Origin of the sequence: Pontibacterium sinense (assembly GCF_015209595.1) — a bacterium.
In the GTDB taxonomy this organism is placed as follows: domain Bacteria; phylum Pseudomonadota; class Gammaproteobacteria; order Pseudomonadales; family Balneatricaceae; genus Pontibacterium; species Pontibacterium sinense.
This window is the reverse complement of the sequence record NZ_JADEYS010000024.1, coordinates 1-57,671: the sequence shown is the minus strand read 5'-3', so window position 1 is coordinate 57,671 and position 57,671 is coordinate 1. Positions and strand designations below refer to the sequence as shown.

At 51.6% G+C, this 57,671-nt stretch carries 50 protein-coding genes and 2 tRNA genes (1 of these 52 running past the window's edge); 21 read left to right on the top strand and 31 right to left on the bottom strand.

The window, feature by feature from the left end:
• Together IOQ59_RS18630 and IOQ59_RS18625 are read left to right on the top strand one after the other, a co-directional pair.
• Window positions 1–166 carry the final stretch of a CbbQ/NirQ/NorQ/GpvN family protein gene (locus tag IOQ59_RS18630; RefSeq protein WP_193954977.1) on the top strand. Its footprint begins 650 nt before the window's first position, so 166 of the gene's 816 nt are visible here — the last part of the coding sequence; the start codon falls outside the window, past its left edge; its stop codon occupies window positions 164–166.
• Window positions 167–176: 10 nt separating this feature from the next.
• Complete coding sequence (locus IOQ59_RS18625; RefSeq protein WP_193954976.1) at window positions 177–2,024, top strand: nitric oxide reductase activation protein NorD; 1,848 nt, start codon at window positions 177–179, stop codon at window positions 2,022–2,024.
• Window positions 2,025–2,031: 7 nt separating this feature from the next.
• Here IOQ59_RS18625 and IOQ59_RS18620 read toward each other — a convergent pair whose 3' ends face one another.
• Both IOQ59_RS18620 and mrcB read right to left on the bottom strand, forming a co-directional pair.
• A complete protein-coding gene (locus IOQ59_RS18620; RefSeq protein ID WP_193954975.1) occupies window positions 2,032–2,634 on the bottom strand; it encodes a tetratricopeptide repeat protein in 603 nt (200 codons plus the stop codon).
• Window positions 2,635–2,691: 57 nt separating this feature from the next.
• Window positions 2,692–5,031, bottom strand: coding sequence for a penicillin-binding protein 1B (gene mrcB, locus IOQ59_RS18615; RefSeq protein WP_193954974.1), 2,340 nt, complete (start codon window positions 5,029–5,031; stop codon window positions 2,692–2,694).
• 45 nt (window positions 5,032–5,076) lie between these two features.
• Between mrcB and IOQ59_RS18610 the strand changes: the two genes are divergently transcribed.
• Window positions 5,077–6,597, top strand: a complete 1,521-nt coding sequence (locus IOQ59_RS18610; RefSeq protein WP_193954973.1) for a bifunctional aminoglycoside phosphotransferase/ATP-binding protein — start codon at window positions 5,077–5,079, stop codon at window positions 6,595–6,597.
• On the opposite strand, the gene IOQ59_RS18605 is transcribed toward IOQ59_RS18610, so the two are convergent.
• From IOQ59_RS18605 to IOQ59_RS18595, 3 genes are read right to left on the bottom strand one after another with little or no spacing between them, the layout of a single operon-like run.
• On the bottom strand, window positions 6,571–7,350 hold the full coding sequence (locus tag IOQ59_RS18605) for an ATP-binding cassette domain-containing protein (RefSeq protein WP_228051009.1): 780 nt from the start codon (window positions 7,348–7,350) through the stop codon (window positions 6,571–6,573). The two genes, IOQ59_RS18610 and IOQ59_RS18605, sit on opposite strands and share 27 nt — an antisense overlap.
• Window positions 7,350–8,351: a FecCD family ABC transporter permease gene (locus IOQ59_RS18600; RefSeq protein ID WP_193954971.1), complete on the bottom strand. Its 1,002-nt coding sequence runs from the start codon at window positions 8,349–8,351 to the stop codon at window positions 7,350–7,352. The genes IOQ59_RS18605 and IOQ59_RS18600 overlap by 1 nt, the downstream gene beginning before the upstream one ends.
• Window positions 8,348–9,133 (bottom strand): energy transducer TonB, encoded by a 786-nt coding sequence (locus IOQ59_RS18595; RefSeq protein WP_228051008.1) that lies wholly within the window; start codon window positions 9,131–9,133, stop codon window positions 8,348–8,350. The genes IOQ59_RS18600 and IOQ59_RS18595 overlap by 4 nt, the downstream gene beginning before the upstream one ends.
• 256 nt (window positions 9,134–9,389) lie before the next feature.
• Here IOQ59_RS18595 and IOQ59_RS18590 point away from each other — a divergent pair, with 256 nt between their 5' ends.
• On the top strand, window positions 9,390–9,746 hold the full coding sequence (locus IOQ59_RS18590; protein ID WP_193954969.1) for a Rieske (2Fe-2S) protein: 357 nt from the start codon (window positions 9,390–9,392) through the stop codon (window positions 9,744–9,746).
• A gap of 34 nt (window positions 9,747–9,780) precedes the next feature.
• On the opposite strand, the gene sfsA is transcribed toward IOQ59_RS18590, so the two are convergent.
• Both sfsA and IOQ59_RS18580 read right to left on the bottom strand, forming a co-directional pair.
• Window positions 9,781–10,482, bottom strand: coding sequence for a DNA/RNA nuclease SfsA (gene sfsA / locus IOQ59_RS18585; RefSeq protein ID WP_193954968.1), 702 nt, complete (start codon window positions 10,480–10,482; stop codon window positions 9,781–9,783).
• Window positions 10,479–11,645 carry a pyridoxal phosphate-dependent aminotransferase gene (locus IOQ59_RS18580; protein WP_193954967.1) on the bottom strand — a complete coding sequence of 389 codons (1,167 nt, stop codon included), beginning with the start codon at window positions 11,643–11,645 and terminating at the stop codon, window positions 10,479–10,481. Before IOQ59_RS18580 ends, sfsA begins: the two co-directional genes overlap by 4 nt.
• 375 nt (window positions 11,646–12,020) lie before the next feature.
• Here IOQ59_RS18580 and dksA point away from each other — a divergent pair, with 375 nt between their 5' ends.
• The 12 genes from dksA (at window position 12,021) to IOQ59_RS18520 (ending at window position 25,895) form a co-directional block, all read left to right on the top strand.
• A complete protein-coding gene (gene dksA, locus IOQ59_RS18575; RefSeq protein ID WP_193954966.1) occupies window positions 12,021–12,452 on the top strand; it encodes an RNA polymerase-binding protein DksA in 432 nt (143 codons plus the stop codon).
• A 53-nt stretch (window positions 12,453–12,505) separates the two neighbouring features.
• On the top strand, window positions 12,506–13,387 hold the full coding sequence (gene gluQRS, locus IOQ59_RS18570) for a tRNA glutamyl-Q(34) synthetase GluQRS (RefSeq protein WP_193954965.1): 882 nt from the start codon (window positions 12,506–12,508) through the stop codon (window positions 13,385–13,387).
• A gap of 173 nt (window positions 13,388–13,560) precedes the next feature.
• On the top strand, window positions 13,561–16,512 hold the full coding sequence (locus IOQ59_RS18565) for a sensor histidine kinase (protein WP_193954964.1): 2,952 nt from the start codon (window positions 13,561–13,563) through the stop codon (window positions 16,510–16,512).
• 11 nt (window positions 16,513–16,523) lie between these two features.
• The gene (locus tag IOQ59_RS18560) at window positions 16,524–17,918 is read left to right on the top strand and encodes a sigma-54-dependent transcriptional regulator (RefSeq protein ID WP_193954963.1); all 1,395 of its coding nucleotides are present in this window, start codon (window positions 16,524–16,526) and stop codon (window positions 17,916–17,918) included.
• 589 nt (window positions 17,919–18,507) lie between these two features.
• Window positions 18,508–19,908 (top strand): polynucleotide adenylyltransferase PcnB, encoded by a 1,401-nt coding sequence (gene pcnB / locus IOQ59_RS18555; protein ID WP_193954962.1) that lies wholly within the window; start codon window positions 18,508–18,510, stop codon window positions 19,906–19,908.
• Window positions 19,901–20,386 carry a 2-amino-4-hydroxy-6-hydroxymethyldihydropteridine diphosphokinase gene (folK, locus tag IOQ59_RS18550; protein WP_193954961.1) on the top strand — a complete coding sequence of 162 codons (486 nt, stop codon included), beginning with the start codon at window positions 19,901–19,903 and terminating at the stop codon, window positions 20,384–20,386. The genes pcnB and folK overlap by 8 nt, the downstream gene beginning before the upstream one ends.
• A gap of 42 nt (window positions 20,387–20,428) precedes the next feature.
• Entirely contained in the window at window positions 20,429–21,223 is a 795-nt protein-coding gene (gene panB, locus IOQ59_RS18545) for a 3-methyl-2-oxobutanoate hydroxymethyltransferase (RefSeq protein WP_193954960.1), read from the top strand.
• Between the two features lies 1 nt (window position 21,224).
• Window positions 21,225–22,073: a pantoate--beta-alanine ligase gene (gene panC / locus IOQ59_RS18540; RefSeq protein ID WP_193954959.1), complete on the top strand. Its 849-nt coding sequence runs from the start codon at window positions 21,225–21,227 to the stop codon at window positions 22,071–22,073.
• 444 nt (window positions 22,074–22,517) lie between these two features.
• On the top strand, window positions 22,518–23,699 hold the full coding sequence (locus IOQ59_RS18535) for an acetyl-CoA C-acetyltransferase (protein ID WP_193954958.1): 1,182 nt from the start codon (window positions 22,518–22,520) through the stop codon (window positions 23,697–23,699).
• A 223-nt stretch (window positions 23,700–23,922) separates the two neighbouring features.
• The gene (locus IOQ59_RS18530) at window positions 23,923–24,774 is read left to right on the top strand and encodes an AraC family transcriptional regulator (protein WP_193954957.1); all 852 of its coding nucleotides are present in this window, start codon (window positions 23,923–23,925) and stop codon (window positions 24,772–24,774) included.
• Window positions 24,775–24,819: 45 nt separating this feature from the next.
• Window positions 24,820–25,560 (top strand): AzlC family ABC transporter permease, encoded by a 741-nt coding sequence (locus IOQ59_RS18525; protein ID WP_193954956.1) that lies wholly within the window; start codon window positions 24,820–24,822, stop codon window positions 25,558–25,560.
• The gene (locus tag IOQ59_RS18520) at window positions 25,557–25,895 is read left to right on the top strand and encodes an AzlD domain-containing protein (RefSeq protein WP_193954955.1); all 339 of its coding nucleotides are present in this window, start codon (window positions 25,557–25,559) and stop codon (window positions 25,893–25,895) included. The genes IOQ59_RS18525 and IOQ59_RS18520 overlap by 4 nt, the downstream gene beginning before the upstream one ends.
• Before the next feature lie 26 nt (window positions 25,896–25,921).
• Here the strand turns inward: IOQ59_RS18520 and IOQ59_RS18515 are convergent, their stop codons facing one another.
• The 3 genes from IOQ59_RS18515 to IOQ59_RS18505 all read right to left on the bottom strand — a co-directional run bounded on the left by IOQ59_RS18515 (window position 25,922) and on the right by IOQ59_RS18505 (window position 27,717).
• On the bottom strand, window positions 25,922–26,332 hold the full coding sequence (locus IOQ59_RS18515) for a hypothetical protein (protein ID WP_193954954.1): 411 nt from the start codon (window positions 26,330–26,332) through the stop codon (window positions 25,922–25,924).
• A 112-nt stretch (window positions 26,333–26,444) separates the two neighbouring features.
• Window positions 26,445–26,825, bottom strand: coding sequence for a VOC family protein (locus IOQ59_RS18510; RefSeq protein ID WP_193954953.1), 381 nt, complete (start codon window positions 26,823–26,825; stop codon window positions 26,445–26,447).
• A 55-nt stretch (window positions 26,826–26,880) separates the two neighbouring features.
• Complete coding sequence (locus tag IOQ59_RS18505; RefSeq protein ID WP_193954952.1) at window positions 26,881–27,717, bottom strand: 6-carboxytetrahydropterin synthase; 837 nt, start codon at window positions 27,715–27,717, stop codon at window positions 26,881–26,883.
• Between the two features lie 109 nt (window positions 27,718–27,826).
• Between IOQ59_RS18505 and rsuA the strand changes: the two genes are divergently transcribed.
• The 3 genes from rsuA to IOQ59_RS18490 all read left to right on the top strand — a co-directional run bounded on the left by rsuA (window position 27,827) and on the right by IOQ59_RS18490 (window position 30,796).
• Window positions 27,827–28,522, top strand: coding sequence for a 16S rRNA pseudouridine(516) synthase RsuA (rsuA, locus tag IOQ59_RS18500; protein WP_193954951.1), 696 nt, complete (start codon window positions 27,827–27,829; stop codon window positions 28,520–28,522).
• On the top strand, window positions 28,515–29,558 hold the full coding sequence (locus IOQ59_RS18495; RefSeq protein ID WP_193954950.1) for a class I SAM-dependent methyltransferase: 1,044 nt from the start codon (window positions 28,515–28,517) through the stop codon (window positions 29,556–29,558). The genes rsuA and IOQ59_RS18495 overlap by 8 nt, the downstream gene beginning before the upstream one ends.
• Window positions 29,559–30,127: 569 nt before the next feature.
• Complete coding sequence (locus tag IOQ59_RS18490; protein WP_228051007.1) at window positions 30,128–30,796, top strand: YciC family protein; 669 nt, start codon at window positions 30,128–30,130, stop codon at window positions 30,794–30,796.
• Between the two features lie 157 nt (window positions 30,797–30,953).
• On the opposite strand, the gene pnp is transcribed toward IOQ59_RS18490, so the two are convergent.
• From pnp to rlmE, 15 genes are all read right to left on the bottom strand, one after another.
• A complete protein-coding gene (pnp, locus tag IOQ59_RS18485; RefSeq protein WP_193954948.1) occupies window positions 30,954–33,056 on the bottom strand; it encodes a polyribonucleotide nucleotidyltransferase in 2,103 nt (700 codons plus the stop codon).
• Window positions 33,057–33,317: 261 nt separating this feature from the next.
• Entirely contained in the window at window positions 33,318–33,587 is a 270-nt protein-coding gene (gene rpsO, locus IOQ59_RS18480) for a 30S ribosomal protein S15 (protein ID WP_193954947.1), read from the bottom strand.
• 133 nt (window positions 33,588–33,720) lie between these two features.
• On the bottom strand, window positions 33,721–34,686 hold the full coding sequence (truB, locus tag IOQ59_RS18475; RefSeq protein ID WP_193954946.1) for a tRNA pseudouridine(55) synthase TruB: 966 nt from the start codon (window positions 34,684–34,686) through the stop codon (window positions 33,721–33,723).
• Window positions 34,687–34,689: 3 nt separating this feature from the next.
• Window positions 34,690–35,082: a 30S ribosome-binding factor RbfA gene (gene rbfA, locus IOQ59_RS18470; RefSeq protein WP_193954945.1), complete on the bottom strand. Its 393-nt coding sequence runs from the start codon at window positions 35,080–35,082 to the stop codon at window positions 34,690–34,692.
• A gap of 22 nt (window positions 35,083–35,104) precedes the next feature.
• Entirely contained in the window at window positions 35,105–37,651 is a 2,547-nt protein-coding gene (gene infB, locus IOQ59_RS18465; RefSeq protein ID WP_193954944.1) for a translation initiation factor IF-2, read from the bottom strand.
• Between the two features lie 29 nt (window positions 37,652–37,680).
• Entirely contained in the window at window positions 37,681–39,171 is a 1,491-nt protein-coding gene (gene nusA, locus IOQ59_RS18460) for a transcription termination factor NusA (protein ID WP_193954943.1), read from the bottom strand.
• 33 nt (window positions 39,172–39,204) lie between these two features.
• Complete coding sequence (rimP, locus tag IOQ59_RS18455) at window positions 39,205–39,660, bottom strand: ribosome maturation factor RimP (RefSeq protein WP_193954942.1); 456 nt, start codon at window positions 39,658–39,660, stop codon at window positions 39,205–39,207.
• A gap of 215 nt (window positions 39,661–39,875) precedes the next feature.
• A tRNA-Met gene (locus tag IOQ59_RS18450) sits at window positions 39,876–39,952 on the bottom strand.
• A 48-nt stretch (window positions 39,953–40,000) separates the two neighbouring features.
• Window positions 40,001–40,086 (bottom strand) — tRNA-Leu (locus IOQ59_RS18445).
• 9 nt (window positions 40,087–40,095) lie between these two features.
• Window positions 40,096–40,470 (bottom strand): preprotein translocase subunit SecG, encoded by a 375-nt coding sequence (gene secG / locus IOQ59_RS18440; RefSeq protein WP_193954941.1) that lies wholly within the window; start codon window positions 40,468–40,470, stop codon window positions 40,096–40,098.
• A gap of 15 nt (window positions 40,471–40,485) precedes the next feature.
• Window positions 40,486–41,244, bottom strand: a complete 759-nt coding sequence (tpiA, locus tag IOQ59_RS18435) for a triose-phosphate isomerase (RefSeq protein WP_193954940.1) — start codon at window positions 41,242–41,244, stop codon at window positions 40,486–40,488.
• 39 nt (window positions 41,245–41,283) lie between these two features.
• Complete coding sequence (glmM, locus tag IOQ59_RS18430) at window positions 41,284–42,636, bottom strand: phosphoglucosamine mutase (protein ID WP_193954939.1); 1,353 nt, start codon at window positions 42,634–42,636, stop codon at window positions 41,284–41,286.
• Between the two features lie 6 nt (window positions 42,637–42,642).
• Window positions 42,643–43,449, bottom strand: coding sequence for a dihydropteroate synthase (gene folP, locus IOQ59_RS18425; protein ID WP_193954990.1), 807 nt, complete (start codon window positions 43,447–43,449; stop codon window positions 42,643–42,645).
• A gap of 136 nt (window positions 43,450–43,585) precedes the next feature.
• Window positions 43,586–45,550, bottom strand: a complete 1,965-nt coding sequence (gene ftsH, locus IOQ59_RS18420; RefSeq protein WP_193954989.1) for an ATP-dependent zinc metalloprotease FtsH — start codon at window positions 45,548–45,550, stop codon at window positions 43,586–43,588.
• 91 nt (window positions 45,551–45,641) lie between these two features.
• Complete coding sequence (rlmE, locus tag IOQ59_RS18415; protein ID WP_193954938.1) at window positions 45,642–46,262, bottom strand: 23S rRNA (uridine(2552)-2'-O)-methyltransferase RlmE; 621 nt, start codon at window positions 46,260–46,262, stop codon at window positions 45,642–45,644.
• A 135-nt stretch (window positions 46,263–46,397) separates the two neighbouring features.
• Here rlmE and IOQ59_RS18410 point away from each other — a divergent pair, with 135 nt between their 5' ends.
• A complete protein-coding gene (locus IOQ59_RS18410; protein ID WP_193954937.1) occupies window positions 46,398–46,700 on the top strand; it encodes a YhbY family RNA-binding protein in 303 nt (100 codons plus the stop codon).
• Window positions 46,701–46,764: 64 nt separating this feature from the next.
• On the opposite strand, the gene greA is transcribed toward IOQ59_RS18410, so the two are convergent.
• The 3 genes from greA to carA are packed head-to-tail and all read right to left on the bottom strand — an operon-like array spanning window position 46,765 to window position 51,647.
• Window positions 46,765–47,244: a transcription elongation factor GreA gene (gene greA / locus IOQ59_RS18405; protein ID WP_193954936.1), complete on the bottom strand. Its 480-nt coding sequence runs from the start codon at window positions 47,242–47,244 to the stop codon at window positions 46,765–46,767.
• Window positions 47,241–50,462, bottom strand: coding sequence for a carbamoyl-phosphate synthase large subunit (gene carB / locus IOQ59_RS18400; protein ID WP_193954935.1), 3,222 nt, complete (start codon window positions 50,460–50,462; stop codon window positions 47,241–47,243). Before carB ends, greA begins: the two co-directional genes overlap by 4 nt.
• 48 nt (window positions 50,463–50,510) lie before the next feature.
• Complete coding sequence (gene carA / locus IOQ59_RS18395; RefSeq protein WP_193954934.1) at window positions 50,511–51,647, bottom strand: glutamine-hydrolyzing carbamoyl-phosphate synthase small subunit; 1,137 nt, start codon at window positions 51,645–51,647, stop codon at window positions 50,511–50,513.
• A 330-nt stretch (window positions 51,648–51,977) separates the two neighbouring features.
• Here carA and IOQ59_RS18390 point away from each other — a divergent pair, with 330 nt between their 5' ends.
• Window positions 51,978–53,954, top strand: a complete 1,977-nt coding sequence (locus tag IOQ59_RS18390; RefSeq protein ID WP_193954933.1) for a methyl-accepting chemotaxis protein — start codon at window positions 51,978–51,980, stop codon at window positions 53,952–53,954.
• A 649-nt stretch (window positions 53,955–54,603) separates the two neighbouring features.
• Here IOQ59_RS18390 and IOQ59_RS18385 read toward each other — a convergent pair.
• The 3 genes from IOQ59_RS18385 to IOQ59_RS18375 all read right to left on the bottom strand — a co-directional run bounded on the left by IOQ59_RS18385 (window position 54,604) and on the right by IOQ59_RS18375 (window position 57,090).
• The gene (locus tag IOQ59_RS18385; RefSeq protein ID WP_193954932.1) at window positions 54,604–55,545 is read right to left on the bottom strand and encodes a porin; all 942 of its coding nucleotides are present in this window, start codon (window positions 55,543–55,545) and stop codon (window positions 54,604–54,606) included.
• Window positions 55,546–55,689: 144 nt separating this feature from the next.
• Window positions 55,690–56,358, bottom strand: coding sequence for a YccT family protein (locus IOQ59_RS18380; protein ID WP_193954931.1), 669 nt, complete (start codon window positions 56,356–56,358; stop codon window positions 55,690–55,692).
• A 570-nt stretch (window positions 56,359–56,928) separates the two neighbouring features.
• Window positions 56,929–57,090, bottom strand: a complete 162-nt coding sequence (locus IOQ59_RS18375; protein WP_193954930.1) for a hypothetical protein — start codon at window positions 57,088–57,090, stop codon at window positions 56,929–56,931.
• Window positions 57,091–57,671 lie beyond the last annotated feature (581 nt).

The window sequence follows — 57,671 nt, the reverse complement described above, 5'->3', positions numbered from 1 at the left end:
GGAAGAAGGTGCCAGCACCCGCCTGCTGGTCTATACCGCCACGCTGATTAAAGCTGGATTTGACCCGGTTGAGGCCTGCAGGGCCGGGCTGGTTGAGTCCCTGACCGACGATGACGATACCATCAGTGCGCTGATGGAAGTCGTTCGCGCTAACTTCAACAGCTGAGACCACCGCAATGGAAGAACAGGTTGGACAGTTCTGGGATCGATTCATCACCCGTATCGCCGATCCCGGCCATCATCATGATGCCGTTCTACTGAACGATCTGCGCAAACCCTTAGCGGTGTTCTTTCGTACGCTCGGCGGTGAGCCAGGACTAACCATCCGTGCCTCCAGCGAAACCGGCAACAAAAGCCGCCGTAACTGGCTGCAGAAACTCGCCGGCAGCAATCGCCGTATTGCACTGGCATGGCGAGATGACGATACCCTCTGCCTGCCAGAAAAACTTAATGTTTATCCACAGGCACAGCTGAACCGCGATCTGTACTACTGGTTAGCAGCACTCGCGTGTGCACCAACGTTTCCTAATGACAACTGGATCAGCCGCAGTCAGCAACAAATCCTCTGGGTACTGAAGCAATATCCGGGCCTGAATACGCGTTATAAGAATCTCTGCAACGCACTGATTCCTCTGCGTCCGGCCTCACTAAAAGGCAATGATCTAAAAGCAGAACAGCTCATTCAGCAGGCCCTGTTACAGCCCGGCTCCGTCGACACACTGCCTGAAGGTAAACACGCCCCGGCACCGGTTCCTCTCTGGCTACATCCGTTTCCACCCGTTTCAGCGGCCACCAGCGATATCAGCGTGATGCCTGAAGGTGAGGAGCAGCACAACAACGGGGGGCAGAGCGAAGACAGCAAACAGCAGAAAAAACGTCAGGCCGAACGTACCGAGATGCCGGAAGAAAAAGCCGGACTGCTCGCCCTGCGTTTCGAAACCAGCCTGTTTAGTCTGGCAGAGATGACCAAAGTAAATCGCGAGACAGAAGAGGAAGACGACCTCGGTTCAGCGGATGCGAACGCCGACGATCTGGAAAAGCTAAGTATCGCCCGCGACAACCAAACCATCGCTAAGCGGATTCGCTTTGACCTGGATCTGCCAGCGGAATCGCAAGACGATAAGATTCTGTCCGGACCGATTCTGCTGCCAGAATGGAATCACCGCAAACAACAACTGATACCTGACTATTGCCAGATCATCAGTATGCAGGCGGAGGGCGCTGAAGGTTGTGATATGCCCGATCACCTGCGTTACGGCGCCCAGCGTTTACGTCGCCAGTTCCAGTCTCTGCGGCCCCACAGCCAGTGGATGCGTCAGCAACCAGAAGGTTCCGAGCTGGATATGGAAGCGTACAGCCACTTCCAAGCCCAGCGCAGCGCCGGACATCTGGTGGCAGAACCCAACCTCTATGCCGATCTGCGTCAGACGCATCGGGACTTGGCTTGCCTGTTGTTAGCCGACCTGTCCCTCTCGACCGACGCCTGGGTTGCACAGCAAGCGCGCGTCATCGACATTATTCGCGATAGTTTGCTGCTGTTTGGAGAAACGCTGGCACAGACGGGAGATCGGTTCTCGATCTGTGGATTTTCCTCCCGCTACCGGGACCATGTGCGCTTTCACACCCTGAAAGGCTTCAATCAACCCTACGGACGTCAGGTTCGTGGACAGATCAACAGCATTAAACCCGGCTACTATACCCGTATGGGAGCCGCGATCAGACGGTCAACACAACTGCTGTCGGAGCAACCCAATCAGCAAAAACTGCTGTTGATTCTGACCGATGGCAAACCCAATGATCTGGACAAATATGAAGGCCGATACGGCATAGAAGATACACGGGAAGCGATCCGGGAAGCCCGCCGTGCCGGGCTGGTACCGTTTTGTATCACCATCGATGATGAAGGTGAGGACTACCTGCCTTATCTATTTGGCCGCAGTCACTACACTCTGATCCGTCGTGCCACCGAACTGCCCAGCAAACTGCCCCAACTTTACGCACGTCTGACTCGACTTTCTTCCTGATACACACTTAGTAGCGGCGGGCTTTAATCCGGGCTCGCTGCGCACCGGTACGATCACCGGCATCATCACGAATATCGGCAATTAAGTTCCAGAGTTTTTTCATCATCGGCGCCGATCCAGCTGATAACTGAACCCCTTTCAGCGCCAACTGCTCAGCTTGCTGCCAGTCACCCGCTTTCATCCTTACGCGGGACATCTCGTAATAGACTTCCGGCTCACGCGGGGCAATCCGCTGCGCCCGCTCCAACGTGCTTGCTGCCGCACTGTACGATCCTGATCGGGCCTGAGTGCGGGCACTGTCCAGCAACGCCACTACGGCGGGATTCACCCGATGTTCGCGTTCTGCTGCACGGGCCGTGACCCAACTGTCATTGGTAGATTCAGTTCCACTCTGTGCCCGCTGTGTCACTTGCTGCACAGGTTGGTGGTCGATTGCATTCACCGTGACGCCACTTTCCACCGGTGCATTGATGATCGATCCTGAAGGCGGCGGTACCTGCGCACGAGGCACCACAGGTCGACTGCGATCTTCAATCGGGGCAATATTTTTACCGCCACCCACACAGCCGGTCAGTATCAGCGTACACGCCAACAACCCCAGTTTACGCATCTCGTTCACCCTATTTTACTGTCCATTCCAGATAAGCCCGGTCGGGGCTCATCATGATTATTCCTGCCGGAACCACTGCTGAAACCACCTGAAAGAGCGCTGCACCGGATCTCGCTGACCACAGTCCACTTCGTCTTTTGGCTCAGTACCCACAATAAAGGGTACCTGCTGAGCACCTTCGCACAACTCATCCGACAGATAACCACTTTTTTCATCAACCCAGTGGTATTCCACACCTTCAGGATAGGCTGCCAGAAACGGTTCGGGTTGCTCGCGACGAATATATTCTGTCCACGCACGCAACGCACCACCCGATCCGGTAAACGGTAACTTTGAATTGTCATCCCGTCCCAACCAGACGACGGCCAGACGGTTACCCGCAAAACCTGCAAACCAGCTGTCTCTCTGACCGTTACTGGTGCCAGTTTTTCCTGCAACGTTCAGCGATGCAGGCAACTGACTGTAGACATAACGTGCTGTTCCTTCACGCACCACTTCTTGTAACGCATACTGGATCAGATGCATCTGAGATGCAGATACTGCCTGGTCAACCTCTAAGGGATAACGCGATAACTCCTCGCCTTCAGACGTAGTAACCAGACGGATAGCCCGCATCGGCATCCTGAATCCGTTTGCCGCGATCGTCTGATAAAGGGTCGCCACCTCAAATGGCGTCATCGACTCAGCGCCCAGCAACAGCGAAGGATAGCGTTTAGGGTCTCGTTCCATCCCCAGACGCTTAAGCATCTCAGCCACGTTATCCAGCCCAATGCTCATCCCTAACTGAGCGGTACTGAGGTTGTATGAATTAGACAACGACCGGTGCAAGGCAACCTGACCATGGCTTTTTTTGTCAAAATTTCGCGGTTCCCAGATCTGACCGTCTTCCATCTCCACCCGAATGGGTGCATCGTCCAGCAGCGAGGCCAAGGTATACCCCTCCTCCAACGCGGCCAGAAATACAGCGGGCTTCACCAATGATCCGATGGGTCGACGGGCGTCCAGAGCTCGGTTAAACCCTTGATAACGGGTATTTTTCCCCCCAACAACCGCCAGTACTTCAGCCGTTTGAGGGTCAGTCACGACCATGCCTCCCTGTAATCTATCGGCTCGCTGACCAAAGCGTTTTTGCAATCGGGAGACTGTTTTCACCAGAGCCGTTTCTGCACGTGCCTGTACGGTAGGGTCAAGGCTGGTGAAAACACGCAGGCCTTCTGAACTTAGCGCTTCCTCTGGATACTCTTCGCGCAACTGGCGTTTAACCAGATCAAGATAGGCCGGATACGCGCCCTTCAACAGGCTTTGCTGCTTCACCACACCCAACGGTAGTTTTTGCGCTTTGAGCATCTCCGCTTCAGTGATATCACCACCGTCCGCCAAGAGACGCAGTACCAAATTACGACGCTTTTTCGAGCGTTCGGGATTACGTCGCGGATCATAAAAAGATGGCCCTTTTACCAACCCCACCAGCAAAGCCACCTGATGCAACTGCAGTTCGTGAATCGGACGGGCGAAGTAGTACTGACTGGCCAAACCAAAACCATGCACAGCGCGGGCACCAGACTGTCCCAGGTATACCTCGTTCAGATAGGCTTCCAGGATCTCATCTTTTTCATAGTGCGCATCCAGCAACAGTGCCATCGGGATTTCAAGCAGCTTGCGCGCCAGCGTACGGTCGGACGTCAGATAAAAGTTTTTCACCAGCTGCTGAGTCAGGGTGCTGCCCCCTTGCGCAAAACGACCACTGCGCACATTCACCCACATCGCACGTGCAATACCGCGCACCGATACACCTGCGTGATCGTAAAAGTCGCGATCCTCCACGGCGATCAACGCCTGACGCAAACTGTCGGGGGCCTGATCTAAGCGGATCAGATCACGGTCTTCATTTTCTTTGGTATAGATACCACCGATTAAAACCGGTTCCAGCCGGGCCAGCGATACCGGCTGCCCGGACGCCGACCGGATTGAGCTGATACTGTTGCCCTTGAAACTGATCAGCATGTGGCGCTGCGGTTCTTCACCATCGGGGAAGAAGAAGCCACGGGTAAAAACACGGACACGGGTACGGGCGACTTCCATCGTGCCCGGCCGGGTGCTTTTCTTCACCGAAGCATACCCCAGCCCTTGCAGCTCGCGCTTCAGGTCAGACACACTCAGCTTCTGGCCAACATACAGTTCCAGCGGACGGGCATAAACTTTTGCAGGCAATGCCCAACGTTTTCCCTCAAATTTATCCCGTACCTGGGCATCCAGATAGATCAAACCAATGCCGCCCACAACCATCAGGACCAACGTCAGTTTGAGTAAAATGCCACCAAAGCGGGAGAGGAAAGAACGCTTCTTTATCGCCTTACTGCGACGACGACGGGAATTAGGTGCTCTCTTTTTTGTCATTGGCTAAGTATAATGTCTTCCTAAACAAGGTGATACAGACACCCCATGACGCTAACCGATACTTTAAGAATGGCCTCGGCCTACCCTCATCCGGTCAAAGACATACAGGTGATTGAAACTCATATCTCCTGGCTGTTTCTGACGGGCGACTACGCCTATAAGGTCAAAAAGCCGGTTGATTTCGGGTTTCTGGACTTCACATCGCTGGATAAACGCAAGTTCTTCTGCGAAGAAGAACTGCGCCTCAACCAGCGGCTGGCACCGGATATCTACGAATCCGTGGTACCCATTTGTGGCACATTTGAAAATCCGGTGATCGACGGCGAAGGTGAACCGATCGAGTACGCGGTACGCATGCGCCAGTTCAATCCGGAGCAGCGTCTGGATCTGCTGTTGCAGGCAAAACGCTTTGAGGCTGACTGGATCGATATGCTAGCCGAGCAGATCGCCGACTTTCATGATCGTATCCCCCGCGTTGCCCCTGACAGCCCCTGGGGTGAAACCAACACCATCTGGGACGTTGTGTCCGATAACTTTCTCCATATCGGCGATCAGATCAATGATCTGAACGACTGGTCTCAGCTGCAGCATCTGTCCAACCATACTGCCCAGAGTTTTCGCGAACTCACCAACCTGATTCGTGAACGCAAAACGCAGGGGCGGGTCCGTGAATGCCATGGTGATCTTCATCTGGCGAATATCAACCTGTTCAACGATGAACTGCGCCTGTTCGACTGTATCGAATTTAACCTGCAATTCCGCTGGATCGATACCATCTCCGATATTGCGTTCCTGCTGATGGACCTCGAAGCCAACGAACAGTTCCGTTGGGCCAATCGCTGCCTTAACCGTTACCTTGAACTGTGCGGCGATTATCGCGGCGTACAGTTGCTGAATTTTTACAAATCTTACCGCGCGATGGTGCGCGCCAAAGTATCGGTGATCGGAACTGAGCCAGACCTGAATGGCTTGCGTCGATATTTGAGCCTGACCGAACACTACGCCCGCACCCCGCACCCCGTGCTGTATCTGATGCATGGTGTGTCCGGTACCGGCAAAAGCTATTTCAGCCAACAATTACTGGATGAAATAGGCGCGATTCGCGTACGTTCCGATGTCGAACGCAAGCGGCTTTATCGTGAATTATCGCTCAAAGGTGAAAAGCTAGAACTGTACGGTGCAGAGATGAACGCCCGTACCTATAACCATCTGCAAGATATCACCCGAGCCTTGTTAAAAGCCGGCTACTCGGTGATCGTTGATGCAACCAATATCCGCTATCGCACCCGTCGCAGCTACTTCGAGCTAAGCCAGCAACTGCATGTACCTATGCGTATTGTGTCCTGTCAGTGCGAGCAAAAGCTGATCGAAGCGCGCCTCAAACGTCGCGTCAATGAGGGGATCGATGCCTCAGATGCGGATATCGATGTGATGCGACAGCAGTTGCAACACGAACAGACACTGAACGAAGACGAGCAGGATTACACCATTGTGGTCGACACGGATGACGACGACAGCATCAACCATGTACTGGAACGCCTACGCTCCGAAGAGATTATCAGCTAGCGCCTCCAATCGTGGGATGCCTGCATCCAGCGATACCCGCAGTGGCAGATCATATAGATCACTTAACGTTGCATCGTTCCATACCGTCGTCAGATCGCCCTCAGCTTTCAGCTGGCCCTGCTTAAGCAGAATCAGATGATCTGCATATTGTGCGGCTAACAGGGGGTCATGCAACACAGCGATCACGCGCAGTCCTGTTTGCGCCAGCTGTCGCAGATAATCCAACGTCAGATGCTGATGACGCAGATCCATCCCGGTTAGCGGTTCATCCAGTAAGAGCAACTGTGACTCTTCACCCAACTGGGCCAGTACACGCGCCATCTGTACCCGCTGCTTTTCACCACCGGATAACGTCAGATAGTTGCGTAAAGCTAATCCGGCTAACTCCATTTGCTTCAATAACGTCTGCGCCTTATGTGCGGATGCTTCGTCGCTCAGACCTAACGGATAACACCCCATTCGTACCACATCCAACACTGAAAACGGGAAGTTCAGTGGATGTTCCTGTGTCAGCATCGCCAAACGACAGGCACGTGCTGAAAGATCGATGGCGTGAATATCCGTGCCATCCAATCGGACCCTGCCTTGCTCAATTTTATCCTGTCCGGCGATCAGCTTAAGCAGTGTCGACTTACCCGCACCATTGGGTCCCAGAATGACACTGAACCCCGATGCCGCAAACTGCAGCTCAATGTCTTGTAGCAGACAGCGACCAGCGCGGCAAAATTGCTGCACATTAACGTTCAACATCATCACGCTCCCCGCCGCCGGTAGACAATCATCATCAGGAAGAACGGCCCACCCACTAATGCAGTCACCACACCCAATGGCATCTCTGCCGGTGAGATAATCACGCGGGCAACAATATCCGCCAACGTCAGAAACAGTGCACCCAGCAATGCGGCCAGCGGTAATAGATAGCGATTATCCGGACCAATCAACAAACGCACCAGATGGGGCACAACTAACCCCACGAAACCAATCATGCCGCCGACGGCAACAACCGCCCCCACACCCAAGGCACTGAGTAAAATCAGAATACGGTGACAACGCACCACGGAGACGCCAAGCAGCGCAGCCTGACGCTCCCCCAGCAACAATAGATTTAGAATACGCCCCTGACTGAACAAACCCACCAACACCGGAAGAGCAATGAGCATCAACGTCCAGACGGCCTGCCACCCCTGATGCTGTAAACCACCCATCAGCCAGAACACCACCTGCCGTAACGTGAATGCATCGGAGAAATACTTCAACGCACTGATACCGGATGCGGCGATCGCATTGATCGCAATCCCCACCAGCAACATCGTCGTAACCGACACTCCGTCAACACCCCGTCCAATACGAAATACCAATCCCGTTGCCAGCAAACCACCCACAAAAGCACTCAACGGTAACGCAACTGCACCCATCTGAGAGACCACCGCATCGCCGAGTACCAGCATCGCTACAGCGGCAAACCCCGCGCCTGCGGAAACACCAATCAAGCTGGGATCCGCCAGAGGGTTACGAAACATCGCCTGTACCGCCGCACCCGTGACTCCTAATAACGCACCGGCCAACAGGGTCAGACAGAGGCGTGGCAGACGCAGCTCCACAAATACCTGATGCGCCAGACTATCCGGCGTCCAAAGATCGGCGGGCGACATCACCAACTCCCCGGTCTGCAGCGCCAACCAGATCACCAAAGGCGTCGCGGCCAAGAGCACGATCAACAAGGTTCGGGGGTGTAACGCTCCGGCGGGCATCATTGCGACTTATCCAATTGAAATTTAACCGGTATCTTCACATAAGACACCTCAGCCTGACCATCCCGACGGGCCGCAATAAAATGCCATCGGCGTACGGTCTTTAGTGCAGCCTGATCAAGCTGAGAAAAACCGGACGACTCCAGCACCTCAATATCAGACACCTCACCCGCTGTATCTACCTGCACATTGAGCCAAACCGTCCCCTCCTGCCCGCGTCGACGGGCCAATTTCGGATAAGGCACGGCCGTTTGATGACGGTAGCTGGCAGCGACATAACGGGCCTGCTGCTCACGGCTCGCAGACGCATCTGTGTGAGCGGACAAGGCTTTCGCAGGTATCTCGGACTGGTGTCTTTCGGACGGGTGTTCTTTTGCCACCGAAGTTGGGGCAACCGGTTCAACAGTTTGAGGCGATTTAGTCTCTTTAGCCGCGACCAAGGGCTTCTCCGCTGGCTTCAATTCAACGGGTCTAGGTTCAGGGCTTTTTGATGGCTCAGGAACAAAATGGGACGGGATCATCTTTGCTGGCTCTGCCGCAGGTGATTTAACACCTGCCATACCGTCCGCGGGTCTCTGCTGTACCGGTGTTGTTTCTGGCAGAGGTGCGGGTGGATCGAACGATACCGGTGTTGATTGAGCGTGTTGAAGCATCGGTGACGCTTGCAGCGAAGCAGCTGGCGCCTTAGCACCGATAGAGACCTGTAACAGGCGATGCTGCCCCGGCAACTCGACCAGCTTAGGCACGTCATTTCCAGCCACCAGTAGGACCAACAGATGCAGCAATAGCGACAGTCCTAAGGCCAGCAGCAGTAAAGCAGGAGATCGGGAAAATCCGGTCGATCGCAATTGAGGCGTTCTCAGTCTGAAAATGAAGATGCCGGTAGTATAAGCGGTTCAGCAAGTTTGCGGATGATATGCTTTCAGCAACGCATTAATCCATTTCAAGATGCTACCCACCCCATTCCCCAGGTAGCACAACTGCAGTATGGTTAGCGCCATAACAACAGGCTGCTCAATACGATCTACTCTGAGGAAAATAATGACCGTTCTTTGTCACACCGATCAGCTGGAAGCAGGACAAGCTAAAGGATTTGATATCGGTACCACTAAGCTGGTACTGATCAACTATAGGAATGAGTTCTATCTCTACCGCAACAGCTGTCCGCACCGCAGCATTCCACTGGAATGGATGCCCGATCAGTTTCTCGATTTCGAGAAACAATACATCCAGTGCGCAACACACGGTGCACTCTTTCGGATTGAAGATGGTGTTTGTGTCTCTGGCCCATGTGTCGAAGACCATCTCGACCCGGTTGCCTTTGAAATCGTTGAAGGCCAGATAATTGTCAATCTGCCGACATCTGATGCACAGATTCCCGCAGAACAGCTGACCTGAACCCATCAGGTCAGCCGCATAGTCCGTTTCCCCGTTACAAAAAAACCGGCACAGGGTGACTGATGCGGACTTCCGATTCCGTCAGACTCGCACCATAGGCCAGCACTTCCACCCCGGCCTGCGCAGCTTCACGCAATAACTGGCCGTATTTAGGGTCAATCTGATCCGCCGGACGGGCCCGCTTGATCCCTTCATGTGGCACGCAGAACACCATCACGGCACGATGTCCCTGCTCAACCATCGACATCAACTCAACCAGATGTTTGGCACCACGCGTAGTGACAGCATCGGGAAAACTGCCCCAGTTGTCCTCTTCCAGTAGCGTCAGGTTTTTAATCTCAACATACGCCTTAGGCTTATGCTCATCCTCCAGCAGCAGATCGATACGGCTGTTCTCTCCGTATTTCACTTCCTGACGGATGGAACTATAGCCCTGCAGCTCGCTAATCACACCGTTCTCAATCGCTTCACGGATCAGATGATTAGCACGACCGGTGTTAATGCAACACAAATGCTGCTGATCAATCTCCACCAGCTCCCAGCCCAACGGATACTTACGCTTGGGATTTCCAGAGTCCAGTAACCAGACCCGACTTCCCGGTTCGGCACAGTGCTTCATCGATCCGGTATTGGGACAATGTGCCGTCACCTGTGTACCATCCGATAACTCGACATCTGCCAGGAAGCGCTTGTAGCGTTTGATCAAGCGGCCTTCGATCAACGATTCAAGTTTCATACGCCCTGAATCCGCTTATGCAGACGCTCTAATGCCAGCTCAATTCGATCCAGCCCCGTCGTATAAGAGAAGCGGATAAACTCATTGGCACGGTAGGTACCAAAGTCGATTCCCGGTGTTGTCGCCAGCTTATCCTCCTCCAGCAATGACCAGCAATAATCGAAGGTATTGTCGGTCAGATGAGAGGCTCCGGCGTAGACATAAAACGCGCCTTCAGGGGTGACGGGAATATCAAAGCCTAAGTCGCGCAGTCCGCTAACCAGCAGGTCTCGTCGCTCCTGAAATGCCTGTCGACGTTGTTCAAAAATGGCCAGACTTTCAGGTTCAAATGCCGCCAAAGCAGCATGCTGAGCAACCGTCGGAGGAGAGATAAACAGATTCTGTGCCAGTTTTTCCAGTTCCGGCACGGCACTTTCCGGGGCAACCATCCAACCTAAACGCCAGCCGGTCATGCCGAAATATTTGGAGAAGCTGTTGATCACAAAGGCATCGGGATCCACTTCCAGTACCGAGTTGGCCTCAAACCCATAGGTCAGACCGTGGTACAGCTCATCCACAACCAAATTGCCACCCAATGCTTTCACAGTTTCTGCGATATTACGCAGATCATCCTTATGCACCACGGACCCTGTTGGGTTTGCTGGGGATGCCAATAACACTCCCGCAGTTTCTGGCTTCCAGTGTTCACGGATCGCCTCCGGTGTCAGCTGAAAGTTATCCTCGATACTACAAGGCACCAACTGACCACGCGCTTCGATTAAGCGCAGAAACTGACGGTTACAGGGATATCCGGGATCACCCATCATAAACGTACGCCCCGGATCCGCTAACAGCGAAAACACCATCAGCAGCGCACCGGATGCTCCCGGTGTCACAATGATACGCTCAGGCGTGATGTCCAGCCCGTAACGGTTTTGATACCACTGTGAAATTTTAGCGCGTAACTCAGGAATGCCCGCTGCCGGCGTATACTGCGTCAGGCCATTCTCAATGGCCGAAATAGCCGCTGCGGCCACCGGAGCTGCCGTGGCAAAATCCGGCTCACCCGCCACCATATGCACCACATCGTGCCCTTCCGCATCCAGCTCTTTGGCGCGTTTCAGCAGGTCCATCACTTTAAAGGAATCGATATCAGCAGCACGCTGCGTCCATTGCTTATTCATTGTCCGCTCTTCATAAGTTTAAAACCGCTCTATTATACAAAGGAATGAATCAATACACCCGGATCAAGAACATAGCGACGATTTTCAAACAGCTTCAGAATCATTGTTTCAGGTTTACAACATCGCAACTCTGGACTAGACCTAACAATTGTACGGAGCTTCTGAGCCTTTGTTCAGATTCAAGTAGACCCGAAACCAGAAGTACGGCGCAGGCAAAAGCACCCGCCAGATAAACTTTGTAGCCTTGGGGCTAGTCTAATCTGGAAAGTTCTGATAACGTCTGCTGCCTTTCAGGTATAAGCCGCACTGTGCGGCCTATGATCAGGTAAGCTGATATTGCCGGGAGCCGGCAATAAGATTAAGTGGGGCAGAGTTATGCCAAACAGCACTGAAACTCGATTTTCGCACATTGACCCGTATCCATTGGACCGGGATGAAGAGTACATGTGCGACTCACAGAAAGACCATTTCCGCGCGATTTTGGCGGAATGGAAGCGCCAGTTGATGGAAGAGGTCGACAGTACCATTCACCATCTACAGGAAGAACAATCTAATTTTGCAGATCCAAGTGATCGCGCAAGTCAGGAAGAAGAGTTCAGCCTTGAACTCCGTACTCGTGATCGCGAACGCAAGCTGATCCGGAAAATTGACGAAGCAGCAGAACGCATCGAAGCTGACGATTATGGATACTGCGATGCATGCGGTATCGAAATTGGTATCCGCCGACTCGAAGCACGCCCAACTGCGACCCTTTGTATCGACTGTAAAACACTCGCAGAGATCAAAGAGAAACAGGTCGGCGGCTAGTCGATTTGAGATGTCTGACCGGATCACCGGTCGGACGGCTCTTTTGATACTCTGTGAATTACGTTGGACGTTTTGCCCCATCTCCTACCGGCTTGCTGCACTTTGGTTCCTTACTCGCAGCACTCGCCAGCTATCTTGATGCGCGCGCCAATGATGGTGATTGGTTGTTACGTATCGAGGATCTCGACCCTCCACGTGAACACGCCGGTGCCTGCGCCAGTTTTCCCACTACCTTAGAAGCTTTTGGTCTGTATTGGGATGGCGAACTGACATATCAAAGTGAACGCCACGCTTATTATCAGGATGCGCTGCAGCGCTTACTGGAAAACGGTGATGCCTATCGTTGCGGCTGTTCCCGAAAGCAGCTGCTGGAGCGCAGCGGCAGTACTGTTTACGACGGCTATTGCATCGAGAAATCCCCTTCTCCGGATAAAGACACCGCGATACGTGTGCGCTGCCCTGACACGGCTACCCGCTTCCTTGATCTGATCCAGGGTCCGCAAACCTTTGACCTCCCCAATACAGCCGGGGATTTCGTCGTATTCCGCAAAGACGGCCTGTTTGCCTACCAACTGGCGGTTGTCGTAGATGATTATCTGCAGGGGATTACCCATGTGGTAAGGGGCAGTGATCTGCTACCGGAAACCCCAAAACAGATCCATTTGCAGGACCTGCTGGGTATCGATCCTCCGCGGTATGCGCATATCCCTGTCGCGGCAAACAGCGACGGCCAGAAACTCAGTAAACAAACTTACGCTACCGCACTCAACCTGGAACACCCTGTACCTCAACTCATTGAAGCCCTTCATTTTCTGAATCAGTCACCCGACCCGGCCTTAGTTGATGCCTGCGTGGATGAATTGTTGAAATGGGCGGTCACAAACTGGAAGATGGAACAGGTAGCACCCGTTCTGCAACAGATTCGTACGTCGTAAGGGACCATACATGTATTTCCACCGCTTGCTTCTTTTGCTGCTGCCCGCGGCGTATGTTCTGGCACCACTGATTATCAACTGGTGGCAAGAAATGGACGGTCCCTGGTTTCGGCCTTTCCTGGTCTGGATCGGCGTCGTGGTAGCGGCCGTCATTATCGAGCAGAGACGCCAACATGCTTGATCTGTCCCAACTGTTTTTAATCGGTTTTGCGTACCTCGCCTTTCTCTTTGGTACCGCCTACCTGACTGAGCGCAATTTGCTACCGGCGCGTTTGGTCCGCCATCCGCTTACGCATGTACTGTCTATTGGTGTGTATGCCAGCGTCTGGACGTTTCATGGCGCTTTTGGTCTGGCATCCGAATCCGGCTACCTCTATCTGGCCTCTTATCTCGGGGCCGTTGGTGCCTTTATTTTGGCACCGGCCCTGCTGATCCCCATTCTGAGGATCACCCGTACATATCAGCTCAGTTCACTGGCCGACCTATTTGCTTTTCGGTTCCGCAGTGGTGCCGTAGGCACGATCACCACTATTCTGACGGTCATGGCGACAATGCCGATGATCTCGATTCAGATTCAGGCGGTCGCAGACAGTCTCTATATTTTTAATCAGCAGTTTACCGTCAGTCAGTTTGCACTCGGATTTTGTTCTGTTCTGGCGCTGTTTTCGATTCTGTTTGGCGCCCGGCATGCCACCTTACGTAACAAACATCCCGGCCTCGTTGTTGCCATGGCCGTGGAATCCTTAATCAAACTGATCGCCCTGGTCGCGATTGGTTTGTATGCATTTTTTTCCATTCTTGGCGGACCGAGCGGACTGGAAAGCTGGCTTCTAGCCAACCCTGATCAGCTAGCCGTACTGAACACTCAGTTCGATGCTGAGATCTGGCGTACGTTACTGATTGCGTTCTTCAGTGCGGCGGTCGTTATGCCTCATATGTTCCATATGATGTTCACCGAAAACAGCTCAGACGAAACCCTCTACAAAGCCACCTGGGGTATGCCACTGTTTCTGTTTTTGCTGGCACTCGCGGTCCCTCCGATCCTATGGGCAGGTATGAGTCTTGGGGCGGGGGGCAATCCGGAGTTTTTACTACTGTATCTGGGAATGCATCTGGATTCCGAATGGCTGACCGTCTTAGCCTTTATCGGAGGTTTATCTGCCGCCAGCGGGATCTCGATTGTGGCCACCGTTGCTATGGCCTCAATGTTACAAAACCATATTTTGTTACCTATGGTCCCTTTTCCAGATACCCGTCGTTTTTATACCTGGGTGCTCTGGTTACGCCGTAGCCTGATGATTCTGATCTTATTTGGCTGTTACCTGTTTTATCAGAAGATCGGCAATTACTATGACCTTCACCAGTTAGGAATCATCGCGGTTGTAGCATTTCTGCAGTTCCTACCCGCCCTGCTGGTCACCTTGTTCTGGCAGCGCGCTAACCGCTGGGGCGTGATTTGTGGACTGTTGATCGGCATGGGCGTGTGGATGTACACCATGCTGTTCCCGCTATTGGGCCCTATTGATCCGATGGTGGCCGACACCTTCCGCGTCGAAGAATATGACCCGGACACCGCTGCAGTACTGGCGCTGGTGCTGAATGCACTGACATTGACTCTTGTGTCCCTGTTCACTGAACAAAATGCGGAAGAGGAACATGCCGCCAGCGCGTGCCTGCTGAACGTATTGCAACGCCACTCCACCACCAGCCTGACCGCAACCCGGATTGAAGATTTTCAGGAACTGCTCTCCCCACGTGTGGGTCAGGATGCAGCTCGACGTGAAATCCAGAGCGCCCTCGATCAGCTGGCCCTGAAACCCGGCATGTTACGTCCGGTTGATCTTTTACGCTTACGGACCCAGCTTGAGCACAACCTGACGGGACTGCTTGGCCCGGTAGAAGCAGCCACGTTGCTCAGCCCGCTGGACCATAGCAGTCAGACGGCAGGCATCCGCACGCTGGCAAGCGGCCGCAACGTACATCTGATGGAAAGTCAGTTGGAAACCTATCAGGTACAGCTGACCGGTCTGGCGGCCGAGCTGGATGAATTGCGGCGCTATCACCGCCTGATCCTACAACGGCTACCCGTCGGGGTTTGTACCCTGGATAACACCGGTGAGATTCTGTTCTGGAACTCAGAGATGGAACAAGTGACTGGGATTACCGCAGCAGATTGCGCGGGCATTCCTCTGAGCCGATTGCCCACCCCGTGGGGTACTCTGCTGGGGAACTTTGCCCAATCCCCGCTGGCCCATGAAGTCGCCGAGCCCATCCACCTGAACAGCCAATCCCATTGGTTTGCACTCCACAAGGCACTACTGAGTGAAGAGAGCACCAGCGGTATGGTCATCCTGCTGGAGGACGAGTCCGAAACTCGCTTGCTGCAAAATCGACTGGCTCATAGCGAACGTCTCTCCTCTATTGGTCGTTTTGCGGCAGGTGTCGCGCATGAAATTGGCAATCCGGTCACTGGCATCGCTTGTCTGGCGCAAAACCTGAAATTCGAAACTGATAACGAAGAGATTTTGGAAACCGGCGATCAGATCGTCGACCAGACCAAACGGATCAGCCGCATCGTGCAGTCATTGGTACGTTTTGCCCGTGGCGGACAGAGTGATAACGAAATCGCACACGAATCAGTTAACTTACGACACTGTTTTGATGAAGCGATTCATCTTGTCTCACTGGACAGCCGCGGAAAATTCCAGCAATACCTGAACAATGTCGCACCCGGTTTGCACGTATGGGGGGACCCGCAGCAACTGATTCAGGTCTTTGTAAACCTGCTGAATAATGCCTGCGATGCGTCTGAAGATTACAACCATATCTGGATCGACGCCGACAGTAACGGCGAGACGATTTCGATCGCCGTGACCGACGAAGGCACCGGTATTCCGCCGGAATGTCAGGACAAATTGTTCGAACCGTTCTTTACCACGAAGGACCCGGGGAAAGGAACTGGACTTGGCTTACCACTGGTCTACAACATAATAGAGGAACATTATGGTAGTATTGAGATTATTAGCCCTGCCAACAACAAGCAGAATAAAGGCACTCGCGTGGTAATCACATTGCCGTTCCATATTGGAGACGAGCACTCCTCTACTGGTACAGGTATGGGATAAAGGTAGACCAAATGAGCCAAATTCTGATTGTTGAAGACGAAACGATTATCCGCTCTGCCCTGCGCAGACTGCTGGAAAAACACGATTTTAATGTTCAGGACGCCGAGTCCGTCGATGAAGCCACCCAACGCTTCAACCTGAACGATTTTAATCTCATCATCACCGACCTCCGTTTACCGGGTGCGCCGGGCACTGATCTGATCAAGTTGGCCGGCTCTGTGCCGGTGTTAATCATGACCAGTTATGCCAGCCTGCGTTCCGCTGTAGACGCGATGAAGATGGGCGCGGTCGATTATATCGCCAAGCCCTTCGATCATGACGAGATGCTGAACTCCGTACGCAATATTCTGGCTCACCGCCAGGCCCCGGCATCCGTTCAGGAGCTTTCTGAAAACCAGGAAGACAGCGAACAAAAAACCCACATCATCGGCTCCTGCCAACCGATGCAGGATCTGTTCAAGCGCATTCATAAAGTCGCGAAAACCGATGCCACGGTGCTGATCCAGGGTGAATCAGGCACAGGTAAAGAGCTGGCCGCCCGCGCTATCCATGAACAAAGTGACCGTTCTAAGTCTCCGATGATCTGCGTGAACTGCGCGGCCATTCCGGAAACCCTGATCGAATCCGAACTCTTTGGCCATGAGAAGGGGGCATTCACAGGCGCTAATAATCAGCGTAACGGCCTGATTGAAGCTGCTGACGGGGGCAGCCTGTTTCTGGATGAGATCGGCGAACTACCATTGGAAGCTCAGGCACGCTTGCTGCGTTTCCTACAGGAAGGTGAGATCCGACGCGTTGGCTCAGTACAGTCCAAAAAGGTCAATGTCCGTCTGATCGCAGCGACCCACCGCAACCTTAAGTCTCTGGCTAAAAGCGGCGACTTCCGTGAAGATCTCTATTATCGACTTTATGTGATGGAACTGCGGATACCTCCATTGCGTGAACGGGGCGATGACATTATAGAGATCGCAGATCAACTGCTGGCCAGCACCGCAAAACGTATGGGTGAAAGTCCTCTGCACTTCAGCCATCACGCCATCAAAACCATGCGTCGTTACCAATGGCCGGGCAATGTACGTGAGCTGGAAAATGCGATTGAGCGTGCCGTTATCCTGACTGACGATAATGAAATCAGCACAGAGCTGCTGGGTCTGGATATCGAAGGGCCTGATCTGGCGTCGCTGGAACAGAACTATGTCAGCCAAACACCACCGCCCTCACGCAAAGCCGTACACGATAATACCGGCAGTGCAGGCTTGTCGCTGGATGATTATTTTCAACGGTTTGTATTAGAGAATCAGGACTGCATGTCCGAAACTGAGCTGGCAAAGAAACTTGGCGTAAGCCGAAAATGCCTGTGGGAACGTCGCCAGAAACTGGGAATTCCACGTAAACCAAAGAAATAAACAGCCCCACCCTGTGCCGAGAACGCGAACAAGGTAACACTGCACACGTTCGGTAACAGTTGAGGTAACACTTTCCCCCACACAAAGTGTTACCTCTCTACCCACCAAGTGTTACCCCATACGGGGAGCACGGTAACAAACCCCACACTTCGAATGGTTAACCCTTAACCACAAAAATAAAATACATATAAAAAACAACAAGTTAAAAAAACTGGCACAGTGCCTGCTATTACTTAGATGTAAAAACAACAACAATGCTTACTTAGAAACCTGCACCAGCAATAAAAATAAAAACAGGTAGCAAGTGGATAGGTACCCCGCCTCGAATAAAAATAATAATGAGGCTTGTAGCTGATCGTAGACCAGCATCAACGGTCCCGAGAAAGTGCTCTTAGAAACAAAAACAACAAGCTAAGATTAGCGTAGTTGTCTGAGATGCGATCAGCTCCCACTCCTCCTTCTTACTCCTAGTACTATTATCAGTACCACTATCTGTTCACCACACTTGCAGGCAGGGAATAGCTTATACTGCGGTCGCGTAAATGGTATGATGCGCCACTTTGGTTTTATGGGTGAATTTTGGTGTTCTATGGCTAGAAGTCTGCTTAAACGCATAAGCTCGATATTCAGCAAAGGTAGTGCGGTACACGCGGGACAATCCGTTTCCGCTCAAGCCGAAACTGGTCTGCGCATCATTCCCGAATCAGAACATCAGATTCAGCGAAAATACCTCGACGATAACGCGATGAAAGTCGTCTACCGTATTATTGACGGTGGTTACGATGGCTATCTGGTGGGCGGGTGCATTCGCGACCTGCTGCAGGGCGAAAAACCCAAAGACTTTGATGTGGCTACCAGCGCAAGTCCGGAAGAAGCGCACGAACTGTTTCGTCGCTCACGCCTGATTGGCCGCCGCTTTAAACTACTTCACGTACGTTTTGGCCGCGATCTGATTGAGGTCGCTACATTCCGCGCCAGCCACGATTCCCACCCAAAAAACAGCGACGGCGAACACGGCCGCCAGAACGAATCCGGCATGATCACCCGTGACAACGTCTACGGCACGATCGAAGAAGATGCCGCGCGTCGCGATTTCACAGTCAATGCGTTGTATTACTGTGTCAAAGATCACAGCATCCATGACTTCGCCAACGGTTATCAGGACATCCAGGACGGTATTATCCGGATGATCGGAGAACCGGATGCGCGCTACCGTGAAGACCCTGTACGCATGCTACGTGCAGCACGTTTTGCCGGTAAACTGGGCTTTCAGATTGAGCCGGCAACTGCCGCGCCTATCCGCGAACTGGCTCCCCTATTGAAAGACATCGCGGCAGCACGCCTGTTTGATGAATCTCTGAAGCTGTTGCAATCCGGCTATGCAGAAGCGGCTTACGAGCATCTGCAACACTACAGCCTGTTCGAACCTTTGTTCCCACAGACTCAAAAAGCGCTGGATGGCGAGCAAGGCGAATTGGTTGAAACATTGATCATGAACGCCCTGCGCAATACGGACCGCCGCTTGTCGCAGCGTAAAAGCGTCACTCCGGCCTTCCTGTTCGCCGCACTGCTTTGGTATCCGGTACAACAGCGCATGCAGCAGCTGATCAAAGAGCAGCGCATGCCTCCACTGCCGGCCTTACATGAAGCCGCTAACCAGGTGCTTTCACTGCAGGTAAAATCCACGGCCATTCCACGCCGCTTCTCAACCCCGATCCGTGAGATCTGGGAGATGCAGATTCGCCTACCACGCCGCGATGGAAAGCGCGCGCAGCGCCTGATGGAACAGCCTCGCTTCCGTGCCGCATACGATCTGTTGCTGCTGCGTGAAAACAGCGGTGAAGACTTGGGTGGATTGAGCCGGTGGTGGACTGAATACCAGTCTGCCAACGAAGATAAGCGTGGAATAATGAGCCGCGAATCCGGTAATGGCCAGAAACCACGCCGTCGCCGCCGAAAGAAACCAAACAACGCCACTCGTGATGAGTAAGACGATACGCTGCTATATCGGATTGGGAAGCAACCTTGAAAACCCTTTCCAACAAGTCACGGACGCTTTTGAAGAGCTCGCCGCGCTGGAGCACTGTGAACTGATCACACGCTCCAGCATCTACCGTTCTGACCCGGTGGGCCCTCAAGACCAGCCAGACTTTATCAACGCAGTCGCCGCACTGGATACCACACTGGAACCCCACGCACTGCTCGATGAGCTGCAACGTCTTGAGCAACAGCATCGCCGCATCCGCGAGCGTCACTGGGGTCCACGCACCCTTGATCTGGATCTTTTACTGTACGGTGAGCAGGTCATTGATACCGAACGCCTTACCGTACCTCATGCCTTTATGTGCGAACGCACGTTTGTACTTTGGCCCCTGGCCGAAATCGCGCCTGAACTGGTTCTGCCAGATAGACGCAGTTTGAGCCAGCTTTTAGTCGCATACCCTATGGGCAGCCTTGAACGGTTGTAGGTATAATTTCGGCCGAACGAGACAACTGGATAAGAGTTTCTTATGAGCAACATTACCCTGCACACCCTCACAGCCCGTAAACAAGCGGGTGAGAAGTTTGCGGTGCTGACCGCATACGATTCCTGTTTCGCCCATCTGGTGAGTGAAGCCGGCAACGAGATGATCCTCGTTGGCGACTCGTTGGGAATGGTCCTTCAGGGCAATGACAGCACTCTACCTGTCAGTGTTGAAGAGATGGCGTATCACACGGCGTGCGTAGCACGCGGTAATCAAGGCAGCATGATCATGGCCGACCTGCCATTCATGAGTTATGCAACGCCAGCACAGGCGATGGAAAACGCCGCCGCACTCATGGCTGCCGGTGCCCACATTATTAAAATTGAAGGCACGGCATGGCTCGCGGAAACCATATCCCTGCTGGCTGAGCGTGGCATCCCTGCTTGCGCCCACCTGGGGCTTACTCCACAGGCTGTAAACAAGCTGGGGGGTTACAAAGTTCAGGGCCGCGACCGGGAAAGTGCCCGTCAGATGATCGAAGATGCGGTACTACTGGAACAATCCGGTGCCTCAATGCTGCTGCTGGAATGTGTACCATCGCTGCTCGCGCGCGAAGTCACTGAAGCCGTGGATATTCCGGTAATCGGTATTGGCGCAGGCAGTGATACTGACGCTCAGGTATTGGTACTGCATGATATGCTGGGACTGACTCCGGGCCGTCGTCCAAAGTTCGTAAAGAACTTTATGGAAGAAAACGACACTGTACAGGATGCCCTGAAAGCCTACGCTGACGCCGTACGCGATGGCACCTTCCCGGGACCAGAGCACGGATTTGAATAACATGAAAACGATCCACAGCATTCAGGAACTGCGCGCTACGCTGCAAGCCGAACGCGCCAAGGGCAAACGCATCAGCCTGGTACCCACGATGGGCAACCTGCACGAAGGTCATCTGCAGCTTGTACGCCAAGCGGATGGTTGTAGCGATATCGTAGTGGCCAGCATCTTCGTCAACCCGCTGCAGTTTGGCGCCAACGAAGATCTCGACAGCTACCCTCGCACACTGGAGTCCGATCAGGAAAAACTGGCCGGCGCCGGCTGTGATTACCTGTTCGCACCCAGCGATGCAGAGATGTATCCGAACGGACGTGAAGTCCAGACTCAGGTCGAGGTTCCGGGTATCTCTAACATCCATTGCGGGGCCAGCCGACCGGGACACTTTCAGGGTGTTGCGACGGTTGTATGTAAGCTATTTGGCATCGTCCAGCCTGATGTGTCCGTATTTGGTGAAAAGGATTTCCAGCAACTGATGGTTATCCGCCGCATGGTGGAAAGCCTCTACTTGCCCGTGGAAGTTCAGGGCGCACCGATTGCTCGTAACGAACAAGGCCTAGCCTTAAGCTCTCGTAATGGCTACCTGTCAGCAGAGCAGCTGGAGATAGCTCCGACGCTGCAACGTACCTTGCAGGAGACCAAAGCACAGATTCTGGGCGGGCGCAGAGACTACACTCAACTGGAAGCCGAAGCGTACAGCAAGCTGGAAACCGCCGGCTTTAGTCGTGACTTCTACAACATCTGCAATGCAAGCAACCTGTTGCCTGCTGATGAAACCTGCCGCCATCTGGTCATCCTGGCTGCAGCGCCACTGGGTGGTGCCCGCCTGATCGACAATATTGAAATCGAGCTCTGAGCTGGATTCAGTCACGGGTGTATGCCCCTGCGTACACCCGTTCTTCTCCCCCGTCTTTCCCTTTGAGATCGCTCCTCCTGCAGTAGCAGCTGACCTAGCCATAAGTCGCCTGTTCAGCACCCATCACCCCTGTTAAATTTTAGTGATGCCAAGAGATTCGCAGTACTTGGATTCGTACAGATGCCGCACGACACACCGACTGTAAAATGGCGGTCACTTGCCGTACCTATTCGCTCGGCTTGACAAAGCGGGGCCTGCTCGCACAGACTGTGACGCGAGGCATGTTGCACTGCAACTAAAAACTGTACTCAAACAATAAGAAAAAGTAAGAGCTAACGGTGGGATCAGGGAATTAGGATGTACCAACGCCCCTTTGCAATAGAAGGGTCACTTCTCTGCCCTATCATCATTTAATCATTTTCGATTCTATAATGAGGCAAAACTATGCGTGACGTAGTTATCGTTGCTGCCGGCCGTACCGCTATGGGTGCGTTCAACGGCTCTCTGGCCAAAGTTTCCGCATCCGATCTGGGTGCAACTGTACTCAAATCCCTGATTGAAAAAATCGACCTGGACCCAGCTCAGGTCGATGAAGTTATTCTTGGCCAGGTACTGGCTGCTGGCTGCGGCCAGAACCCTGCACGTCAGGCCGTTATCAACGCAGGCTTACCACAGGAAGTACCCGCGCTGACGATCAATAAAGTATGTGGTTCCGGCCTGAAAGCCGTGCAGATGGCTGCACAGGCGATCCGCTGTGGCGACGCTGAAGTCATCATCGCTGGCGGCCAGGAAAACATGAGCCAGTCCCCTCACGTTCTGCCGAATTCTCGTAACGGCGCACGCATGGGCGACTGGAAAATGGTCGACACTATGATTAAAGATGGCCTGTGGGATGCGTTTAACGACTACCACATGGGTATCACCACTGAGAATATCGTTGAAAAATACGGTTTCACCCGCGAAGAGCAAGATTCATTCGCCTCTGCCTCTCAGAACAAAGCGGAAGCTGCGGTAACCGGCGGTCGTTTCGCAGACGAAATCATTCCTGTAGTCATCCCTCAGCGTAAAGGCGATCCCGTTGTTTTCGACACCGACGAACAGCCTCGCTTTGGGTGCACTCCGGAAGCTCTGGGCAAACTGCGCCCGGCCTTCAAAAAAGATGGCTCCGTAACTGCAGGTAACGCCTCTACCATCAACGATGGTGCTGCAGCAGTTATCCTGTGCTCTGCAGAAAAGGCAGCTGAACTGGGTCTGCCGGTTCTGGCGCGCATCAAAGCACACGCATCTACCGGTGTTTGCCCAACTATCATGGGTACCGGTCCAATCACTGCAACTACAAAAGCACTGGAAAAAGCGGGCTGGGGTGTAGACGATCTGGACCTGGTTGAAGCCAACGAAGCTTTTGCTGCACAGGCGATGTCTGTCAACAAAGATCTGGGCTGGAATACCGATATCGTAAACGTAAACGGTGGCGCGATCGCTCTGGGTCACCCGATCGGTGCATCCGGTTGCCGTATTCTGGTTAGCCTGATCCATGAGATGGGCAAACGTGACGCTAAGAAAGGTCTGGCTACCCTGTGTATCGGTGGTGGTATGGGTACAGCGCTGGCGATTGAGCGCGACTAATCCCTGACTTGTTCTGAAAAAACCGCGGCTTCGGCTGCGGTTTTTTTTGGCTTTTAGAAAGCAACTCGGTACAAATACATTAATTTCTTACATGTCGAACACCCATGATGCGCAATTTCGTACAAAAACTAGGGCGCTCATTCGGTTAAAATGAAGCCTAATAACGCTTCTGTCCGGTCAAATACCTGATTCACTGACGAGAAGCCGGTGCCGGGGAGCCAACATGGCTAAAACAACAGAACATGCAGAGTATCGCTATGCCCACGAACTGGGTGGCATAGAGACGCTTGACGCCCGCTACCAACATCAAAATTTCTCCAACCACACCCATGAGGGCTACACCATTGGGGTTGTGGAATCAGGTGCTCAGCGTTTCTATCGGACAGGCGGTGATCATATCGCACCTAAAGAAAGCATCATTCTGGTCAACGCCGACGATGTACATAATGGCAGCTCTGCCGCTGAAGGTGGCTGGGCTTATAAAGCCCTTTACCCTCTGCCCGACCAGTTTGCCCAAATTCGCGATGAGCTGGACCTTAATGCCAAGGGTGCGCCTTACTTCCCGTCACCGGTTGTACAGGATAAACAGCTGTCGGAGATCATCCGACTGACACTGCATACGCTGATGACGTCAGATAACCGTTTGCTGCGGGAAAGCCTGCTGTACACCAGCATGGTGCAACTGATGCTGCGCCATAGCCAGCAACGTAGTGAACTGAAAGAACAAAGCAAAGCGTATCCACAACTGGATCTGGTCAAAAGTTTTCTCGATGATCAGCCCACCAGCGATGTATCACTGGAAGACCTGGCCAATCTCTGCGGCCTCAGCCCGTTTTATCTATTGCGCCAGTTTCAGAGTCGTTATGGCCTCCCCCCGCATGCCTATCAGATACAAACACGACTCAGACTGGTCAAAAAACTGATCCGTCAGGGCTTAAAACTGAGCGATGTCGCGCTGGATGCCGGTTTTCACGATCAGAGCCATATGCACCGCCACTTCAAGAAAGCCTTTGGCATCACCCCTGGCCAATACGCCGACGGCGTAAACCGCAAGAGCGTGCAAGCCGTTCGCTAAATGACAGCGCTAACATAGCTTCTCAATGAGTTCGGAGGAGTTGCCATGAGCAGTCAGGTATTAACCCAACAGGATTATCGCTTCAGTGCCTTTATGCTGGGACTGCGTGCTGCCCTGCCGCTGACACTGGCGATTATTCCATGGGGATTACTGGCGGGCTCCTTTGCTCTTGAATCCGGCCTTACCGGATTGGAAGGCCAGGCGATGTCGATCTTTGTGTTCGCCGGTGCCGTGCAACTGGTCGTGCTCGGCATGATCGGAAGTAAAGCTGGCCTCGGGGCTATCCTGATCATCACGCTCCTGATCACCTCCCGACACTTTCTCTATGGCATGAGCATGCGCGGGCACATGCAACAACTGCCGTTGCGCTGGCGCCTAATCTTGGGATTTTTGCTAACCGATGAACTGTTTGCACTGACCGGCACAAAACCACCTGAGCAGTTCAATCGCTGGCATGCACTGGGCGGGGGGCTGAGCCTTTACCTGGGATGGAACATGGCCACTGCCGCTGGCATTATTGCCGGTCAGCAGATCCCAAATATGGATGCGCTCGGTCTGGAGTTTGCCGTAGCCGCAACGTTTATCGCGCTGGTCGTACCGGGCATTCAAAAGATCTCAACCCTTTGCGCGGTCATCACAGCGTTGCTGACCTCTGTGACCTGTGAGCTTTATCAGATTGAAGCTGGCCTGCTGATCGCTTCTGTGCTCGGTATGCTGGCCGGTGTATTGAGCGCCCGGCTCTTTTCAGAACCTGCTGCACCTCACAATGAAGGACAGAGCACATGATCTGGCTGACCATTATTCTGATGACTCTTGTGGTCTTTATCAGCCGCTATCTGTTTCTTGAACCACGCCTACCCCTGCGGTTAGGCCCCCGTACAACGCAGTTCCTAAGCTACGCAGCACCAGCCATTCTGACGGCTATTGCGGCCCCCATTGTATTTTTGCCGGAGGGAGAGCTCGCGCTGCAGGTCTCTAACCCCTATCTGATCAGTGCGATCTTAGCGATTGGACTGGCTTACCTAACCCGACATGTGCTGTTCACGACTGTGGTCAGCATGGGTGTGTTTTTTGTCTTACATTCCTGGGGTGCTCACACTGTGGGTCCCCAGCTTTTTTAAGACCCCCACCGCTCAAAAAGAAAGGACTATCTGCACTCACCAACCAGCGTCATACGTGCTGGTTGGCGTTGTACATCAAGTACCCGATAGCCCGAAACACAAAGATTTCTGCTATGAAGTACGTCATCTAATGCAGATAGCAGCTGCTGACTCATCTCCCCACGCTGCTCTTCAATGAGATCGTCATCTCTTCGCTCTGCTTTTCTAGCATGACCGCCTCGGCGCCCACGTTCTCCCTTCTGACCATCCGAAGGCGCTGCTTCCGAACGCTCACGCTGTTCCGGCAGATCCCATTCCTGAGTAAAAGAAAACCGCTGTGGATTATCAGAATCAAGGCGAAAGAAGTTCGGACCGGGCTGCGGCTCAGAACGCGACGCACACCCATTGAGTACGGTGACAGATAAAGATACTGCGATCAGATATAGCGCCAAGCGCATAGTGAATCTCCGGGGAGTCGGATATAAAACGGACAATGATTCCATTCTATCGCCTCCCATCAGGAAACCACGCGTTAAAGGTGTAAAGATAGGTAAACCTGTACCTGGGTACTTATAGGTATCGGGCGATCTCAATCAGGTTCTGATCAGGATCGCGAATATAGAGCGAGTGGATTGGACCAACCGCACCCGTGCGTTGAACAGGGCCTTCGACAATGTCGATGTCACAGCTGCGTAGATGTAACGCGGCCTGCTCCAGGGTATCGTCAATAATAAAACACAGATCAGCGCTACCGGCTGCCACAGAGCCCGCTTTAGGTTCAAACTCACGACCAAGCTGATGCAAGTTGATCTTCTGCTGTCCAAAAGACAAGGCAACCCGACCACCCGCAAATTCAACCCGCTGCATACCCAGCGCCGCTTCATAAAACGCAGCAGTCGCTTCGATATCACGTACCGTCAGAACCAGATGATCCAGATGGCTAACCTGCATGAACCCTTTCCTGCTATGAAATGAGTACTCACGACCCGTGTAGGTCTACATGTGATCAGGCTTCGGCAATTGCACCTTTACCGACACCCTCAAACGCCTTCACCATCACGGCTGCATCCGGCAGGTCGCGTTTAATCTGATCCGCAAGATGGCGGGCGATTAACTCAACCGTCGTTTCAGTATCGATCAGGTAACATACATCAGCGGGCAACTTAAGCTCAAACGCACCTTGAGGTGCCGCGTAGGCATAATGATGCATACCGTCAGCATCACTGATCAGATGGTCACGCGTACCAATATAGATATCCTCAAAGCGCTTCGCCCACAGTGCTTCCAACTGCTCATCACGCTGATCATCTATATAGATCTCCAGCGCTGAACGGTGACCGTGTGCAATACGCTGACAGTTGCCATCGTGTTGCTGCAAACCATGACTGTAGTGATAACTGGCGCCATCGATGCGCTCTGGTACAAAGCTGATCGATAACCCTTTTACCTCATCCGGAAACAACTCCAGCAACTTGGCATTACACCAGTCGGCCAACGTATGTGGCGTCACTTCCGGGATGCCGACCAGTGCAATCGCTTGTTTCGGCGAGCGGCAGTTTAGCGCCCGACCATCAGCATACAGCCAGTTCACCATCGTATGGGTGTCATCCTGAGAATGACTCAGGCGCGGCATGCCTGTCGGCACAACAAGCGCATGGTCGATATAGGTATCAAACCACTGCTTCACCGCCTTTTTAACGATACCAAAATCACAGATCATACCCTGATCATTGAGGCTTCCATCCAGCACCAACTGGACCAGCCAGGACTCTCCCAGCAATCCCCGGTGAGGGTGCAGGTAGGAAAAATCGACATTGGTCAGGTTATCAACAAAGAGTTTCACACTATTTCCACGGCTAAATTTGCAGGAGGCTATAGTAGCCTAATCAAGTGTTAGTTTCATTCAGGTATAATGTAGGGCTTTTACCCGTCCTGATGACCTTTGGATCACTATGCGCCTTGATAAATTCCTTGCTCAGAGTTCCGGCTTTTCCCGTAAAGACGTTCGCAAAATGATGCGGGCCGGCGAGATCACCCTCAACGGGGAAGAAGCTCGCGATCCGTCCATCCATATCAGCGACGATGACATCATCTGTTTGGACGGTATGCCGCTACAGGCACCCGGTGAACGCTACCTGATGGTGTTCAAACCAGAAGGCTGCGTGTGCTCTAACGATGATAGCACGCATCCAACAGTACTTAGTCTGCTGGACGAGCCCCGTGCGGATGAGATGATTATCTGCGGGCGCCTGGATGTCGATACGACCGGACTGGTTTTAGTGACGACCGACGGCCAGTGGGCACACCGGATCACCTCGCCCAAGCATAAAACCGGCAAAGTCTATCTGGTCGAAACGGCGGATCCGATTCCGCAAGATGCCGTGGAGAAATTCGAAACCGGACTGATGCTGCATAACGAACCCTTTCGCACTAAACCGGCAACACTGGAAATTCTCAGCGACTATGAAGCGCGCGTTGTGCTCACCGAAGGACGCTATCATCAGGTGAAACGAATGTTTGCGGCCATCGGCAACAAAGTAGAAAGCCTGCACAGGGAACAGATTGGAGAAATCTTGCTGGATGACTTTTTGGAGCTGGGCGAGTACCGCGACTTAACCGAAGAGGAGGTCAACAGCGTCTATGGCTAATATGGCTTTTGATCTGCTGATCCCGCACTTGCAGCGGGCCTCTGGCAAAACAGTATGGATTGCTGACGAAAACCTACTGAATACGCGCCTGTCAGCCAACCCCGCGGTCACAGTGATCGTTAATCGCTTTGACCTGTTCAAGGTGCTGAAACAGCAGGACTGGAACGCCCATTTCAGCGACTTCGATTTCAGTGAAATTGCCGACAGCAGCATCGATACACTGATCTACCGTGTATCTAAAGAAAAGCCCGTCGTCCATCACGTGATCAACCAGGCCAGACGCGTGCTCAAGCCCGGCGGCCAGCTGCTCATTGCCGGGGACAAAGGCGAGGGCATTAAAACTTACATTGATAAAGCCAAAAAACTCTTCGCGGGTGCCTGTCAGGCGCAAAAAGCCAGCAAAGACACTTGGTTGGCAGAGCTGACCTGCCCTGACGGAGCCAGCAGTACGCCTCTGGACGACAAAAATTACACCAGCCTGCGTCCGGAAGCGCAGGATGAACACTTCGAATACTGGAGTAAACCCGGCGTCTACGGCTGGAACAAAATCGATAAAGGCAGCGCCTATCTGATGGAGCACCTGGATGCGTTTTTGATGACCATGCCAGAACCCCCACAACAGGTACTTGATCTGGGCTGCGGTTATGGCTATCTGTCACTCAATGCCAGTCATCTGGACATCCCCATCACGGCTACGGACAATAACGCGGCAGCCATTGCAGCATGTGAGCGCAACTTTGATCGCTATCCAATCGACGGAAAAGTGGTGATTGCCGATTGTGCCGAAGGGATTTCGGGAAAGTTTGATCTGATTCTATGCAACCCGCCCTTCCATGCAGGGTTCGACGTAGAAGGCGACCTCACTGATCGATTTTTACAAGCCGCTCATGATCGCTTGAGTTACGCCGGCGTGGCCTGCTTTGTCACCAATTTACATATTCCTCTGGAGCGCAAAGCCCGCCAGTTATTCCATCAGGTGGAGGTAATTGCATCCAACAGCAATTTCAAACTGACCCGCCTGACCCATCGGATGTAACACCACCTCGGCATACTGGCTATTCCTGCAAGGGTAGCCAGACTGATTTTGCGGCACTCCATACACTGAACAGTAATAAAACAGCAGTCGACAGAACGCTCGTTTTAATTTACTGTATGATTTTTGTGCAAACGCACAACAACACATTCAGACATGGATCTAAGTGGAATGTTACAATGAGACAACTTCAGTGCCCCAGTAGCGACTGTGCCTCCTACGCTCTACTCAGAGTAAAACGTTCGCTCCTCACCAAAGTACGTTTTCCCAATAGCCGCCAGTATCGCTGCGGCGAATGTGCCAGCGTGCTGGTTGTCGATCAGCAGGGAAACACACTACATACTAAAATTACTTGCCCAAACTGACGAACACCCCCTACCAACCTCACCGATTTTTCGATTAAAAGGTGTCCAGCAGACGGCAATACAGTTACCCTTACGCCTTCGCTGAAGAGCTTCGTGCTCTATGCTGTAAGTGTTAACCAGATCAACCGCAGAGTCGTAAGTAAGATGCCTGAACTGCCATTCGAGTATATTCGTCAGTCCCTATATTTTTTCCGCAGCCATCTCCCGATGATCCTGCGAATTCAGCTACCTTTTTTATTGCTGGTTAACTTTCTGGCCCTGTTTGTCGATGGCCCGATCGCGGACAAAGAAGCGGGCGTGAATCAAGCTGTGGCGGCACTGACCTTGCTAAACATGACGTTACTGCCAGTCTATACCGCCGCGACAATTATGTATTTCAGTTCGGTGGTAAATGACCGTCCCATCACTGCGGGGCAGGCCATTATGCTGGGGGTATCCAGATGGTGGGCACTGTTACTGGTATTTATCCTTTCCGGCTTCGCCATCTTCAGCGGCTTGCTGTTCCTGATTGTCCCCGGACTGTTCATCATGATGCGTCTGGCATTTGCGGACTATATCTGCGTAACGGAGCAAAAAGGCCCAGTTCAGGCGCTAAAAGAAAGCTGGGAACGTACACAGGACTATTTCTGGATATTGCTCAACGGACTGGCAATTCTGTTTGTTGTGATCAGCGGTACGGAAATGGCACTGGAGATGGTACTGAGAAATGCTGACTCGCTGGATGCTCCAATCCGGGCACTGATCAACATTGTATTCAGCGTTTTGAATACTGTGATCACCGTTTATGCGTTCCGCATTTACTGTATACAGAAGGATAAGCTGAAACCCGCTCAGCCACCCCAGGCACCGGATGATTCACAACAGCCCCCAGTATAATGAACGGAGCCTCGCACATGCGGGGCTTTTTTATACCCGCACACATTCCCAGCTTTGTATCGACTCCCAGTGCAAAAACCAGATACCCATCCTGTTTCACAGGCAATAAAAAGCCCCGCAGAGGCGAGGCTTTTTAGCGTTTCAGGTCAGCGATTGCTTAGCTAACTGCGTCGTCTGCTTCCAGATCACGCATGGACAGCTTGATACGACCGCGCTGATCGACATCCAGGACTTTAACCTTAACGATATCTTCCAGTTTCACGTAGTCAGAGACTTTATCGATACGCTTGTTCGCCACCTGAGAGATGTGAACCAGACCGTCTTTACCAGGCAGGATATTAACGAATGCACCGAAGTCTTCGATACGTACAACCTTACCTTCGTAAACCTGACCCACTTCAGCTTCCGCAGTGATCGCTTTAACACGATCAATTGCTTCTTTCGCCTTCAGTTTGTTATCAGCGTAAATACGAACAGTACCGTCGTCGTCGATATCGATCATTGCACCGGTTTCTTCGGTCAGGGCACGGATAGTCGCACCACCTTTACCGATCAGATCACGGATCTTCTCAGGGTTGATCTTCAGCTGAGTCATGGCAGGTGCATTGTCCGGCAGTTCAGGACGTGCGTAACCGATAACTTTAGCCATCTCACCCAGGATGTGCTTACGTGCGTGGTAAGCCTGCTCCAGAGCGATCTCCATGATCTCTTCGGTGATACCGGTGATCTTGATGTCCATCTGCAGAGCAGTGACACCAGACTCAGTACCTGCCACTTTAAAGTCCATGTCACCCAGGTGATCTTCGTCACCCAGAATGTCGGTCAGGACTGCAAAGCGCTCTTCTTCTTTCACCAGACCCATCGCGATACCCGCAACTGGAGCTTTCAGTGGAACACCCGCGTCCATCATGGACAGGGAAGCACCACATACGGAAGCCATGGAGCTGGAACCGTTGGATTCAGTGATTTCAGATACGATACGGATGGTGTAAGGGAACTCTTCCTGCGTTGGCAGGACGGCAGCAACACCACGACGCGCCAGACGACCGTGACCGATTTCACGACGGCCTGCACCCATCATACGACCACACTCACCTACAGAGTAAGGAGGGAAGTTGTAGTGCAGCATGAAGGCATCTTTGCGCTCGCCTTCGATCGCATCAATGATCTGCTGATCACGGCTGGTACCCAACGTACAAGTCGCGATTGCCTGGGTTTCGCCACGGGTGAACAGTGCAGAACCGTGAGTACCCTGCAGTACATCGATATCAACATTGATACCACGAACAGTCTTGCTGTCACGACCATCGATACGCGGCTGACCGTCCAGAATACGACCACGTACAGTGGATTTTTCCAAAGAGCTGACAACCCCTTCAACTTCTTTCGCAGAAGGCTGGCCGTCTTCGTTACCCGCGATCTCTTCAACCGCTTGAACGCGCAGCGCTTTCAGCATGTCCTGACGTTTCAGCTTGTCAGCAACCTGGTACGCTTCTGTAACACCTGCGCCAACCAGAGCGGTAACCTGAGAGATCAGCGCTTCGTTTTTCGCAGCTGGCTCCCATTCCCATGCTGGCTTGCCTGCTTCTGCAACCAACTCGTTGATCGCGTCGACAGCAACCTGCATCTCCTGGTGTGCGAACAAAACAGCACCCAGCATTTCATCTTCGGTCAGTTCCTGAGCCTGAGACTCAACCATCAGTACCGCGTCTTTAGTACCCGCGACAACCATGTCCAGCTCAGATGTTTCCAGAGTTTCGTAGGTTGGGTTCAGCAGGTAACCGTCAGCTTCGGTAAAACCAACACGTGCACAGCCGATAGGACCCTGGAAAGGGATACCGGAGATAGCCAGTGCAGCAGATGTACCGATCATCGCAGCGATATCCGGATCATTCACTTTATCCGCAGACATGACAGTACAAACAACCTGTACTTCGTTCATGTAGCCTTTAGGGAAAAGTGGACGAATCGGACGGTCAATCAGACGGGACGTCAGTGTTTCTTTTTCAGAAGGGCGAGCTTCACGCTTGAAGAAACCGCCAGGGATACGGCCTACAGCGTAGTACTTTTCCTGGTAGTGAACGGACAGAGGGAAAAAGTCCTGGCCTTCACGCGCGCTTTTGGAGCCAACAACAGTACACAGTACCTGTACGCCACCCATAGTAACAACAACAGAACCGGTTGCCTGACGAGCAACGCGACCTGTTTCCAGAGTCACTTCATGCTGACCAAACTGGAAAGTCTTAGTAATTGCTTGCACGATCTCTAATCCTCAGTGCTTATCTATTTAAATACGTTCTACGCATCCGTTCAGATTAAGCCATCACCTGGGATCCATCATGCCGTCAAATGAGCCTGTACTCAGTTGTGCTCTTTGCTTTGCGACGGGAACGCTCCCTGTCGAAAAACACAAATGAGTACGGGCCGGATGATTGGAACTTCCAAGATTCTGGCCATCCTCAGCGCGTCCGATGCGCTGATAAAACTGGGGCCATACATTGTATGGCCCCAGAGAAACATCTTAGCGACGCAGACCCAGACGCTTGATCAGCTCAAGGTAACGATCAGCATCTTTACCTTTCAGGTAATCCAGCAATTTACGACGCTGGTTTACCATGCGGATCAGACCACGACGAGAGTGGTGGTCGTGTTTGTTTGCTTTGAAGTGACCCTGCAGGCCTTCGATGTTAGCAGACAGCAGAGCTACCTGAACTTCTGGGGAACCGGTGTCGCCTTCGCCGCGAGCAAAATCTGCAACGATTGCTGCTTTATTTTCTGCACTTAGTGCCATGATGATTTCTCCAATCAATATGCAAACGACTCAGAGTCGTTCGATTAATAGACACGATGTACCGAGCATATTTCCAGTACAACGCCACAACTGCCAGTCCGCATATGCCAACCAGCAATGTTTTATTAAAGTGTTACTGTGGATCCTGCTCTGATGCGATCAAACGCTTGGGCCTTAACACCCCTTCAGCGTCGATCTCTGCGATCCCTAAAAAGCGGGATTTATCTTCAGTGAACAGCAGTACTTCCGGTGCAGATTCAGCTTCGGTCAGACGGATTCTCTGACCATGACTGATCCGCTCAGCCTGCTCTGAAGATAACGCCAATTCAGGCGCACTTTCCAGCGCGGTCCAAGGCGGTAATAATACCTGATCCATCCGGGCTTGTATGCTTTTTATCTCTTCCTCAGCCGAGCTAGGTTCAGCCAAGGACTCCAGCATATCCAGGGTCATCATCGCTTCGGATTTGTAAGGTCCGGCATCAAGCCGGTGCAGCATCTGTACGTGTGCACCGCAGCCCAAAAGCAGTCCGAGATCCTCAACAATGGAGCGAATATAGGTGCCCTTAGAGCAACGAATATCCAGATCAACTTCATCGCCCCGAAAGCCGGTCAATCGGATCTCATGAATCGTCACTTTACGTGACTTCACCTCGACTTTGATACCCTGACGCGCCAGCTTATACAGTGGCTGACCGTTAAACTTCAGCGCCGAAAACATCGAAGGGACCTGCTCGATCTCACCGGTGAAATGCGCTTCAATCAGGGCTTGTATACGGGCTTCAGTCACATCATCACCCACAGGCGCTTCGGCGATAACCTCGCCATCGGCATCACTGGAATCGGTACGAATACCGAGTTTAGCCGTGGTGATGTAACGTTTGTCAGAATCCAGCAGATAGTGGGAAAACTTGGTCGCTTCCCCCAGACAGACCGGCAACATGCCGGTTGCCAGAGGATCAAGCGCGCCGGTATGCCCTGCCTTCGCTGCACCGTACAGGCGTTTTACCCGTTGCAGTGCACCGTTGGAAGACATACCCGCAGGCTTGTTGAGCAGGAAAATCCCGTCGATCGCGCGACCACGATTGCGTCTTCGCGCCACGGGTTACTCCTCGTCTTGATCTTTCTTGTTTTCGAGACGCACTGCACTTTCAATCAAACCATGCAGGTGACGGCCACGTTCTACGGTTGCATCGAAATGAAAACGCAGGTTGGGCATCACTCGCAGTTTGATATGTCGCGCCAGCTCGCCACGCAGAAAACCCGCTGCATTGTTCAATACAGACAGTGATTCCTTAATGGCAGTCTCTTCATCTTTACCACCCAGCGGCAGCACAGTCACATACACATCAGCGTAGCCCAGATCTTTTGCGATCTTCACGTAGCTGACCGTGACCATGCCCAAGCGAGGGTCTTTGATTCCAAACTGGATCAGCTGAGCCAGGTCACGTTGTACCTGGTCAGCGATCCGTTGTGTACGACTATATTCTTGAGCCATAGTGTCCTGTTAGAACTGTTTGTTACAGCGTACGCTGAACTTCGACGGTATCGAATACTTCGATCTGGTCACCGACCTTAACGTCATTGTAGTTCTTAACGCCGATACCACATTCCATACCCTGACGAACATCTGCCACTGCCTCTTTGAAGCGACGCAGGGATTCCAGCTCACCTTCATAGATAACAACGTTGTCGCGCAGTACACGGATACGTTTGTTTCGGAATACCGTACCTTCAGTCACCATACAGCCTGCAACCAGACCAATCTTAGGTGAACGGAAGACATCACGTACTTCTGCAATACCCACGATCTCTTCGCGATACTCAGGAGAGAGCAGACCGCCCATCGCCTGTTTCACATCATCGATGATGTCGTAGATAACGCTGTAGTAACGCAGTTCGATACCTTCACGCTCGACAACACTCTTCGCCTGAGAGTCAGCACGAACGTTGAAACCGATGATCAGCGCGGAAGATGCAACAGCCAGGTTGGCATCGGTTTCTGCGATACCACCTACGCCACTGGAAACGATGTTCACTTTTACTTCTTCAGTGGACAAGTCATCCAAGGCGTTAGACAGCGCTTCCAGGGAACCACGTACGTCTGTCTTCAATACAATATTGAGAGACTTGACGTCGCCAGCCTGCATGTTGGCAAACAGGTTTTCCAGCTTAGACGCCTGCTGACGAGCCAGTTTCACTTCACGGTATTTACCCTGACGGAAGAGCGCAACTTCGCGTGCTTTCTTCTCGTTGGTCACCATGGTGAACTCATCACCCGCAGCCGGTGTTCCATCCAGACCCAAAATCTCTACCGGGATCGCAGGACCTGCGGATTCAATTGGCTTACCGTTTTCATCCAGCATGGCACGTACGCGACCGTAGTGCAGACCCGCCAGCACGATATCACCTTTACGCAGCGTACCGTTCTGAACCAACAGTGTTGCAACAGGACCACGACCTTTATCCAGACGGGACTCAACCACAACACCCTGTGCCGGAGCAGAAGGCGCAGCCGTCAGTTCCAGAATCTCGGATTGCAGCAGTACCGCTTCGATCAGCGCATCAATGCCTTCACCAGACTTCGCAGAAACGTTAACGAACATTACGTCTCCGCCCCAGTCCTCAGGAATAACATCGCGCTGAGCCAGTTCGTTCTTAACACGGTCCGGATCAGCTTCTTCTTTATCGATCTTGTTCACTGCAACAACCAGAGGTACGCCAGCCGCTTTCGCGTGCTGTACCGCCTCTTCGGTCTGAGGCATTACGCCATCATCCGCAGCAACAACCAGAATTACGATATCGGTCAGCTTCGCACCACGTGCACGCATCGCTGTAAATGCCGCGTGTCCCGGAGTATCCAGGAAAGTAACCATACCGTTGTCGGTTTCTACATGGTACGCACCGATGTGCTGTGTAATACCACCAGACTCACCAGACGCTACGCGGGTTGCACGAATGTAATCAAGCAGAGAGGTTTTACCGTGGTCTACGTGACCCATGACGGTTACAACCGGAGCACGACCTTCCTGTTCGCCCTGTGCCTGCTGGATGCTTTCCATCAGCGCCTCTTCCACTGCATTTTCCTGCATTGGCTTCGGCGTATGACCCATCTCTTCAACGACCAGTACAGCCGTATCCTGATCGATCACCTGATTGATGGTCGCCATCGCGCCCATCTTGAACATCACCTTGATCACTTCCGCTGCTTTGACGTTCATCTTCTTCGCCAAATCAGCAACGGTCAGACTCTCAGGGATGTTAACTTCCATCACCTTAGCTGTCGTCGGCTCGGTAAATCCATGAGCGTTCGAACGTGGAGCTGAACGTGAACCGCCGCGTGCGTTTTTGTTACGGCTGAGCTTACCGCCACGGCGGTTTTTATCATCGTAACGACCACCTTTGCCGCCGCCCGGCTTCTTATCCGCGCCACGACCTGGTTTCTTATCCGCACGTGTGCGTTGACGTTCGGCTTCAGTTTTCTTCGCCGCTTCACGCACTGCTTCCTGCTGCTTACGCAGAACTGCTTCTTCAGCCAGACGCTTAGCTTCAGCTGCGTCTGCTTCGGCTTTCTCTGCCGCTTCTTTTTCCTGACGCACTTTTTCTTCCGCTTCCGCCTTCGCACGCTCTTCTGCGGACGGACCTGCGTCTTCCGCTTCGCGCTGTTCAGTTACTTCTGCAACAACTTCAGCCGGAGCAGCGTCTGCTGCTTCAGCAACCACCGCTTCTTCAACCTGTTCTGGCTGCTCGTCTTCAAGTGCATCACGTTTCACGTAAGTACGTTTTTTGCGTACTTCAACGTTCACGGTCTTTTTCTTACCTGAAGCGCCTGCCACTTTAAGCGTGGAAGTCGTCTTACGTTTCAGAGTGATCTTCTTCGGCTCACCATCTTCAGCGTTTTCACCGTGGCTACGCTTCAGGAAGGTCAGCAATGACTGACGCTCACTTTCTGAAACGCCGGAGCCTTCAGTTTTTCCATTAATGCCTGCTTCCTGCATCTGCGTCAGCAAACGATCAACGGAAACACCAACCACATCGGCAAGTTGCTTTACTGTTACTTCTGCCATTTCGGGTTCTCCTATTCCGCCGGCCCGTGTTAGTCCTGGTCCTCAAACCAAGGCGCACGCGCTGTCATAATTAATTCAGCTGCTTTCTCATCGTTCAGGCCTTCCACATCCAGCAGGTCTTCCACTGCTTGCTCGGCCAGGTCTTCCATAGTCACGATGCCTTTAGCGGCCAGCAGGAATGCCAGGTGACGGTCCATACCGTCCATCTCCAACAGGTCTTCCGCAGGCTCAGCTTTATCCAGCTGCTCTTCACTTGCAATCGCCAGGTTCAGCAGCGCGTCTTTGGCACGTGTGCGCAGCTCTTCGACGATATCTTCGTCGAAGCCGTCAATTTCAAGCATCTCTTCCACCGGAACATAGGCAACTTCTTCCAGTGTGGTGAAACCTTCTTCCAGCAGCACTTCAGCGACGTCTTCGTCAACATCCAGATGCTCGACGAACGCTTCCAGTACAGAACCGGTTTCGTTCTGCTGCTTTTCAGCAACTTCTTCTTCGGTCATTACATTCAGCTGCCAGCCAGTCAATTCAGCTGCCAGACGCACGTTCTGACCGCTGCGACCAATTGCCATTGCCAACGCTTCTTCTGCCACAGCCACATCCATTGAGTGTGTCTCTTCATCAATGATGATGGACGCCACGTCTGCCGGAGCCATTGCATTAATAACCAGCTGTGCCGGGTTGTCATCCCACAGCACGATATCAACACGCTCACCGCCCAGCTCGTTAGATACGGCCTGAACACGGGAACCACGCATGCCGACACAAGCACCAACCGGGTCAATACGACCGTCGTTGGTTTTGACTGCGATCTTGGCGCGAGAGCCTGTATCACGTGCAGCCGCACGGATCTCGATAACTTCTTCCGAGATTTCAGGCACTTCAATGCGGAACAATTCGATCAGCATTTCGTTACAGGTACGGCTCAGCATCAGCTGAGGACCACGACCTTCAGCGCGTACTTCAGCCAGAATGGCTCGTACACGATCACCCATACGGAACGCTTCACGCTGAATCAGCTGATCGCGAGGCAACAAAGCTTCGGCATTGTTACCCAGATCTACGATAATATTATCGCGAGTCACTTTTTTAACACTGCCGGAGATCAGCTCTCCAACACGATCGCGGTACAACTCGACAATTTTTGCACGCTCGGCTTCACGTACTTTCTGTACGATAACCTGTTTTGCAGTCTGTGCTGCGATACGTCCGAACTTAACAGACTCAACCTGCTCTTCGTAAATATCTTCAGGCTGCAGTTTTGTGTCCAGCTCCAGTGCTTCTTCTAATGTCAGCTCAGTCCCCAATGCAGGCACTTCTTCATTGCTGACAACTTTCCAGGTACGGAAAGTATCGTAATCACCGCTGGTACGATCGATCTCTACACGGATATCCGCTTCTTCGTCGTAACGCTTTTTAGTTGCTGCCGCCAACGCGAACTCAATCGCCTCAAAGATGACCTCTTTAGGCACATCTTTTTCGTTAGATACGGCTTCTGCTACCAACAGAATCTCTTTGCTCATTCCTCTGCCTCGCCTGATACCCCAAAACCACTCTTAGAACTGAGGGATTACGTTCGCCCGATCAATGTAGTCAATCGGCAACAGATATTCTTCATTATCCACAACCACCAGAACATCATCCCCTTCCACACCGTTCAGCAACCCCTTAAACTTACGACGGCCTTCAAATGCCACGCGCAAGCGCACCTGCACCTGATTACCGGCATAAGCAGCAAACTGTTCAAGGGTAAACAGCGGGCGATCCATACCCGGAGATGATACTTCCAGTGTGTAATGACCTGTGATCGGATCTTCCACATCCAGCACACCGCTGACCTGATGGCTGACCTTTGCACAGTCATCTACATCAACACCTTTTTCGGCGTCGATATAAATACGCAGGGTGTTTTGACGACCCTGCGATATATATTCAATTCCCCAAAGATCAACGCCCAGAGCAACGACACCCGGTTCGATTAATTCCTGGAGTTGTTTCAGCTTTGCTGACACTGAATAAACCTCACTTACGGCACAAACAAAAAATGGGTCAACAGACCCATTTCCAATACACAGCACCGTGACTATGATTCGCGTATAAAAAAAGGCCCTGTTAGGCCCCTTTCAAACGAACAAGATTGGCAGCGGAGATCGAATAGAACATCAATCATCCCGTTGAACGTATGAAAATATACGCTAACGAGCCACCGTCACTTTCGTCTTAGAATTGGTAGCGGGGGCTGGATTTGAACCAACGACCTTCGGGTTATGAGCCCGACGAGCTACCAGACTGCTCCACCCCGCATCAAAACAGGGCATATTGTACATATGCCCTAGATCTTTTTCAAGATCATGGTGCCCAAGGCCGGACTCGAACCGGCACGACCGTAGGTCACTACCCCCTCAAGATAGCGTGTCTACCAATTCCACCACTTGGGCAAACGAGTATCAGTTGGCTTGCGGAATATCTGATTCAGGAACCGGCTCAGCTTTGCCCGCTTCCAGTGTCGGCAATTCAGGCTCAGTAACCTCTGCTGCACGACTCTCAATAACTTCCGCTGCAGGAATACCTGCATCACCCACTGTATCAGCTTTTTCCTTGGCAACCATGGCCAGCAAAAAGCTTGTTACGAACAAACCGGTTGCCAGTACGCCTGTAATACGTGCTAGAAAAGACGTACTACCGCTACTACCGAACACAGTCTGGGAAGCACCAGCGCCAAACGAAGCGCCAGCCTCTGCACCCTTACCCTGCTGCAGCAATACCAGAGCGATAATGCCGGCAGCAAGCAAGACATGAACAATCAGAACCAGTGTTTCCATCTATCAACCGTTTCGTTACGCTTCTGCCGCCGCGCGACAGATAGCGATAAAATCATTAGGCTTTAAGGATGCACCGCCAACCAGGCCGCCATCCACATCGGGGTTTGCAAACAACTCATCGGCATTCGCCGCGTTGACGCTTCCACCGTACAGGATTCTTACACCTGCTGCTACTTCAGCACTGTACTCAGCAACAATGGCTCTTACAGACTGATGAACATCCTGAGCCTGCTCAGGTGTCGCTGTTTTACCGGTTCCAATAGCCCAAACCGGTTCATATGCGATAACAGCTTTTGCGAAAGATTCAACACCACAAGCATCTAGCACAGCTTTTAGCTGACCACCTACGACTGCCATGGTTCTCTCGTCTTCGCGCTCTTCCAGTGTTTCACCAACACACAGAATAGGCACAAGACCTGCGTCGATCGCTGCATTGAACTTCGCAGCAATATCAGCGTCCTTTTCGCCAAAAATGGCGCGACGCTCAGAGTGACCCAGAATTACATACTGACATCCCAGATCAGTGAGCATTCCCGGTGAATTCTCACCTGTATATGCACCACTTTCGAATTGGCTGGCATTTTGTGCGCCCAGCGCAATCGATGCATTACCAATCAGACTTTTCACCTGTGACAGGTAAACAGCCGGAGGGCATACCAGAGCTTCTACAGCATCCAGATCTTGAAGACTTGCAATCAGTGTTCCCATCAACTCATTGATAGACTCACTATTGCCGTTCATTTTCCAGTTTCCGGCGACAATGGCTTTACGCATCGATACCCCCTATCGAAAGAGGCGCAAATATTAACTGCGTTACTCTGAAGTTTCAAGCGCCTGAAGCGCATTTTCTACTTCTGTTGCCAGCGCCGAGCATAGCTCCGCAACTTCCGCAGCATCTTCACCTTCAATCATCACGCGTACAACAGGCTCTGTGCCCGACGGTCGCAACAACACCCGCCCACGAGAACCTAGCGTCGATTCAGTCGCAGCAACCGCTTCCTGCACCGCCTCAACACCCATTACGTCCACTTTGTTTTGCATACGGACGTTGATCATCGTCTGAGGCATTTTACTCATACCCTGTTTCAGCACATGCAGGTTTTTACCGCTATCCGCAATGGCTCTCAGGACCTGAAGCGCAGACACCGTTCCATCACCCGTCGATGTCAGATGACGGCAAACGATATGGCCTGAGGATTCACCACCTAACAACCAGCCATGATTCGCCAGCTGCTCCATCACATAACGGTCCCCTACTTTTGCACGCACAAAAGGGATCTGCTCGCGCTTGAAGGCCTGCTCGAGCCCGAAGTTAGACATCAACGTACCAACAACTCCGCCTTCGAATTCTCCCTGAGCACGCAGGTGCGAGGCGATCACATAGAGCAACTCATCGCCATCGACTTCAACGCCGGTGTGATCAACCATGATCACGCGATCACCATCACCATCCAGTGCGATACCCAGATCAGCACCTTCCGCCACAACCACCTTCTGCAAACGCTCAGTTGATGTTGCACCACACTCCTCGTTGATATTCAGACCGTCAGGCGCGGACGCCACTTCGATCACTTCAGCACCTAATTCGGAAAACACACTCGGAGACACGTGATAGGTCGCACCATTGGCGCAATCGAGGGCAATTTTCATTCCCTTAAGGTCGATACCACCGGCACTGGCTTTACAGAATTCGATATAACGCCCCGGCGCATCCTCGATACGTTTTGCCTTACCCAGCAGTGCAGGATCAACCGTGGTCATGGCGATATCCAACTGAGCCTCAATGGCCTGCTCAATTTCATCCGGCAATTTAGTACCCTGCGCAGAAAAGAACTTGATGCCATTGTCATAATGAGGGTTATGCGAAGCACTGATCACAATACCCGCATTGGCATGAAAGGTACGCGTCAGATAAGCAATAGCTGGCGTTGGCATAGGCCCAAGCAACAGCACATCTACACCTGCTGCAGACAATCCCGCCTCCAGCGCAGACTCAAACATATACCCGGAAATGCGCGTATCTTTACCAATAAGAATTTTGCTGCGACCTTCACGGGCAAACACTTTACCGGCTGCCCAACCCAGCTTCAGCATAAAATCGGGTGTTACAGGAAACTGGCCTACTTTGCCGCGAATTCCGTCGGTACCAAAATAACGTCTGCTCATTACTACTCAATCCTCTCCAATGGACTCGTTGCGCACAGCTTCGGTCATACGCACAACATCTACTGTTTCTGCCACATCATGTACACGCAATATCTGCGCACCCTGCATCACCGAGATTGCAACGGTCGCCAAACTTCCTGCCAGGCGCTGATCAACCGGTCGGTGCAATACATGGTCTATCATCGATTTGCGCGAAGTTCCGATTAACAGCGGCAATCCTAACGCGTGCAACGCATCCAGATTATTCAACAGACGTAGATTATGCTGGATGGTCTTACCAAAGCCAAAACCTGGATCAAGAATAAGACGATCTTTTACAATCCCAGCCGCTTCACAATCCTCAATTCGCTGCTGTAGAAATGCCTTAACATCCAACAATACGTCGTCATAACGCGGCGCATCCTGCATTGTGGCAGGACTGCCCTGCATATGCATGAGACAAACTGGCAGCAAGGTTGCGGCCGCCGCCTCAAGCGCCCCCGGCCTGCCCAACGCCCGCACGTCATTAATCAACCCAGCACCTGCAACTGCGGCCTCCCGAATGACCTCCGCTGAGCTTGTATCAACCGACACAACAACATCCAGCTCACGCGACAGCCGTTCAATCACTGGGATAACCCGATCCAACTCTTCACTCACAGACACCGGTGCAGCCCCTGGCCGGGTAGACTCGCCACCGACATCAATAATAGTCGCGCCTTCTGACACCATTATTTCAGCCCTGCGCACCGCCTGTCCCAGCGACAACTCACTACGGCTATACAGATGACCGCCGTCCGAGAACGAGTCAGGCGTGACGTTCAGAATCCCCATAACCTGGGTACGGCTCAAATCCAGTGTGCGACGACCACACGAAAGCTGGCTTATGCTCACAACTCTACTCCGGTATTCGATACAAAAAAGGCTGATCACCACGATCAGCCTTTTTACTTATACTGCCTAATCTCAATTAGTGCACATTGTTATCCGGTGACGGCATATCAGGATCAGTACCCGCATCGTCCTGCGGCTTATCCTGTTCAGCTTTATCCTGCTCAGGCTCAGACTGCTGCGTTGTAGCCCCCGTATTACCGCTGTCCTTATCATCGTCATCTTCCCAACCATCAGGCGGAGTGACTTCTTCACGGGCCATCAATTCGTCAATCTGCTCACTGCTGATTGTTTCGTACTTCATCAACGCCTGCGTCATTGATTCCAGGATATCACGATTGTCTTCCAGTACCTGCTGTGACTGGGCGTAACACTCGTCAATCACGCGGCGTACTTCAGCATCAATACGGCGCTGCGTTTCTTCAGACACTGTCTTTGCGGGCTGACCGTAACCACGACCAAACGGGTCGCCTTCCTCGTCATCGTACAACAACGGCCCCAGCGCTTCGCTCAAGCCCCATTTCGCCACCATGTTATGCGCCATTGAGGTTGCACGCTGGATATCGTTGGCGGCACCGGTGGTCACCCCCTCTTTACCCAACGTCATCTCTTCTGCAATACGCCCACCATACAGCGAACAAATATTCGAGATGATTGTCTGGCGACTATGACTGTAACGATCTTCTTCCGGCAAGAACATGGTCACACCCAAGGCACGACCACGCGGGATAATCGACACTTTATAAACTGGATCATGCTGCGGCATCAGACGACCTACGATGGCATGACCTGATTCATGATATGCAGTATTCAGACGCTCTTCATACGACATCACCATGGACTTACGCTCGGTACCCATCATGATTTTGTCTTTCGCTTTCTCAAACTGCTCCATACCCACTGTGCGTTTGCTCGCGCGTGCGGCAAACAATGCAGCTTCATTGACTAGGTTTGCCAGATCTGCACCGGAGAAACCCGGTGTACCGCGAGCAATCAGCTCAGGCTTCACATCATCGCCCAATGGAACTTTGCGCATATGTACTTTCAGAATCTTTTCGCGGCCACGAATATCCGGCAGTCCCACATGTACCTGACGGTCAAAACGACCCGGACGCAGTAACGCCGGATCCAGTACGTCGGGACGGTTAGTCGCAGCAATAACGATGATACCTTCGGTACCCTCAAAACCATCCATCTCTACCAACAGCTGGTTAAGCGTCTGCTCACGCTCATCGTTACCACCACCCATACCAACACCACGGTGACGGCCGACCGCATCAATCTCATCAATGAAGATGATACAAGGCGCATTTTTCTTCGCCTGCTCAAACATGTCACGAACACGGGAGGCACCCACACCGACAAACATCTCTACAAAATCGGAGCCTGAGATGCTGAAGAAAGGAACCTTTGCCTCACCGGCGATCGCTTTTGCCAACAGGGTTTTACCTGTACCCGGGTTACCGGACATCAGGACACCCCGCGGGATATGGCCACCCAGTCGCTGAAACTTGCCAGGATCACGCAGGTAATCAACCAGCTCTTTAACTTCTTCTTTGGCTTCTTCTACACCAGCCACATCATCAAAGGTTGTCTTAATCTGATCTTCGCCCAGCATACGTGCTTTGGATTTACCAAAGGACATCGGGCCGCCTTTACCGCCGCCACCGCCTTGCATCTGACGCATGAAAAACATAAAGACGGCGATAATCACCAGGATCGGGAAAGACGCTACCAGCAACTGAGACCAGATACTCTGCTGCTCAGGCTGCTTACCCTCAATAACAACGTTGTTACGCAGCAGGTCATCAACCAGCTTAGGGTCTTCCAGTGCAGGTCGCACGGTCTCAAAACGCTCACCACCGGAGCGCTCGCCCACAATGGTATAACCGTCTATCACCACTTTAGAAACACGACCATCCTGCACTTCAGTAACGAAGTCAGAGTAGCTGAGACGATTCGGTTCAGCTGCATCGTTGAAATTATTAAAAACCGTTAACAGGACTGCCGCTATTACCAGCCACAGCACCAGATTTTTTGCCATATCGTTCAATGGATTATCCTCAGCTTATCAACGATGCATCACGCATCTGAAGAATGCGCCACACACTATAACACTTGTGGCAGGTCGCTTCTCAACCTTTAAAGCCTTTACCAAACAGATATACCTCGCGCGACCGGGCGCGTGAAGCATCAGGCTTACGTGTGATTACTTTATTGAAGCTTTGACGCATGTCCTGCATATATTCGTCAAAACCTTCACCCTGGAACACCTTGGCAACAAAATTGCCGCCCGGTTTAAGTACTTCGCGGGCCATATCGAGAGCCAGCTCAACCAGATACATCGCTGCAGGCTGGTCGACGCTGTTCATACCACTCATATTGGGGGCCATATCTGAAATTACAAGGTCTGCCGGTTCATCTCCCAACGCTTTCAGAATACGGTGCAGCACCTCTTCTTCAGTAAAATCACCTTGCACGAACTCAACACCTGCCATTGAATCCATTGGCAAAATATCAGATGCAACCACCCGACCATGATCTCCAACCAACTGAGCCGCCACTTGCGACCAACCACCCGGAGCAGCGCCCAGATCAACCACAGTCATACCCGGACGAAACAGTTTATCTTTTTCGTTCAGTTCAAGCAGCTTAAAGCTGGCACGGGAGCGATACCCCTGCTCTTTGGACTGTTTGACGTAATGATCGTCAAAATGTTCCTGCATCCAACGCCCACTACTCTTAGATTTTGCCACGAATTACCGACCCCTGCGTCGTTGACACCTCAGGCTATGCGCTACTCTTGAACACATATCTCAGGTAGTATTGTAGAAATTATTGAAGGTTTCGGATCACCGACAACCAAAAAATTTTGAGGCACGTATTTTAGTATGAGCTTGACGTCCGAGCAAAAGAAGCATTATCGCACCATTGGTCACAACCTTAATCCGCTGGTCATGGTTGCAGGCAAAGGCCTGACCGAGAACATCCAGCTGGAAGTGGACCGTGCTTTGGAAGATCACGAGCTGATCAAGGTTAAATTCGCTGTCGGCGACCGGGAAGTAAAAAAACAGCTGATTAAAGAACTGGCAGAGATTGTTGAAGCGACCATCGTTCAGGAAATCGGCAACATTGCTTTGCTATACCGGAAAGCCGAGAATCCGGACCCGCGACTGTCAAACCTGTTGCGCTAAGCTCCACTCCTCCCAATACGAAAAAGGGCACCCGAAGGTGCCCTTTTTTATAGGTCGTGCCGCATCAGATATGCAGCACTTCGTCGATCTCATATTCGATAAGACCGTTTGGCGTAGTAACCGCCACGATATCACCTTCCTCTTTACCGATCAGCGCACGCGCAATCGGAGAGTTTACTGAGATCTTACGGTTCTTAATATCCGCTTCGTCATCACCCACGATCTGATAACGCTGCTCTTTATCATTATCGATGTTGATGATAGACACTGTCGTACCGAAGATAACCTTACCGCTGTGCGGGATTGCCGTCACATCGATCACCTGACAGTTGGACAACTTACCTTCCAGCTCCTGAATCCGTCCTTCAATAAAACCCTGCTGTTCACGCGCAGCGTGATATTCAGCGTTTTCCTTCAGGTCTCCGTGCTCACGCGCATCAGCAATATCTGCAATCACGCGCGGGCGCTCAATGGTTTTCAGCTGTTCCAGCTCTTGTCGCAGCGCTTTTTCGCCGCCAACAGTCATAGGGACTCGGTTATTCATACATTCTCACCTGCATGGATATCCTGCAGACGGCGAACAGTTTTCTCTTCACCATACTGCAGCGCACGGGTAGTCGCTTCAGCACCGGCCAACGTCGTGCTGTAAGGTACTTTATGCTGCAGGGCGGAACGACGAATCTCAGCAGAATCCGCAATCGCTTTGCGACCTTCGGTCGTGTTGATCACGTAAGCGATTTCATCGTTTTTAAGCATGTCGACGATGTTAGGACGTCCTTCCATCACCTTATTCACACGCTCAACCTGCAGGCCGGTTCCTTCCAACAGAGACGCCGTACCACTGGTTGCAACCAGCTCGAAGCCCAACTCAACTAGATCAGAAGCTACCTCAATTACACCCTGTTTATCAACTTCGCGCACAGAGATGAAGGCTTTACCTTTCTTCGGCATCTTCTCACCAGCACCTACTTGCGCTTTCATGAAGGCTTCGCCGAAGGTCTCACCGGTACCCATAACTTCACCAGTAGACTTCATTTCTGGTGACAGGATCGGATCAACACCCTGGAACTTGTTGAACGGGAATACCGCTTCTTTAACATTGAAATGCTCAGGCACGATCTCTTCGGTGAAGCCCAGCTCTTTCAGGCTCTTACCGGTCATGACCTGCGCGCCAATCTTCGCCAGCGAGACGCCGATACACTTGGATACGAACGGCACGGTACGAGACGCACGAGGGTTAACCTCGATCACATAGATCTCGCCATCCTGATATGCCAGCTGCGTATTCATCAAGCCAATAACGCCCAACTCCAGCGCCATTTTCTTAACCTGATCACGCATCTCATCCAGCACGTCAGCCGCAAGACTATACGGAGGCAAAGAACATGCAGAGTCACCGGAGTGAACACCGGCCTGCTCGATATGCTGCATGATCGCACCAATAACAACAGTCTCGCCGTCACAGACCGCATCGATATCTACTTCAACCGCAGCGTTCAAGAAGTGGTCCAACAGAACCGGCGCGTCATTGGAAACCTGTACCGCAGTATTCATGTAGCGGCGCAGCTCTTCCTCTTTGTATACGATTTCCATCGCACGACCACCCAATACATAGGACGGACGAACAACCAACGGATAACCCAGTTTACCCGCTTCGATAACCGCTTCTTCCAAAGAGCGCACTGTTGCGTTTTCAGGCTGTTTCAGACCCAAACGCTTCAGCATCTGCTGGAACTGTTCGCGATCTTCCGCGCGATCAATCGCTTCAGGAGAGGTACCAATGATCGGCACACCAGCCGCTTCCAGCGCAACCGCCAGTTTCAGCGGAGTCTGACCACCGTACTGAACAATGACACCTTTCGGTTTTTCAACAGCAACAATTTCCAGCACGTCTTCCAGCGTGATCGGCTCGAAGTACAGACGATCAGAGGTATCGTAGTCGGTAGAAACAGTCTCAGGGTTACAGTTAACCATGATGGTTTCAAAGCCATCAGCGCGAGCCGCAAGCGCTGCGTGTACACAGCAGTAGTCAAACTCGATGCCTTGCCCGATACGGTTAGGACCACCACCAATAACCATGATTTTGTCACGGTCGGAAGGATTCGCTTCACACTCTTCTTCATAAGAAGAATACATATAAGCGGTATCAGTAGAGAACTCAGCCGCACAGGTATCAACACGCTTAAACACCGGACGAATATCCAGTCCATGACGGTGTTTACGTACCTGTTTCTCACTCACACCCAGCAACACGGCCAGACGCTCATCTGAGAAACCTTTGCGTTTCAGACGGAACAAGGTGTCCTTATCCAGTTCAGACAGTGCCATTTCAGACACACGCTGCTCATCTTTGATGATGTCTTCAACCTGAACCAGGAACCAAGGATCAATACCGGACAGTTCGTATAGCTCTTCAACGGACATCCCCAGACGGAATGCATCGCCCAGGAACCAAATACGTTTATCACCCGGCTGCTTCATCTCACGCACGATATCGGTACGTGCGTCTTCGCTTTCCAGGTCAATAATTGGATCAAAGCCCGTTGCACCGACTTCCAGTCCACGCAAAGCTTTCTGCAAAGATTCCTGCTGAGTACGACCGATCGCCATAACCTCACCAACAGACTTCATCTGTGTGGTCAGACGGTCATTAGCCTGCGGGAATTTCTCGAAAGTGAAACGAGGAATCTTAGTAACAACGTAGTCGATAGCAGGCTCAAAAGAAGCCGGAGTAGCACCACCGGTGATGTCGTTCTGCAGCTCGTCCAGGGTATAACCCACAGCCAGCTTCGCAGCAACTTTAGCAATAGGGAAGCCTGTTGCCTTAGATGCCAATGCAGATGAACGAGATACACGTGGGTTCATCTCGATAACAACCATACGGCCGTCTTCAGGATTCACACCAAATTGAACGTTGGATCCACCTGTTTCAACACCGATCTCGCGCAAGACAGCAATCGATGCATTACGCATCAATTGATACTCTTTATCTGTCAGCGTTTGTGCAGGCGCTACCGTAATGGAATCACCGGTATGTACGCCCATAGCATCAAAGTTTTCAATAGAACAGATGATGATGCAGTTGTCGTTTTTATCACGTACAACTTCCATCTCATATTCTTTCCAACCGATCAGAGATTCATCAATCAGCAGTTCGCTGGTTGGTGACAGATCGAGACCGCGCTCGCAGATTTCAACAAACTCTTCTTTGTTGTATGCGATACCACCGCCGGTACCACCCATCGTGAAAGATGGACGAATGATACATGGGAAACCAAGCTGAGCCTGTACCTGCAAAGCCTCTTCGAGGCTGTGCGCAATTGCAGCACGCGGGCATTCCAGACCGATGTTTTTCATCGCTTTATCAAAGCGGTCACGGTCTTCTGCTTTATCAATGGCATCCTGAGTTGCGCCGATCATCTCAACGCCAAACTCTTTCAGTACACCTTCGCGATCAAGATCCAAAGCGCAGTTCAGTGCAGTCTGGCCACCCATTGTAGGCAGCAGCGCATCTGGACGCTCTTTCTCAATAATCTTCGCAACTGTTTTCCAGTTGATCGGCTCAATATAAGTGGAATCGGCCATCGCCGGGTCGGTCATGATGGTCGCCGGGTTAGAGTTAACCAAAATAACTCGATAACCCTCTTCTCTCAGTGCTTTACAAGCCTGGGCACCAGAGTAGTCAAACTCGCAGGCCTGGCCGATTACAATCGGGCCAGCGCCAAGAATCAAAATGCTTTTTATGTCCGTACGTTTTGGCATCAGTATATACCGGTCGTATCAAGTGACTGTTCGTTCTGTCTAAAGTACTTACGCGTTCTTACGCGCTTTAATCTGCTCGATAAAACGATCGAACAGTGGTGCCACATCATGTGGCCCCGGGCTCGCCTCAGGGTGACCCTGGAAGCTGAAGGCCGGGCGATCAGTCCGCTCGATACCTTGCAATGAACCATCAAACAGAGATTTATGCGTTGGGCGTAACGTATCTGGCAGCGAATCTTCAGCAACAGCAAAGCCGTGATTCTGACTGGTGATCATCACCTTAGTTGAATCCAGATCCTGCACCGGGTGGTTAGCACCATGGTGGCCGAACTTCATCTTTTCAGTTTGCGCACCGGAAGCCAGCGCCAGCAACTGATGGCCCAGACAGATACCAAAGATAGGCAAATCAGTTTTACAGATCTCCTGAATGGCATTAATCGCGTAATCACACGGCTCTGGATCACCAGGTCCGTTGGAAAGGAATACGCCATCCGGGTTCAAAGCCAATACATCTGCAGCTGGGGTTTGAGCAGGTACGACCGTCAAACGACAGCCACGCTCTACCAGCATGCGTAGGATGTTGCTCTTCACGCCAAAGTCATACGCAACAACATGATGCGCCAACTCGTCATCGGTCTTATCTTCGTGACCTTTGCCCAGTTTCCAGGTAGAGGAGCGCCACTCATATGCCTTAGCGACGGTGACTTCCTTCGCCAGATCCATACCTTTCAGACCTGGGAATTCTTTTGCCGCTGCTAATGCTTGTTCTTCATTCACATCGCCGGCCATAATGCAGCCGCCCAGAGAACCTTTTTCACGTAAAATACGCGTCAGGCGACGGGTATCAATATCAGCGATACCTACGATGTTATTGTCTTTCAGGTATTCGTCCAGAGACTTCTCGCTACGGAAGTTGCTCGCTACCAGCGGCAGATCACGAATTACGAGACCGGATACCCAGGTCTGGGATGACTCTTCATCCTCTTTATTGGCACCCACATTACCGATATGTGGATAAGTCAGAGTAACGATCTGGCGGCAATAGGACGGATCAGTCAGGATCTCCTGATAACCGGTCATAGAAGTGTTAAATACCACCTCACCGCTCGACTGACCGTCAGCGCCAATCGCCACCCCCTTGAAAATACTGCCGTCCTCAAGGGCCAAAATGGCTGGTCTCGACAATTGAACCTCCCCCCGCACTGCGCGATACAAAAACTAGACTGATGAAAACGATACGTGCAAAAAAGCGAGGCAAAACCGAATTTTAACCTCGCTCTAATATGCTGCTCCTGAGATCAGCTGATTTCTCTCAGCCAAACCGGCGGTATTTTAGTCGATTTAGCGGCTCCTGTCCACGCACTCAACATCACTCGATAGTGTTGTTTAAGGCCTCATCTCTGCATCCAACCCAACGTCACAAAAACGTAATGAAATGGTCATTACAATATTTCTTTATATGCCCGATATAGACCGGCAAACGCACGTTAGAGCCGTTTGATCAGAGAGACACAGATGAAAATTTCACAGCTCACCCGCCTGGCAACTTTAGCGCTGCTATTTATTGTCATTTTTTTGAGCGGTTCGGTTATCTGGTCGTTAAACCGACTTCATGACGCATTTTCCGCCAGCGCTTACTACCAGAACTACCAACGCGAAGTACGGGAGCTGATAGGCAAACCTATCCACACCTACCTGCTTAACGGCAATGCCACTTTACTGACGACCATCAGCGATAACATTTCGACTGTTATCGATAGCACCAGTCAAAACACCCACCTGTCGACTGAGATGCGCAATGAGACGGTTGCACTACTAGATAAGCTCAGCAACACCACGTTGTCTGAGTTGCGTGCAGCAGGAAAACTCGCAGATCCTCAGGAGCTGCTGATCAATAATGAACGCGAACTCATAGGCGAGCTGGCCCGCGCGACCGAATATACCGAGTCCGCTAACCTAGCCAACCCACAACAGCGCCAACAATACCTCGCTCTGATTACCCAACTACAGCGCTCACTGGTCGCTCTCAGCCACACTCGCCAAAGCTACTTTACCGATGATAGTAATGACAAACTGGACACGCTGAAGCACTATCAGAGTGAACTGAATCAAACATCTCTCATCCTGCACGGTTTGCCCCGGCTGGGTGTCTACTCGCAAGAAAGTGATGACGGGGATGATCTCGCATCACTTATGGGGTGGCAGAAGGACGAAGAATCCAACGACCGGGAAGACAAAGGAGACGCCATCATTGACGAGATCCGTTCGCTCGTTAAGCGCTACCCTAAAGAACTGAATAACGCACAAAAATTTATTACCCAAAAACAACAAGCCAAACACGCCACCCAACAACACCTGAACGAACTCGAACAGAGCCTGTCACGCTATGCCGCAGCGGTTAATCAGCGATACGCGGCGATACAGCGCGACGTGTACTTTCTTCTGGCCATCTGCGTCACCTTAATTGTGGTCACCGGTCTGCTGATGACCCTGCTAAAGCATCGCCTGTCACGTATTCTAATAGAAACCAGCAACTATATAGACAAGTTATCTAAGGGCGACCTGAGCAAGGAGTTCAACCTTAGAAGCAGTATTTCAGAAGTAAAGAGCCTGCATTGCTCCGTCAACGCGCTGCATAGCTACTTCACACATCTCATCGCTCAGATACGCAACGAGACACAACACCTAAGTTCGCTTGAGCATCAGATATCTCAAGGTGCAATCCATCTGGAATCGATTGTTTCCAAGCAGCTTTCCTCAACCGAACGAGTGGCCGTACAAATGACACAGCTTGACGGCTCCTACCAGCAAGTCGCAGAAAACGCCGCCCAAACCAGTAACGCTACCTCAGAGGCACAATCACTCGCCAACCAAAGTGCTGACTACATGCTCACAACCAGCAATAGCATTCACTCTCTCACCGGCGAAGTAGAAGAAACAGCCAAGGCACTTGAGCTGCTCAAACAAGACGCCCGAGAAATAGAAAGCGCCTTAGAAGTCATCCAGGGCTTCGCCGAGCAAACCAATCTACTTGCACTCAATGCAGCAATCGAAGCTGCTCGCGCGGGCGAAGCCGGCCGCGGGTTTGCTGTGGTCGCCGATGAGGTACGTAACCTCGCATCCCGAACCAGCAGCTCAGCCATCGAAATAAAGCTAATAACAGACAAGCTCAATCAAGCTACATCAACAACCACTGAACGCATGAACAAACAACTGGATGCAGCTGCAATCACAATACAATCCGCCCAAGATGCCCAAAACACGATTGAGTCCGTTCGTGAGTCCATAGAAAACGTCCATAACATGAACTCGCTCATCGCCTCTGCAACCGAAGAACAAACGTGCAGCACAACCGAGATTAGTAACGCAGTAAACGAAGCCGCCGATTTATCCAAAAGCTCATCACAGGAAGCGGATAATAATCAGAAATATGCCTCTGAACTTTCCAAAATCAGCACCAGCTTAAGTGCGTTGGTGCAACAGTTTAACTAGCCCTCTGCTTCTGGGTAGCCGCACACAAGTCGCGAGCTACCCCCCTTCCCCCAACCATAAAGCATCCCCCTATACAATCGCCTCGCCTCCTTTCTACTACCCGCCAATCATGCCACTTCGACTAAACCTTTTTCATCAATACGTCAGATAATCCTCTCCAACATGGTATGAGGTCTGGGGTCTGGGGTCTGGGGTCTGGGGTCTGGGGTCTGGGGTCTGGGGTCTGGGGTCTGGGGTCTGAGGTCTGAGGTCTGAGGTCTGAGGTCTGAGGTCTGAGGTCTGAGGTCTGAGGTCTGAGGTCTGAGGTATGGGGTATGGGGTATGGGGTATGGGGTATGGGGTATGGGGTATGGGGTATGGGGTATGGGGTATGGGGTATGGGGTATGAGATATGAGATATGAGATATGAGATATGAGATATGAGATATGAGACACCAAGCGTAAGACGCCAAGTAATCCCCAACACCTAATCCGAGGCAATGCGTTCAATAATTGCACCCGTCGCCACCTCATGTGGCGAGAGCTGCCACTCCGTAGCCCCCTATATCTCAGAAATAAAAAAGGCCGGCAAAAGCCGACCTAATACGAAGTCGTTGTGTGGTTTGAAGGGGGGGACCACACAATCACCTCAATATACATGTTTCAGGCATTAGAACTTGATGCGCATACCTGCCAGCACATCCAGATCCAGATCTTTGCCATCTTCGTCAATGTCAGAGATTTCAGCAAAAACGCTTACGTTTTTCTGTGCTGGGAATTTATACGTTACGTTAGCGTAAATCTGAGTAGCATCAGTAGACGCTGAAGTTTCTTCTTCAGTCAGACCCAGAGCGAAAGTAGTCGTTTTGGATGCTTTGAACTTAGCAACTACGTTGTAAGTGTCCAGATCAACAGAACCCGTATCACGGGAGCTGTAATCAGCAGCCAGTGCAACGGAACCCAGCTTAGTAGCAGCACTCAGACCCCAGGAATCAACATCGCCCGCAGTTTTATCAATAGTCTGATAAGCAGCAGCCAGTTCAACACCACCTACGCTTGTTGCAGCAAAAATTTCGAAAGAAGCATCGCCTGCACTGTTTTCACCTTCAGCTTCCAGCTCAGTGGAAGTAATCAGAGTAAAGTTGTCGGTAGCAACGTCCAAACGAATCACGTCATCGCCGTCAGTCTGGCCGGCAGCATCGAATGCATCTTCCGATACAGCGTGCTCGTATGCACCCTCAACACCAAACTCATCAGCAGCATTGTTCTGCTTACCTACAGCCACTGCAGCCATACCGAAGTCCAGGCCCAGGTAAGCTTCTTCCAGCTTACTACCAGACTGCTTGTCTTCTGCAGCATCTTTAAAGCCGAAATCCAGCTGACCGAAAGCTTTCAGGCCGTTACCCAGATCGTAAGTTACAGAGTTTTTCAGTTCCAGATCGTCGAACTCAACTTCTGCATCTTTAGTTTTAGAAGCGTTGTCACGCAGCTGAACCTGCCAGTCGCCTTTCAGCTTGTAAGTCAGACCTTTGCCTTCATAAATAGTAGCAGCGTTTACAGAACCAACAGTTGTAGCAGCTGCAATAGCAGCAACCAAAATCAGCTTTTTCATTTCCTTTCTCTCCAGATTTAAGGATGAATAATTAAAAATCGACAAATTTTGAGCAAAGCAATCCCTGCACCCTTATTAAAAGGGCGAGACAAATCCAATAAATATTTTTTCTTAAGGGCAGCTAAAAATAGCTATTTACATGAGTTATTGGCTGATCCACTTTTTGAAACGTTTTCTTGTTTCTGAATCTGCTTGGTTATACCAGTAACGAAGCATTTTCTCTGGCATATTCAACTCAGAAGAGTTTGCCTTATCTTTATTACCTGACTGTGACTTAGCTGCAGGTAATGGGCTTGCATCAGCCAAACCAACTACTCTTTCATACGGGAGTGCTGCCACGGCATCCGTCAAGTTAAAGTCTTTCAGCTCGCGTTCGTAATCACGACTCAACTGAAAGCCATCCTTTTTCAGCGGACTAATTTTAATTGCCTGAGCAACACCACTAGCGTTCAGTAGACGCCAGTCTCCGCTGCGGTTAAAGGCATCAACATCGTCTTCGTTGCGAATTAATGGAGCCTTTAATATGAGAGCCGTGTTCTTTGCGTCGAATAACAGCACGAAAGAGCCTGTATTTTCCAACTCGAAATCATCAGCTGATTTTTTTAACTCAGCAGTATATTGAACCAACAACTGATTGAGACCATCATTTAACTTTACCGAGTCAGTCCCTGAAAAAATACTTTCATGAGTGACTTCCTTACCATTTAATGCAAGCACAGAAATTCCTTCCTCAAACTGCACTTTTACATCAGCAACAAGAGAAGAACTGAAACCCAGCAATGAGACAAAAAAAGCACACAGTATTTTTTTCATAAAGCCCAACAATTGTTAAAAAATATGGAACCAAACTTTCTACCTGTATCTAACAACCACTGAAGTAGAATCCAGCCATAATTTATGGGCTGCGATATTAGGGTTGTTATATGACAGTAAGGTTTAAAAATGATTAAAGATTCAGTTATCTCTTCCCAAACTCAAGCCTATTAAGAAAAAGCATAAAATTCATTACAGCAAGAATAAAGATATAATCAGCTACTCTTAAAACCAACAGCTCCACCTTCACACCAAAGCCACAACTCCCCCTAAAACGCATGACATCCACTTATAGAAGGGGCCTCTGGTTTCCCAAGCTTTTAGCTTTTTAAAAGTGAACGGATTTTCACATCCATCTACGCAAATGTCAACGTTAATAGCATTCATTATCATTCGCCTCTTTGCGATCATTTAGCTTAGCTTTGTTTCAGTTCTACTAAAGCTAAAGCTAGAGCTAGAGCTAGAGCTAGAGCTAGAGCTAGAGCTAGAGGTAGAGGTAGAGGTAGAGGTAGAGGTAGAGGTAGAGGCATTAGAACCGCCCCTACCGGGGCGGTCACCAGATATTTACCACTAGCTATCAACGTTCTCATGCTGCTCAGGCGTGAAGCGCAGCACCCGCTCCTCCCAGTCATCATCAAAATCATAACTCGGACGCAAAGTCTCTGCAGTCACACTGCTCACGAATAACATTGCTGCCACAACACCTAACAGAGATTTCATAATGAGTTTCATATCACCACCTTTGGTTTGTGTACACGCTAACTGTATGACCAAGAAATGAAACCAGACTGAAAAACACCCACTAGTCTCCAGATGTCATAAAAGCTTCATGGATAACCAATCGCATATCGATAAATCATTCGCAAATAAAGAGACAAGAATAGTGCATGCATTTGAAGGCCTGCTTAATCGTAAAAAGCACAGCGCTTGAAAGCAGCACAGGTGGCCCGTACGAAGTTTTTTATAGCGAATATGAGTGCGAGAAAACCTCAGAGAGCAGCCCCACCACCGTTGTGTTGTTGCTGCAGAGGGCACGGAAGATAGATGACCTACACAATAAGAGCTTAGCAAGCTTACCCTGCAGGGTTTTCTTTAGGCGACCGGCACTTTGGTGAAGTACGGATGACGTGTTCGAGTTCGGAGCTAAGGTGATTGGCGGAAGGCAGCTGCCGCCTGCCGGGTTGCCTGAAGACAACCCTACATTAAGATGGGAGCACGCAGTGCGCGGCCGTTTTAATCTCCGGCCATAACGAAAAAACCCCAGCTGCATCGCAACTGGGGTTCTCTCTCATACCACACGGGTACTAATTAGG

Coding starts and splice junctions, on each gene's coding strand:
- IOQ59_RS18625 (WP_193954976.1), top strand. CDS start 177: ATGGAAGAACAGGTTGGACAGTTCTGGGATCGATTCATCACCCGTATC.
- IOQ59_RS18620 (WP_193954975.1), bottom strand. CDS start 2,634: ATGCGTAAACTGGGGTTGTTGGCGTGTACGCTGATACTGACCGGCTGT.
- mrcB (WP_193954974.1), bottom strand. CDS start 5,031: ATGACAAAAAAGAGAGCACCTAATTCCCGTCGTCGTCGCAGTAAGGCG.
- IOQ59_RS18610 (WP_193954973.1), top strand. CDS start 5,077: ATGACGCTAACCGATACTTTAAGAATGGCCTCGGCCTACCCTCATCCG.
- IOQ59_RS18605 (WP_228051009.1), bottom strand. CDS start 7,350: ATGATGTTGAACGTTAATGTGCAGCAATTTTGCCGCGCTGGTCGCTGT.
- IOQ59_RS18600 (WP_193954971.1), bottom strand. CDS start 8,351: ATGATGCCCGCCGGAGCGTTACACCCCCGAACCTTGTTGATCGTGCTC.
- IOQ59_RS18590 (WP_193954969.1), top strand. CDS start 9,390: ATGACCGTTCTTTGTCACACCGATCAGCTGGAAGCAGGACAAGCTAAA.
- sfsA (WP_193954968.1), bottom strand. CDS start 10,482: ATGAAACTTGAATCGTTGATCGAAGGCCGCTTGATCAAACGCTACAAG.
- IOQ59_RS18580 (WP_193954967.1), bottom strand. CDS start 11,645: ATGAATAAGCAATGGACGCAGCGTGCTGCTGATATCGATTCCTTTAAA.
- dksA (WP_193954966.1), top strand. CDS start 12,021: ATGCCAAACAGCACTGAAACTCGATTTTCGCACATTGACCCGTATCCA.
- IOQ59_RS18565 (WP_193954964.1), top strand. CDS start 13,561: ATGCTTGATCTGTCCCAACTGTTTTTAATCGGTTTTGCGTACCTCGCC.
- IOQ59_RS18560 (WP_193954963.1), top strand. CDS start 16,524: ATGAGCCAAATTCTGATTGTTGAAGACGAAACGATTATCCGCTCTGCC.
- pcnB (WP_193954962.1), top strand. CDS start 18,508: ATGGCTAGAAGTCTGCTTAAACGCATAAGCTCGATATTCAGCAAAGGT.
- folK (WP_193954961.1), top strand. CDS start 19,901: ATGAGTAAGACGATACGCTGCTATATCGGATTGGGAAGCAACCTTGAA.
- panB (WP_193954960.1), top strand. CDS start 20,429: ATGAGCAACATTACCCTGCACACCCTCACAGCCCGTAAACAAGCGGGT.
- panC (WP_193954959.1), top strand. CDS start 21,225: ATGAAAACGATCCACAGCATTCAGGAACTGCGCGCTACGCTGCAAGCC.
- IOQ59_RS18535 (WP_193954958.1), top strand. CDS start 22,518: ATGCGTGACGTAGTTATCGTTGCTGCCGGCCGTACCGCTATGGGTGCG.
- IOQ59_RS18530 (WP_193954957.1), top strand. CDS start 23,923: ATGGCTAAAACAACAGAACATGCAGAGTATCGCTATGCCCACGAACTG.
- IOQ59_RS18525 (WP_193954956.1), top strand. CDS start 24,820: ATGAGCAGTCAGGTATTAACCCAACAGGATTATCGCTTCAGTGCCTTT.
- IOQ59_RS18520 (WP_193954955.1), top strand. CDS start 25,557: ATGATCTGGCTGACCATTATTCTGATGACTCTTGTGGTCTTTATCAGC.
- IOQ59_RS18515 (WP_193954954.1), bottom strand. CDS start 26,332: ATGCGCTTGGCGCTATATCTGATCGCAGTATCTTTATCTGTCACCGTA.
- IOQ59_RS18510 (WP_193954953.1), bottom strand. CDS start 26,825: ATGCAGGTTAGCCATCTGGATCATCTGGTTCTGACGGTACGTGATATC.
- rsuA (WP_193954951.1), top strand. CDS start 27,827: ATGCGCCTTGATAAATTCCTTGCTCAGAGTTCCGGCTTTTCCCGTAAA.
- IOQ59_RS18495 (WP_193954950.1), top strand. CDS start 28,515: ATGGCTAATATGGCTTTTGATCTGCTGATCCCGCACTTGCAGCGGGCC.
- IOQ59_RS18490 (WP_228051007.1), top strand. CDS start 30,128: ATGATCCTGCGAATTCAGCTACCTTTTTTATTGCTGGTTAACTTTCTG.
- rpsO (WP_193954947.1), bottom strand. CDS start 33,587: ATGGCACTAAGTGCAGAAAATAAAGCAGCAATCGTTGCAGATTTTGCT.
- rbfA (WP_193954945.1), bottom strand. CDS start 35,082: ATGGCTCAAGAATATAGTCGTACACAACGGATCGCTGACCAGGTACAA.
- infB (WP_193954944.1), bottom strand. CDS start 37,651: ATGGCAGAAGTAACAGTAAAGCAACTTGCCGATGTGGTTGGTGTTTCC.
- nusA (WP_193954943.1), bottom strand. CDS start 39,171: ATGAGCAAAGAGATTCTGTTGGTAGCAGAAGCCGTATCTAACGAAAAA.
- secG (WP_193954941.1), bottom strand. CDS start 40,470: ATGGAAACACTGGTTCTGATTGTTCATGTCTTGCTTGCTGCCGGCATT.
- tpiA (WP_193954940.1), bottom strand. CDS start 41,244: ATGCGTAAAGCCATTGTCGCCGGAAACTGGAAAATGAACGGCAATAGT.
- glmM (WP_193954939.1), bottom strand. CDS start 42,636: ATGAGCAGACGTTATTTTGGTACCGACGGAATTCGCGGCAAAGTAGGC.
- folP (WP_193954990.1), bottom strand. CDS start 43,449: ATGGGGATTCTGAACGTCACGCCTGACTCGTTCTCGGACGGCGGTCAT.
- ftsH (WP_193954989.1), bottom strand. CDS start 45,550: ATGGCAAAAAATCTGGTGCTGTGGCTGGTAATAGCGGCAGTCCTGTTA.
- IOQ59_RS18410 (WP_193954937.1), top strand. CDS start 46,398: ATGAGCTTGACGTCCGAGCAAAAGAAGCATTATCGCACCATTGGTCAC.
- greA (WP_193954936.1), bottom strand. CDS start 47,244: ATGAATAACCGAGTCCCTATGACTGTTGGCGGCGAAAAAGCGCTGCGA.
- carB (WP_193954935.1), bottom strand. CDS start 50,462: ATGCCAAAACGTACGGACATAAAAAGCATTTTGATTCTTGGCGCTGGC.
- IOQ59_RS18390 (WP_193954933.1), top strand. CDS start 51,978: ATGAAAATTTCACAGCTCACCCGCCTGGCAACTTTAGCGCTGCTATTT.
- IOQ59_RS18385 (WP_193954932.1), bottom strand. CDS start 55,545: ATGAAAAAGCTGATTTTGGTTGCTGCTATTGCAGCTGCTACAACTGTT.
- IOQ59_RS18380 (WP_193954931.1), bottom strand. CDS start 56,358: ATGAAAAAAATACTGTGTGCTTTTTTTGTCTCATTGCTGGGTTTCAGT.
- IOQ59_RS18375 (WP_193954930.1), bottom strand. CDS start 57,090: ATGAAACTCATTATGAAATCTCTGTTAGGTGTTGTGGCAGCAATGTTA.